We start from the raw sequence: 50081 nt of genomic DNA on the forward strand, positions 1-50081 counted from the left end.
GCGCGTAGCACTGCCGACTGAATAACACATCCCCGTCAATACGGTTCTTGCTGCACGCTTACTTTCAAACCAGAACGACGAATCGCTTCTTCCAGGTTGGCGCACAGTTTGCGATCGCGCGTTTTTTCAGCCTGATAAGTTTGCTTCGGTGAGTTCTGGAAAGCGGCAAGATCGCATTCAGCGCGACGATTCCAGGCCGCTACCCGTTCTTGTCGTTGAGATTGTTCAATTTTCTGCGTCATTTTGATTGCCTTATTCTTCGCGGATGCCGGAAAGTTCTGCGCGGGAGAGCACCAGACGGGCGCGATCGATAACCGGGCCGTCCACCATCTTGCCGTTCAGGGAAACCACGCCGAGGCCTTCGCGAGCGGCGGCTTCAGCGGCTTCTACGACGCGGCGGGCGTGATCCACTTCTTTTTGGGTCGGTGCGTAGAGGTTGTGCAGCAGATCAATCTGACGTGGGTTGATCAGCGATTTGCCGTCAAAGCCCAACTGTTTGATATGGGCGGCTTCTTGCAGGAATCCGGCTTCGTTGTTGGCGTCTGAATAGACGGTATCGAACGCTTGAATACCCGCAGAGCGCGCGGCCTGCAAAATGGAGCAGCGAGCGAACAGCAGTTCGGTTCCTTCCGGGGAGCGCTCTGTACGCAGGTTGCGCACATAGTCTTCAGCACCAAGGGCGATACCGATCAAACGCTCGGAAGCGTGAGCGATTTCCACCGCGCGAGTAATGCCCAGCGGAGATTCAATCGCCGCCAGCAGACCGGTGCTGCCGGGTTCACGACCACAGGCTTTTTCAATACGCAGGATCTCTTTTTCGATATCCAGAACATCCTGAGCGGTATCGGTTTTCGGCAGACGTACAACGTCTGCGCCACCGCGAACGACGGCTTCCAGGTCGTTAACACCCCATTCGGAATCCAGCGCGTTTACACGCACAATGGTTTCAATATCGCGATACAGCGGATGTTGCAGCGCGTGGTAGACCATGCGGCGGGCGGTGTCTTTTTCACGCAATGCCACGGAGTCTTCGAGGTCAAACATCAGGGCATCAGCCGGGTAGATGAAGGAGTTGCTGACCATTGCGGCATTGGCACCAGGCACAAACAACATGCTGCGGCGGGTGCGAGTTTTACGTTGTTGCAGCGAAGCGGAAATCATTGGCAATCCTCCCATGGCAGAGCCGGGATACCGCTGGCGCGTGCCAGTAGGGCTTCCAGTCGTGCACGTAAAATGCAGTCCAGTGCGCCTTTGTCATCGACATTCAGCTGTACGCCGCGCACGTTATAGCGGGCGAGAACGTCCAGAATGGTGGTGCGAATTGCATCGCCAAACTGTTTCTCAACGCTGCTGTTGATTTGCAGGTCGATATCCTGCGTATCGAGTGGGGCGATGCGTATCATCACATCCCCAGACTCAAGGGTGCCTGCAACGGCGGGCTGGTTTATTTTCATTTTTCACCTGTTTCTCATGCGGGGGTCTTTTGACGAGCTGCCGCGTCCTGGCGGGAATGCTCAAGCAGGTTCTGCAAATAATGCAGCGTGACTGCAGGGACCAGCGGCGCGATAGCCGTGAGATCGTTTTTCGCCAGCAGTTGACGTACCCGGGAAGCGGATATCGGCATCTCCTGATAACGCAGCCGCTCAATTTCAACCAATTCGATGGGCGGTGCGGAGAGCGTCGGGGTTTCCAGCCAGTAGCGCATATCCTGGTTGTACTGAGCGGTAACGCGACAATAAGGTTCAGTACCGACAAAGCGGTGAGTTACACCCAGCGCGGGAGCGAGGTACTGACGGAAAATCTTCAGATCAATTTCGGTGTAACAATGGTTAATGACGCTCTGTTCTTTAATGAAGTAGCAAGGGAAAGTGGCGCGGGAGATGATGTATTCGGAGCCGCGATGCACAGTCAGGCGTGGAATATCGGCGGTGCCTTTTAACACCAGATCCAGCCGGTCTTCATAGGGGAAGCGTGAAGAATCTTCTTTGACTAAAAACAGATGCAGCCAGTCGCACTGTGCCGCAGCCTGTTGAATCAGATAATGGTGACCATTCGTAAAGGGGTTGGCGTTTATCACAATGCAGCCAATCTTGTTCCCTTGATGACGAAATTTTTTCAGCGACTCGGCATAGCGTTTCAGCCGTGTGGCGCTGTTTTCCATCAGCACCATCACGCCGGGTACGCTGGTCAGCGTGGAAAAACCGCACTGGTGGAACAGCGCCTCGTATTCGGTTTTGGTATAAATAAAAAGATGTGTGCTGTGCCGTTCATAGGCGAGGTTAATGAGTTCGGTGGCTAATGTCAGCGCCAGTCCTTCACCGCGAACGGATTCACTGATAGCAACGCATTTAATAATATTTCCGGCAATTCCACCGCACGCGATAAGCTTTTCTTCGCGGGTTACGGTAATAAATACTTCAACTGTGGTGTCAACGCTCAAATCATTCTCATGCAGAAACTGGGCGATTTCTGCCATTTTTTTATTTTCTGAACGTTTTACACGGGTGAAAATATCATTGCCGAACATAATAAATAGTATCCTGAAGGTGGATGTTGTTATCGATTTGAAACAAATGTTGTTTAATGTTGCAAACTGATAACTTTTTATTTTCAGTTGGAAGAAAGGATTTCGACAGCGATATATCTTTTTCTCCTTTCGCCATACATCCTAAGGAGTATTGCGGCGTGAAATTTTGATTTATTTCACATAGAGTTAGTGGTTTTTTATTTATTTAATGGTTTTAAGTTTTTTAATTAATGTAATTACGAAATGACCTGTAGGTTTAAGTGATTTAATTGATTTAATGAATAAAATTTGTCACTATCATATTTAATATCTATGTATTTTTATTCAACATTTTAATTACATCCGTCAAAAATGCTCGGGACAACCCGCAAGGAAAACAATGTTGCAGCCTAACAAGAATAAACAGTTTGCATTCTTCCAAAGACTGGCATTTCCGCTGCGTATCTTTTTGCTGATTCTGGTGTTCTCAATATTTGTCATCGCGGCACTGGCGCAATATTTTACGGCCAGTTTTGAGGACTATTTAACGCTTCATGTACGCGACATGGCAATGAATCAGGCGAAAATTATTGCCTCAAATGACAGTGTCATCTCTGCGGTGAAAACGCGTGACTACAAGCGACTGGCGACTATCGCTGACAAATTGCAAAGAGATACTGATTTTGATTATGTCGTGATTGGCGATCGGCACTCGATACGTCTTTACCATCCTAATCCGGAGAAAATTGGTTATCCTATGCAGTTCACCAAGCCGGGTGCGCTGGAAAAAGGGGAGAGCTACTTCATCACCGGGAAAGGGTCAATTGGTATGGCGATGCGTGCTAAAACGCCAATCTTTGATGATGATGGTAAAGTCATCGGCGTGGTGTCTATTGGCTATTTGGTCAGTAAAATCGATAGCTGGCGGGCTGAGTTTTTGTTACCGATGGCAGGCGTGTTCGTCGTGCTGTTAGGGATTCTGATGTTGCTGTCGTGGTTCCTGGCTGCGCATATCCGTCGGCAGATGATGGGTATGGAGCCAAAACAAATCGCACGCGTGGTCCGTCAGCAAGAGGCGCTGTTTAGTTCGGTCTATGAAGGACTGATTGCGGTGGATCCACACGGTTACATTACCGCCATTAATCGTAACGCAAGAAAGATGCTGGGGCTGAGTTCCCCCGGACGGCAATGGTTGGGAAAACCCATTGCCGAGGTGGTCAGGCCCGCCGATTTCTTTACCGAGCAGATTGATGAAAAACGCCAGGATGTGGTGGCGAACTTTAACGGTCTGAGCGTTATTGCCAATCGGGAAGCTATTCGTTCTGGTGATGATTTGCTGGGAGCCATTATCAGCTTTCGTAGTAAAGACGAAATTTCCACCCTCAATGCGCAACTGACACAAATTAAACAATACGTCGAGAGCCTGCGCACATTGCGACATGAGCATCTCAATTGGATGTCGACGCTCAATGGTCTGTTGCAGATGAAAGAGTATGATCGCGTGCTGGCGATGGTGCAGGGGGAGTCTCAGGCCCAGCAACAGCTTATTGACAGCCTGCGCGAGGCGTTTGCCGATCGCCAGGTGGCGGGGCTGCTTTTTGGTAAAGTGCAGCGCGCCCGCGAACTGGGGCTAAAAATGATCATCGTTCCCGGTAGTCAGCTTTCACAACTGCCGTCAGGACTGGACTGCACCGAGTTTGCAGCCATTGTTGGCAATTTACTTGATAATGCCTTCGAAGCCAGCCTGCGCAGCGATGAAGGAAACAAGGTCGTTGAATTATTCCTTAGCGATGAAGGTGATGATGTAGTGATTGAAGTCGCCGATCAGGGTTGTGGTGTTCCAGAGTCTCTACGAGACAAAATATTTGAGCAGGGTGTCAGTACGCGTGCTGACGAGCCCGGAGAACATGGCATTGGGTTGTACTTGATTGCCAGCTACGTAACGCGCTGCGGTGGTGTTATTACTCTCGAAGATAATGATCCCTGCGGTACTTTATTTTCAATCTATATTCCGAAAGTGAAACCTAATGACAGCTCCATTAACCCTATTGATCGTTGAGGACGAAACGCCGCTGGCAGAGATGCATGCGGAATATATTCGTCACATTCCCGGATTCAGCCAGATATTACTGGCGGGAAACCTGGCGCAGGCCCGAATGATGATCGAGCGTTTTAAGCCAGAGCTAATCTTGCTCGATAACTATCTTCCTGACGGTAGAGGGATTAATTTACTGCATGAACTGGTGCAGGCGCATTATCCCGGCGACGTGGTGTTTACCACTGCCGCCAGCGATATGGAAACGGTGTCTGAAGCCGTACGTTGTGGTGTATTTGATTATCTCATTAAGCCCATTGCCTATGAACGCTTGGGGCAAACGCTAACCCGTTTCCGTCAGCGTAAACATATGCTGGAAAGCATTGATAGCGCCAGCCAGAAGCAAATTGATGAGATGTTTAATGCTTATGCTCGCGGTGAACCTAAGGATGAGCTGCCGACCGGCATTGACCCCTTGACGCTAAACGCAGTGCGAAAATTGTTCAAAGAGCCTGGTGTGCAACATACGGCAGAAACGGTGGCGCAGGCTCTGACCATCAGCCGCACCACTGCCAGGCGTTATCTTGAATATTGCGCCAGCCGCCATCTGATTATTGCTGAAATTGTTCACGGCAAAGTTGGCAGACCGCAACGCATATACCGCTGTGGGTGACATGATAAAGCCGGAGGAAACTTGACTCCGGCATTACTATTTACTTGCCTGTGACCGCTGCTGACGTTCCTGGCACCATCAGCTCTGTAGCAACGATAACAATCACCAGCCCAACAAGCACCGGCACCGAGGTGCGTTTTACGACTTCAAATGGCGAGATTTTTGCCATCCCGGCAACCGCAACGACTACGCCAGAAACGGGGGAAAGGGTACGACCCAGGTTTGACGCCTGTAGCATTGGGATAGTCAAATACGCCGGGTTAATGCCGGAAGAATGCGCCAGTTTCGGGATCATCTCAACAAACGCATAAAACGGCGCATTGCCTGAACCGGTCGTGACTGCCGCCAGCATTGTCAGGATCACCAATACCAGCATCAGGATGATACTCGCCGAACCAAACGAGGTAGCGATAGAAATCAGACTTTGAATAAAGCCGATGGTGCTAAGCCCCTGTGCGAATACCCCAGCAGCAACCAGCAGCATAACCACGTTGGCAAACGCATCTGCCATACCGCGATAAGCCACTTCCAGACCAGAGAAAACGTTCTGTGTATTAAAGCTGCGGATGAACTCCAGAATGGAGGCAATCAGCATACAAATCACCAGAATAGTGATGATGTGTAATTGTGGACCCCATTTGCCGTCAAAAATCAGCACTCCGATGATCGGCGTGAACGGCAAAATGGCATAAAACGCAGGGGCAGTGGTGGTGATTTCGCTGACATCTAACATTTCATGAGAGATGTGCTCTTTTTTATCCAGATAACGTTGCCAGAAGAAGTGGGCGATAGCCATGCCGACAATCGCAGCAATTGAGATAGGCAGCGTCGTTTTGAAGGCGAAGTCAATCAGCGACATTTCGGAAGCTTGTGCCGCAAGCACCACATCCCCTGAAGTCGGTGCGAGAATAATCGCCGCCGGGGAGGCACAAATAGCAGCAGCTGCGCCACGACTGATGCCAACGTTTACCATCACTGGAAACAGGGTTGCCATCAGTAAAACACCCAGACCGGTTGCGGAAGACACAGCCAGAGACATCAGACAGGCGACAAAATAGGCGGCAATCATCAGCAGGTAAGGGGAGTTAATATACTGCAATGGCTTTGATGCCAGCTTGACCACCATATCATTTGCGCCGATATGGGTCATGTAAGCGGCAAAACCACACAGCATCATAATCATCATGCCGAGGTCGCCGCCGCGGCTCATTAGTAATATTTTAACGTATTCAACGATATCCGTGGCGCTGTAGCCTGTTGAAGCCTGGCTGGACGGTAAAACTTTGTGCCCCATAACGGCACTGATAATCAACAATAACAGGCCACCGACAAATAACACGCCGGTGGCCGAATACCCTTTAATGATGTAGCGAGCTACACCCACAATAACCACAACCCCAATAAGGAGTTCAATGAATGTCAGCATAATTTTTCCTGTCTCCAGACCCCAAAGTAAATAATAAAAATTCCTAAAACTTAAGGGGGAAATATGCCGAATAAATTGGCGATGAATGCTGATTAAAATCAAGAAAAACCGCCATTAAAGCATTGGTATTGCTGTTTTTATACATAGATAACAAAACACATATTTAGCCGTTGGCCATTATCCAATAATAATGTGTGTAAATTGATGGCGGAATGATGCAAATTTGTTAATCGCGATAAGGTTGGTTGCGGTTGTTTGCTCAAAAAACAATCTGCCATGCACGTAAGTTGACGACATAGAATATATTCTTCGTTAAGGTGTCTTTTTATTCTATTGAAAATAAATGGATTTTTATTGATTGCGTGTTATTGTCATAATCGGCTTGGTTTTTCTTTTATGACTATTTCCATTACAGACAACGCCGCGTTATCTTTAATAAGTGCGCGGAGATATTTATCTGAAATAGGCAGAAATAAATAGAGCAGCCATTCAGATTGTTCTTTATGTTGGGACTATTGAGGTTATGTTAATTGTAGCGCGGCTATGCCGGTAGTAGATTTTTGATAAAATTTTTATGGTCATAAATGAAAGTTAGTAAATATGTCACCATATTTTTCTTTGTTTTTATTCAGTTAATCAGCGGTGATAAAGTTTTTGCTAACGCAGATGAATGGATGACAACGTTTGGATAAAATATTGCACAAACCTGGTATGCACGTTTCGCTTACGACAAAGAAAAAAACGCTCGTTATAACGAGCGACTCTGGGGCGGTGGTTTTGGCCAGTCTCGTTGGGATGAAAATTTTCATTTAGGTCTGGGATTCACCGCTGGCGTAACGGCACGAGATAACTGGAATTACATCCCTCTCCCGGTTCTACTGCCATTGGCCTCTGTAGGGGATGGTCCAGAGACTTTTCACATGACCTACATTCTGGGGACCAGCAACAATGGCAATGTGTACTTTGCCTGGATGCACTTTCAGTTTTGAGACAAATGTAGTTTTAGTAAATTCTTTAAAATCAACTACTAAAATAATCAACATCAAAAATAACGCGACTTTTATCACTTTTTAGTAAAGTTGCACTGGACAAAGCGTACCACAATTGGTGTACTGGTAACCGACACAGCATTTGTGTCTATTTTTCATGTAAAGGTAATTTTGATGTCTAAGATTAAAGGTAACGTTAAGTGGTTTAATGAGTCCAAAGGATTCGGTTTCATTACTCCGGAAGACGGCAGCAAAGACGTGTTCGTACACTTCTCTGCAATCCAGACTAATGGTTTTAAAACTCTTGCTGAAGGTCAGCGCGTAGAGTTCGAAATCACTAACGGTGCCAAAGGCCCTTCTGCTGCAAACGTAATCGCTCTGTAAGATACGTCAGCAAGAATTCAAAACCCGCTTAATCAGCGGGTTTTTTTTGGTCTTTAGTGTGCAGTTGAGGCCGAAAACAGCCAGAAAGCCAGTGCGGTCATGGCAAAAGAACCCAAAAGGTTGACGAAGACGTTCAGTAACGCCCAGCCAAAGCGGCCCTCTTGTAACAAAAATACTACTTCTGCGGAAAATGTTGAGAAGGTTGTTAGACCGCCACAAAATCCGGTGGTGATTAACACTTTCCACACGGGATCAATGTTCGTCATCCTGCTGAACCAGGCGAATCCCATTCCTATGATGAATGCTCCAGTCAGGTTTGCTGCCAGCGTTCCCAAAGGAATAGCCTGATGCAGCGGGTTAAACCGCATACTTAACAGCCATCTCGCTACGCTTCCCGTACCACCGCCAATAAAAACTGCTAAAAGGAGTTGTAACACTGCAAAATCCTGCTATTTGATTTGTATGAGTGATAAGTGTAACGCCGAATAATCGACGTTGGCGAATTTTACGACTCTGACAGGAGATGCAATGCTGGTTGCCGCAGGACAGTTTGCTGTTACATCTGTGTGGGAAAAGAACGCTGAGATTTGTGCCTCGTTGATGGCGCAGGCGGTGGAAAATGACGTTTCGCTGTTTGTCCTGCCGGAGGCTTTGCTGGCGCGCGATGATCATGATGCGGATCTTTCGGTTAAATCAGCACAACTGCTGGAGGGCGCCTTCCTCGGACGTTTACGGCGAGAAAGTAAACGTAACATGATGACGACAATTCTGACGATTCATGTTCCTTCAACGCTGGGGCGCGCATGGAATATGCTGGTGGCGCTACAGGCAGGAAACATCGTCGCCCATTATGCCAAATTGCATCTCTATGATGCATTTGCCATTCAGGAATCACGTCATGTTGATGCTGGTAATGAAATAGCTCCGTTACTGGAGGTCGAAGGGATGAAGGTCGGTCTGATGACCTGTTATGACTTACGCTTTCCAGAGCTGGCGCTGGCATTGGCATTACAGGGCGCTGAAATCCTGGTACTTCCCGCGGCCTGGGTTCGCGGGCCGCTCAAAGAATTCCACTGGTCAACGCTGCTTGCCGCTCGTGCGCTGGATACCACCTGTTATATGGTGGCCGCGGGGGAGTGCGGGAACAAAAATATCGGGCAAAGCCGGATTATAGATCCCTTTGGCGTCACTATTGCGGCGGCGGCAGAAATGCCTGCGCTCATTATGGCAGAAGCGACGCCCGAACGAGTGCGTCAGGTACGCGCGCAACTTCCCGTCTTAAACAACCGTCGCTTTGCGCCGCCGCAATTATTATGATGTTTTTTTACTCGGCGCTTGATTCACCTTGTTACAGATTGCTATTGTGTGCGCGCGTCGAATGACCGTTAATATTGTCTGGTTTTAAGGCGCGTTCTGTTGCCGGTTATATGTCAAGAAGGTATCTATGGGTGAGATTAGTATTACCAAACTGTTGGTAGTTGCGGCGCTGGTCGTTCTACTGTTTGGGACTAAGAAGTTACGTACGCTGGGCGGAGACCTTGGAGCGGCCATTAAAGGGTTCAAGAAGGCGATGAATGATGACGATGCTGCGGCGAAAAAAGGCGCAGACGTTGATCTTCAGGCTGAAAAGCTCTCTCATAAAGAGTGACGTGGCGAGCAGGACGCTCTCTCAATATCTTGTTCGATACAAAAAACCCGCTTCAAAAAGCGGGTTTTTTATCAAACAGATGTAAGTAATTATTACAGGTTTACTTAACTTCCATCCCTTTCGCCTGCAAATCGGCGTGGTAAGAAGAGCGGACAAACGGACCGCATGCAGCATGGGTAAAGCCCATTGCCAGCGCTTCGGCTTTCATTTCGTCGAACTCATCCGGGCTAACGTAACGTTGAACTGGCAGGTGATGGCGGCTTGGCTGCAAATATTGCCCCAGCGTTAGCATCGTCACACCATGGCGACGCAGGTCGCGCATTACTTCGATAATTTCTTCATTGGTTTCACCCAGTCCCACCATCAGACCTGACTTGGTCGGGATTTCCGGATGCGCTTCTTTAAAGCGTTCCAGCAGTTTCAGCGACCAGTTGTAATCTGCGCCAGGCCGTACCTGACGGTAAATACGCGGTACGTTTTCCAGGTTATGGTTGAACACATCTGGTGGTGTAGCGGTCAGAATATCCAGAGCACGATCCATACGACCGCGGAAATCCGGCACCAGAGTTTCAATTTTGATTTCCGGACTTTTTTCCCGAATGGCAGTAATGCAATCCGCAAAGTGCTGAGCACCGCCATCGCGCAGGTCATCACGGTCAACGGAGGTGATAACCACATAACGCAGCGCCATATCGGCAATAGTCTGCGCCAGTTTCACTGGCTCATTGGCATCCGGAGCTACCGGGCGACCGTGGGCAACGTCACAGAACGGACAACGGCGGGTACAAATAGCGCCGAGGATCATAAACGTTGCTGTGCCGTGGTTGAAGCATTCTGCCAGGTTAGGGCAGGAGGCTTCCTCGCAGACAGAATGCAGGCCATTTTTGCGCATTGCGGCTTTGATGCCCTGGATACGTGTAGAGTCCGCTGGAAGCTTGATTTTCATCCATTCCGGCTTGCGCAGCAGGGCTTCGCGCTCTGTTGCCACGTTTTTAACCGGGATAAGGGCCATCTTATCGGCATCGCGGTATTTAACACCGCGTTCCATCACAATGGGTTTACTCATAGCGTGCGTGTTCCAGTTGCGAATTACGAAGGAAAGCGTTTCAATTCAATAGATTGTTGTAATTATCAACTATTTTTGAATTAACGACTGGCAGTATATCATTGAAACGGACCTGAAAGCAGCCAAAGTGGTCGTGAAAATGTAAAATTGTTGTTGGAATGTGCCATTTTATCGTTCTGCGCTGTGATCTGACTGTAACAATACTTTTTCAAAATGCATTGCGGATAATATCTATAGCCTCGTGGAGTGTAGGGTCTTGCAGGCTGGATTTATTGTAATGGACAGAAACATTGATTTGCTCATTATTGCATGTAGGGAAGGGCAGACTGTCCAGAGGCCAGCAATATTTTGCCTTTCTGGTAACTCAAAGCTTCCTTTGATGCCCTGTGCGCGAGAATGAATTTCAGTCCCTGGCTGATTGCCGGGGGAGTCAGATTAAGGATTTTCGCCGTATTAACAATAACTTTATGCGCATATATGCCTAAAAAAATAGTCTGAAGGTTGAGGACAATATTTCTTAATGTAGAAAAATTTGCATTTTTCCTTGTAACATCTGCCTACGTAAATAGAATTCAATTTGGTTATTACTATCTACGAACTTACTTCAATCATTATTAATGAAAAAATTAATCTAATAAATACAATAATTTTATGCTTAATTTAACTGGAGCGCGTTTACGCGCCATGGTTAGCTAATTCAATAAATTAATCAATAGGTTAGTTGCAGGGTAAGACGTGGTATCATTTTTCATCCAGTAAGGGCGAAAATATACAAATACTAAGGAAGTGTAATTTATTAGCAAATTTTATGATAAATGACCCAGTGTAATGTGGGCCATTTATCGATATAATTAATCAGGGATATATTCTACAGCAGGGTTGTTTAGTAACGTTAAAATATTTTTTAGTAACCGCGGTGCAATATTATCAGTCGTCGCTTCGGGGTTCCATTGTGATATTTTAGCCATTTCCATTCCGGCATACCCACAAGGATTAATACGTAAAAATGGCGAAAGATCCATATTGACGTTTAATGCCAGACCGTGGAATGAACAACCGCGCCGAATACGTAAACCAAGTGAGCAAATTTTCTTTTCCCCGACATAGACCCCTGGTGCGTCAGCCCGAGGATGCGCCTCTATACCCAATTCAGCCAGGGTATTCACCACTGTTTGCTCAAGCAAGGTCACCAGTTCACGCACACCGAGTTTACGGCGTTTCAGGTTAAGCAACACATACATCACCTGTTGCCCCGGCCCGTGATAAGTCACCTGCCCACCGCGATCGCTCTGGATCACCGGAATATCACCCGGCATTAAAATGTGCTCAGCTTTTCCAGCCTGCCCTTGGGTGAATACCGGATAGTGCTCGACCAGCCAGATTTCATCAAGGGTACTTTCATCGCGGGTATCGGTGAATTCATGCATAGCCTGGGAGATTGGCTCGTAAGGCTGAAGACCGAGCTGGCGGACAAGAATTTTATCCTGATACAAAACGGCATCTCCGTGGAGAATGAGTAAAAGTGGGGAAAAGTATATCACAGCGAGGAGAGGGGAGTTACCCGACCAGGGGCCGGGTAACGGAGAAGCGAGTTACAGAACCATGCGGACAATATCGATTTTGCCCAGTTCTTCATACAGTGTTTCAACCTGCTCGATATGAGTGGCGTTGATAGTGATAGATACCGAGTGGTAGTTGCCTTTGCTGCTTGGTTTTACCGTTGGGGTGTAGTCACCTGGCGCATGGCGCTGTACCACTTCAACCACCTGATCAACCAGCTCAGGTAACGCCTGCCCCATAACTTTGTAAGTAAAAGGAGTAGGGAATTCAAGCAGTTCGTTAAGTTTGGTTTTCATGTCAGCTCCGGCGTAACGTAATTAAATAGCAACTCCCGCCAGAAGGCGGGAGTTTTTTACTGATGCTTAGTATATGGGGACGGAAATCACACTTTCAAGTGTTCAGTTTTTAACCAAACCAGTGATGGAACATTAATTTAATGTAATCAATGATCTTGCCGAAGAAGTTACCTTCCGGGATTTCCTGCAACACGACCAGCGGGCGTTGCTCGATTGTTTTCCCATCAAGCTGGAAGTTGATAGTACCGACGACCTGATTCTTTTGCAGCGGGGCATGCAGTTCACTGCTATTCAGCACGTAGCTGGCTTTCAGATCTTTCATGCGGCCACGTGGAATGGTCAGGTACACGTCTTTATCAACCCCTAACGAAGCGCGATCAGAATCACCAAACCAAACCGGCTCAGAGGCGAACTCTTTGCCTACTTTCAGTGGGTTAACCGTTTCGAAGAAACGGAAGCCCCAGGTCAGCAGTTTTTTACTTTCGGCTTCACGGCCTTTAAAAGTACGTCCACCCATCACCGCAGAGATCAGGCGCATCTGGCCTTCAGTCGCAGATGCAACAAGGTTATAACCTGCTTTATCAGTGTGTCCGGTTTTGATGCCGTCGACATTCAGGCTGTTATCCCACAGCAGGCCGTTACGGTTCAGCTGGCGAATACCGTTAAACGTAAATTCTTTTTCTTTATAAATCGAGTATTCATTCGGTACGTCGCGGATCAATGCCTGGCCGATCAGCGCCATATCTCGTGCGGAGCTGTACTGACCATCAGCATCCAGACCGTGTACCGTCTGGAAGTGGGTGTTTTTCAGGCCCAGTGCGTTAACGTAGCTGTTCATCAAGCCAACAAAAGCGTCCTGGCTACCTGCGGCAAAATCGGCCATGGCGACGCAAGCATCGTTACCCGATTGCAGGTTGATACCGCGGATCAGCTGAGAAACCGGAACCTGCATGCCCGGTTTGAGGAACATCAGCGAAGAACCTTTAAACACCGGGTTACCGGTGGCCCACGCGTCGTTGCCGATAGTGACTAAATCAGTTTCTTTAAATTTACCGGCTTTCATTGCCTGGCCGATAACGTAACTGGTCATCATTTTGGTCAGGCTGGCAGGATCGCGACGGACATCTGCGTTCTGTTCGGCGAGCACTTTGCCGGAGTTATAGTCAATCAGGATGTAGGACTCCGCGTCGATCTGCGGTACACCCGGGATCATAGTTTTGATATTCAGGTCATCGGCATGTGCAGCAGAGATAAAGGCTGTGCAAAGAGCCGTGGTGAGCGCCAGGCGCTTCATGATACGAGCGGAAAAAATGGTATTCATGGTCTGAACTACGACATCCGTGATGGAATTAAAAAAAGTGCCCTACTATAGCAAATGCACTACCGGCAGGCATCTGACTTTCCGCGTGACTTTGTTAACGTCATTTACAGAGATTGACACATCAGATGCCTGCTTTACGCTACTGCGCGGTGGTAATAAATGACTGTAATTGGGCTTCGGTTTGTAAACGTTGCTGCAAGGTACTGGCTTCGGCTTTGCTGGCGAATGGGCCAAGCTGGATCCGCCAGACCGCGCCATTTTGAGTCACGCGGCCAGGGACACCGAACTTCTGTCCCAGTTGCTGTTGGTACTGTTGCGCGCGCGCCTGATCGCTTACGGCCCCGACTTGCACCATAAAGTTGCCGCTGGCGCTTTGTGAGGCAGCTTGTGGTGTCACCATTGCAGGTGTTGTTGCCGGAGCTGTAACCACCGGCTGTGGAGCAGGCGTTGGTTCGCTGCCTTCCAGAACACCAGGCGCTAAGGTCGTTGGTGCGCCGAGGAAACCGCTGCTGGTTACTGGCGCGCCGGTCGGATCTTCGCTTTTTAGCGTCGAATTACTGATCGGAAGAATGTCACCCTGCGGGCCAGACACCGAACTAGTTCCCGTGCCACCGCTTAAATCGGGAGGTGCAGGCAGGGCGTAAGTCTGTTTGGCGACGGTGGTACAAGCCATGCCTGGACCATAAAGCGAACCATCCTGGGAGACAATGATCGGATCGATGCGAACTTTGGTGTTGTTTGAGGTATTAAGACGGTCAGCTGCCGCGCGAGAAAGCGAAATAACGCGGTCGTTGCCGTAAGGGCCGCGATCATTAATGCGCACCACGATCATTCGCCCATTAGCCAGGTTGGTGATTCTGGCGTAGCTGGGGATAGGAAGTGTTGGATGGGCCGCCGTCAACTGTGTCGGATCGAATGCTTCGCCTGAGGCCGTCAGGTTACTGCCTGGTTCGGCATCATAGATAGCCGCTAGTCCCGTCTGGCTAAATCGAGACGGATCCTGCACGATTTTGTAGCTTTTACCGTCGCGCTGGTAATCCTGATTTGCCGTTGCGTTCAGTGGTTCGAAACGCGGGTCTGCCCCGCTAATTTCAATTATGGGGCCGTTACATACCGCAGGCTGCGGTACACTTACCGTCTGTTGCTGACCATCATCGCTTGTACATGCCGCGAGCATTCCTGCCGCGATGCAGATCCCGAGCCACTGCTTACGCATTGCGCACCTCTTACACGCTTTTCGACAACATTTTCCTGTGAGTGTGGATTGACATTACAATCCCAAACCCAGCCATCAGCACAATGAGCGCCGATCCTCCATAACTGACCAGTGGGAGCGGAACCCCTACAACCGGCAGAATACCGCTTACCATACCAATATTTACGAAGACATAAACGAATAATATCAGCATTAAACCGCCAGCCATGACGCGACCAAAGGTGGTTTGCGCTCTGGCGGCTATCCACAGCCCACGCATGATCAGCAGAATGTAGAGAGCGAGCAGAATCAAAATGCCCACTAATCCCAGCTCTTCTGCCAGTACAGCGAAGATAAAGTCGGTATGGCGTTCAGGCAGAAATTCAAGCTGTGACTGAGTGCCGTGCAGCCAGCCTTTGCCGCGTAGCCCGCCGGAGCCAATAGCAATTTTAGACTGAATAATGTGATAGCCCGCGCCGAGTGGGTCTGATTCCGGGTCCAGGAGCATCATTACGCGCTGGCGCTGGTAGTCATGCATCAGGAAGAACCACAGAATGGGAATGAACGCTGCTACCAGTACTACTGCGACGCCAATCAGGCGCCAGCTAAGGCCAGAGAGGAACAGTACGAACAGACCAGAAAGTGCAACGAGGATTGATGTCCCCAGGTCAGGCTGCGCCGCCACCAGTAGCGTGGGCATAAATATCAGCACCAGCGCGATGGCGGTATTTTTTAACGACGGTGGACAAACGTCGCGATTAATAAAGCGCGCCACCATCAGTGGTACGGCTATTTTGGCAATTTCCGACGGCTGAAAACGAACGATACCGAGGTCCAACCAGCGTTGAGCGCCTTTGGAGATTGCGCCAAAAGCATCTACCGCCACCAGCAAAATAATACAGATGATATAGAGATAGGGCGCCCAGCCTTCATAAACGCGTGGAGGGATTTGCGCCATCACCACCATGATGACCAGACCCATCGCGATTTGGCCGATTTTACGCTCCATCATGCCGATATCCTGACCGCTGGCGCTCCAGATAACCAGGGCGCTGTAAACCAGCAATGCCAGTAAGATCAGCAGCATTGTGGGATCAAGATGGACTTTATCCCAGAATGTTTTTTTATTCGGATTATCCGTCATGATTAATGGTCCTCCGCTGCGGCAACCGCTGGATTTTCCGCAGGCAGAACGGTGTTGTTATCACCCAGCATAATGTGGTCGAGGATCTGGCGCATCAGCGTACCAACCGCCGGACCCGCGCCGCCGTTCTCCAGAATCATGGCGACAGCCACTTGCGGATTGTTGTATGGCGCAAAGGCGGTCATCAGTTTGTGGTCACGTAAACGCTCGGCAATTTTGTGCGCATTATAGGTTTCGTTCGCTTTCAGACCGAACACCTGAGCGGTACCTGATTTCGCCGCAATTTTGTACGGTGCGCTGGCAAAGTATTTATGCGCCGTACCGTTAGGGCGGTTAGCAACACCGTACATACCGTCTTTCGCCAGCTCCCAGTAACCGGAATGAATATCGCCGACTGGCGGTTCATGCGGTTGTACCCATGGCACCTGCTTGCCGTCTTCGGCGGTGCTCATTAGCAAATGCGGAACTTTCACGATACCGTCATTAATCAGGATCATCAGTGCCTTACTCATCTGGATTGGGGTCGCTGTCCAGTACCCCTGACCGATACCAACCGGAATGGTGTCACCCTGATACCACGGTTTTTTAAAGCGTTTCTGTTTCCATTCGCGGGTAGGCATGTTGCCGGAACGTTCTTCAGCCAGGTCGATACCGGTGTAATGACCATAACCGAATTTACCCATCCATTCGGAGAGGCGATCGATCCCCATATCGTAGGCTACCTGATAGAAGAAGGTATCCGCAGATTCTTCCAGCGATCTTGTGACATTCAGACGCCCGTGGCCCCATTTTTTCCAGTCACGATAACGTTTTTCTGACCCTGGCAGTTGCCACCAGCCTGGGTCAAACAACGTCGTATTATGCGTGATCACCCCGGCGCTCAATGCTGAAACCGCCACATAGGGTTTAACTGTAGACGCGGGAGGATAAACTCCTTGTGTGGCGCGGTTCACCAGCGGCGTATTCGGGTCGTTCAGCAATGCGGAATAATCTTTGCTGGAGATACCGTCAACAAACAGGTTTGGGTCATAACTTGGTGTGGATACCAGCGCCAGCACCCCACCTGTGCGAGGATCGGTGACAACAACAGCTGCGCGGCTACCTGCCAGCAGTGTTTCAATATATTGCTGGAGTTTGAGATCCAGTGTCAGGTAAATATCGTGTCCGGCCTGTGGCGGTACTTCTTTTAACTGGCGGATAACACGCCCACGGTTGTTAACTTCAACCTCTTCATAACCGGTCTGACCGTGCAGTACGTCTTCGTAGTAACGCTCAATTCCCAGCTTACCGATATCATGCGTTGCCGCATAGTTGGCCAGTTTGCCGTCATTATTCAGACGTTCGACGTCTTTATCGTTGATTTTCGACACATAGCCGATGACATGGGTCAACGCCGAACCGTAAGGATAGTAACGACGTTTATAGCCCTTAACTTCGACCCCCGGAAAACGGTACTGATTGACGGCAAAGCGTGCCACTTGTACTTCGGTCAGGTTAGTTTTCACCGGAATAGAGGTGAAACGGTGTGAACGTGCGCGCTCTTTTCGGAATGCAGCAATATCATCATCGGTCAGATCAACCACGCTGCGCAAAGCGTCCAGCGTTTGCTGCACGTTATCGACTTTCTCCGGCATCATTTCTATCTGGTAGATAGTGCGGTTAAGTGCCAGAGGGATACCGTTACGGTCGTAGATAATGCCGCGGCTGGGCGCGATAGGCACCAGCTTAATGCGGTTTTCATTAGAGCGGGTCTGGTAATCGGTAAAGCGAACAATTTGCAGATTATACAGGTTGGCGATAAGCACGCCGGTCAGCAGCAAAATCCCCAAAAAGGCGACCAGCGCCCGGCGCACAAACAGCGCGGACTCTGCCGTATAGTCGCGAAAAGAGTTCTGTAGTTTCATCCGCTGCGTTTTCTACTCAAAGCTCCCTTATCACTCACGGTGATAAGGATGGTTGGTGGTGATGCTCCACGCTCGGTACAGACTCTCTGCGACCAGCACGCGAACCAGCGGATGTGGAAGGGTAAGCGCCGACAGCGACCAGCTTTGTTCTGCCGCTGCTTTACAGGCAGGCGACAACCCTTCAGGTCCGCCAATCAGCAGACTGACGTCGCGACCATCCAGCTTCCAGCGTTCCAGCTCAGCGGCTAACTGCGGCGTATCCCAGGGCTTGCCTGGAATATCGAGGGTGACAATGCGATTTTTGCCTGCGGCAGCCAGCATCTGCTCACCCTCTTTGTCGAGTATGCGCTTGATATCCGCATTCTTGCCGCGTTTTCCGGCCGGAATTTCAATCAGCTCGAGGGGCATATCTTTCGGAAAACGACGCAGGTACTCGGTAAAACCGGTTTGTACCCAGTCCGGCATTTTCGTTCCCACGGCGACAAGTTGCAGCTTCACGCATTAACTCCAGAGTTTTTCCAGCTCATACAGGCGACGGCTCTCTTCCTGCATGACATGGACAATCACATCGCCCAAATCTACGACAACCCAGTCGGCGCTGTTTTCACCTTCTACGCCGAGCGGTAACAGGCCTGCTGCGCGAGACTCCTGCACAACGTGGTCAGCAATGGACATAACATGACGGCTGGACGTACCCGTACAGATGATCATGCAGTCGGTGATGCTGGATTTACCCTGAACGTCTAAGGCGATGATGTCCTGACCTTTGAGGTCATCAATTTTGTCGATAACAAAATCCTGGAGTGCTTTACCCTGCAAGTTTTCCCCCTGGGTGAATCAAAAAGATAAAAATGGTCTGCCAGTATACCTGAACCAGAGGCGATTTCGGGACAATTGTCGCCGAATCGGCTTTCGAAAGTGGGCTATCATCCCACCCCGCGCCGCAGATTGCATCGCCATTTTTGTAAAACAATTTCTACAAAGTCGTGTCTGGTGGAAAAAGTCTGGCTGCGGAGAATATCAGCCTGCCTGGGGCTGTCAATGGTCGTTGCGACTTACCCGTAAAAAAACAGAAAAGTCATGCATTCTCGCCCCCGATGGCACGGCTATTGAGGACGCGTAGCGTAGCGAATTTTTGGTTGATATCAATAGCACTCCAGCACCCCTGGTCGACGCGAAAATGCCACATAGCCTCGGCAGGCATACCAATTAAGCGGGCGATTAACAGACTCAGTACGCCCTGATGGCTGACGACTAAAATATTCTGAGAGTGCTGATACTCATTAAGCCTTGCGATAAATCGTTCCACTCGCTGAGAAAATGCCTGAAATCCTTCACCGTTTGGGGGGATAGCATGCTGCCAGTCATTGCACCACGCGCTATAGTTTTCGGCATCTTCTTGTATGAGGTCGCGATGATGTCGCATCTCCCAGTCGCCAAAAAACATTTCGTTGAGTTCAGGGATGATTTGCACGGGGAGCTGGCGGTCACTGAGAACCAGTCGCGCGGTATGCTGTGCCCGTTCCAGTTGACTGCATAACACCAGGTCAAAGGAAACATCATGTAGCAGCGTATGCAGATTTTGCGCTTGCTCAATACCGCGTGCGGTCAGAGGGGTAGGGGCATGACCGCTGTACAGGCCATCGACATTTGCTTGCGTTTCACCATGACGAATTAACCACAGTCGCATCATGCTCTCCGTAACGACAGGTATCAGCGATACAAGCCTTGTTGGTTTATGTAAGCCAGTACCGATTCCGGTAATAAATCCTCACACGATTCACCGTTTTGCAAACGTTCGCGGATGATCGTCGCTGAGATATTAAACCACGGCGTTTCAGCCAGATAAATTTTACCGGCAGGCTGAAGGTGAAGATCTTCCGGGCTATGTGTCAAATGATCTTCCAGCCATTGCTGGTATTGCGGTTGCGCCATTTCAAGTAGGTAACCTGGACGCCGACAGACGATCAAATGTGCATTGTCGAGTATCGTTTCGTATTCGTACCAGGTCGGAAAGGTTAGCAGTGAATCTTGACCAATAATAAACGCCAGCGGCACATCGGGGCCTTGTTCCTGCCGCCACACCTTCAGTGTTTGCGCAGTGTAAGAGGGAGCATTGCGCTTTAGCTCGCGTTCATCAAGGGTAAACAGTGGCTTGTCGGCAATCGCCAGTTCAAGCATGTGTTTACGCTGCATGCTGTTCGCTTCCGGCTGGGGACGATGCGGAGGAACATTATTAGGGATGATTGTGACCCGCGTCAGACCAATCAAATTCGCCAGCGTTTCCACGGGTTTAAGATGACCATAGTGCACCGGATCAAAGGTGCCGCCAAACAGAGCCTGTAAAGATTTCATATCAACCGTCGATAAATACGTCTGCCAGGGGTTTATGGCACAACAGAAGAGATAACCCTTCCAGCTCTGCCCACACTGATTGACCGTAATCTTGCTTGAGGGTGAGTTCCGTTCGTGTCAGGAGCTGCACGGCCTGACGTAACTGCGGCTGGCTTAAGCGATTTAACGCCTCGCCCATCATGCTCCGGCGGTTCTGCCAAACGCGATGCTTATCAAACAACGCACGCAGTGGCGTATGGGCAGACTGGCGTTTCAGGTTAACCAGTAACAATAGTTCACGTTGTAATGTGCGCAACAAAATAACCGGCTCGCTGCCTTCCAGACGCAGTTGCTGAAGAATATGCAACGCGCGCTTACTTTTTCCCATCAACAAAGCATCAACCCAATGAAAAGGGGTGAAATGCGCGGCATCATTCACCGCCTGTTCAACGCGCGGTAATGTCAGTTTGCCGTCCGGCCAGAGCAGTGATAAACGCTCCAGTGCCTGGGCCAGCGCCAGCAGGTTACCTTCATAACAGTAGCAGAGCACCTGATTTGCGGCGTCATCCAGTTCTAAGTTGAGCTGTTTGGCACGCGCAGCAACCCAGCGAGGAAGCTGAGCCTGCTCCGGCGTCTGACAGGTCACCTGTACGCTTCGATTCGCAAGAGCAGTAAACCAGGCCGCATTTTCTTGCGCTTTGCTTAATTTATTGCCGCGGACGATCAACAGCAGATCGTCATGCAGAAGTCCGGTGAGTGTGAGAAATTGTTCATTGATCGCCGCATTCGGTCCGTTTTCTGGTAACAGCAGCAATAGCGTTTGTCGACTGGCGAACAGGCTCATGGCCTGGCATAACGAAAAAATCGCATTCCAGTCTGTATTGGGATCAATGGTAAAAGTGTGGTGTTCTTCGAAACCTTGTTCCGCAGCGACCTGACGAATCGCGTCCTGGCTTTCCTGCAATAACAAAGGATCGTTACCAAGTAAAAGATACGCCGCGCGCAGCCCTTCATTGAGCTGCGCGCGGAGTTGTTCTGGGTACAACCGAATCATCAGTTACCCAGCGTGGTGGAGACGCGTGCAGGTGTTGCAGGGGTGTCCGTTGTGGTCGACGACTGTTCTTCGTCGGAACGAATATCCGCAGCACGGATGCTTGGCAACTTACGAATCAGCTGTTCGGCAGCACGGTCGTACATCTCTTTTACGATCATGTCTTGTTCGTTATCTTTCGCTAACGCCATTTGCGGGTTATCGAAGAACGAACGGAAGACTTTGGCGCTAATCGGATAGATGTCACGGCCAGGGATCAACACGGTCGCATTAACCGTCATGATCATCTGATACTCTGCTGTTTGACCGTTACGGAATACCGATACGGTATCTTTAGCGATGCTCACTTTACCCAAACGCAGAGATGGAACGTCCTTACGCGTGGTTTCTTTATCAAGCAACTCGATACCGCTCAGACGTAACTGATTACGCACCGCACGACTTAACGGCCCGTTCGGATCACCAGAGTCCAGGATCATGACCTTCATAGTGGAAGGAACCTGCGTGGTGTCACGCAGATGCCAGCCACACCCGGCGGTGATTAACACCGCCAGAGATAACAACAATGTTGCCAGATATCGCACGCTTCCTCCCGCGCTTAGCCAACGACCAGATTGAGGAGTTTACCCGGTACGTAAATCACTTTACGCACGGTAACGCCATCAAGATATTTTGCTACCAGATGTTCCTGGCCTGCACGTTCGCGAACCTGTTCTTCCGTTGCGTCCACCGGAACGGTGATCTTGCCACGGACTTTACCGTTAACCTGTACCACTACCAGCGTGGAGTCTTCCACCATCGCTTTTTCGTCAGCAACCGGCCACGGTGCGTTGTCGATATCGCCTTCGCCTTTCAGCTCCTGCCACAGCGTGAAGCAGATGTGCGGGGTGAACGGGTTAAGCATACGGACAACGGCCAGCAGCGCTTCCTGCATCAGGGCGCGATCCTGCTCGCCATTGGTCGGTGCTTTTGCCAGTTTGTTCATCAGCTCCATAATCGCCGCAATTGCGGTGTTGAAGGTCTGACGACGGCCGATATCATCGGTCACTTTAGCGATCGTTTTATGAACATCACGACGCAGCGCTTTCTGATCTTCAGTCAACGCATCGACGTTCAGTGCAGCAACATCACCTTTTGCAGTATGCTCGTAAACCAGTTTCCAGACACGTTTCAGGAAGCGGTTAGCCCCTTCCACGCCGGACTCCTGCCATTCGAGAGTCATATCTGCCGGAGAAGCAAACATCATGAACAGACGAACGGTATCCGCGCCGTAACGTTCAACCATCACCTGCGGGTCGATACCGTTGTTCTTCGACTTGGACATTTTGCTCATGCCGGTATAAACCAGTTCATGGCCTGCCGCGTCTTTCGCTTTCACGATACGGCCTTTCTCGTCGCGCTCAACGATAGCATCAACCGGGGAAACCCAGTTACGTTCGCCGTTTTCACCAACATAGTAGAAGGCATCTGCCAACACCATTCCCTGACATAGCAGCTGTTTCGCGGGTTCGTTAGAGTTCACCATGCCTGCATCACGCATCAGTTTGTGGAAGAAGCGGAAGTAGAGCAGGTGCATGATGGCGTGTTCGATACCACCAATGTAGATATCCACCGGCAGCCAGTAGTTAGCCGCTTCGGAATCCAGCATACCTTCTTTGTACTCTGGGCAAGTGTAGCGCGCATAGTACCAGGAGGACTCCATAAAGGTGTCGAAAGTGTCGGTTTCACGCAGCGCTGGCATACCGTTAACGGTGGTTTTCGCCCACTCAGGATCTGCTTTAATCGGGCTGGTTATGCCATCCATCACCACATCTTCCGGCAGGATCACCGGCAGCTGGTCGTCTGGGGTCGGCATTACGGTACCGTCTTCCAGCGTCACCATCGGAATCGGCGCGCCCCAGTAACGTTGACGGGAAACACCCCAGTCGCGCAGGCGGTAGTTCACTTTACGCTCGCCAACGCCCATCGCAGTCAGTTTATCGGCGATAGCGTTGAAGGCCGCTTCATGGTCAAGGCCGTTGAACTCGCCGGAGTTGAACAGCACACCTTTTTCGGTCAGGGCTTGCTGAGAAAGGTCGGGTTCAGAGCCGTCAGACGCCAGGATAACTGGCTTAATGTTCAGGCCGTATTTAGAGGCAAACTCGTAGTCGCGCTGGTCGTGACCCGGAACTGCCATAACTGCGCCAGTGCCGTACTCCATCAATACGAAGTTTGCTGCCCAAACTGGAATTTCTTCGCCCGTTAATGGGTGAACGGCTTTAAAGCCAGTATCGATGCCTTTTTTCTCCATCGTCGCCATTTCAGCTTCGGCAACTTTGGTATTACGGCATTCGTCAATAAACGCGGCCAGTTCAGGATTATTTTCTGCCGCTTTCTGCGCCAGCGGATGACCTGCTGCTACCGCCAGGTAGGTACAACCCATAAAGGTGTCCGGGCGGGTCGTGTAAACGGTCAGTGTGTTGTCATAGTTGTTAACGTTGAAGGTGATTTCTACGCCTTCGGAACGACCGATCCAGTTACGCTGCATGGTTTTAACGGTGTCTGGCCAGTTGTCCAGTTTATCCAGATCGGTAAGCAGCTCGTCAGCGTAAGCGGTGATTTTGATAAACCACTGCGGGATCTCTTTACGTTCAACTTTGGTATCGCAGCGCCAGCAGCAGCCGTCGATAACCTGCTCGTTCGCCAGTACGGTCTGGTCGTTAGGGCACCAGTTGACCGCAGAAGTCTTCTTATATACCAGGCCTTTTTTATACAGCTCGGTGAAGAATTTCTGTTCCCAACGGTAGTATTCCGGCGTACAGGTTGCCAGCTCGCGGCTCCAGTCATAACCAAAGCCCAGCATTTTGAGCTGGTTTTTCATGTACGCGATGTTGTCATACGTCCACGGTGCTGGTGCAGTGTTGTTTTTCACTGCTGCGCCTTCCGCAGGCAGACCAAACGCGTCCCAGCCGATCGGCTGCAGGACGTTTTTGCCCAGCATACGCTGGTAGCGGGCGATCACGTCACCGATGGTGTAGTTGCGCACGTGGCCCATGTGTAGTCGACCAGAAGGATAGGGAAGCATCGACAGGCAGTAATACTTCTCTTTGCTCTCGTCTTCGGTTACTTCAAATGTGCGCTTCTCATCCCAGTGAAGCTGTACTTTGGATTCTATCTCTTCCGGGCGGTATTGCTCTTGCATGGCAGCCAGTGGTCCTGTTTTCAATACGGCTACAAATGTAGCGTTGAGGTGGTTTTTCAGATCCGCATAGCATAGCCCAAACGTCCGCGTCAAAACAGCCTTTCGCGCATTCGACGTTGAAATGATACCCGGATTAATTCATACATTAATTTACAGAGTTTGTGGGCGTATTAGCAAAGCAAGGAACAACGAACGTCTATTATTATAGTCAGTTAACGACCCGGGAGATGAAATGATGAACAAGGTTGCTCAATATTACCGTGAACTGGTGGCGTCATTAAGCGAGCGGTTGCGCAATGGCGAGCGTGATATCGACGCACTGGTAGAGCAGGCGCGCGAGCACGTAATAAAAACAGGGGAGTTAACGCGAACAGAGGTCGATGAACTGACGCGTGCCGTCAGACGCGATCTGGAAGAGTTCGCTATGAGCTATGAAGAGAGTCTAAAGGAAGAATCTGACAGCGTTTTTATGCGGGTGATTAAAGAAAGCCTCTGGCAGGAACTGGCAGATATCACCGATAAAACGCAGCTCGAATGGCGCGAGGTGTTCCAGGATCTCAATCATCACGGGGTTTATCACAGCGGAGAAGTGGTGGGGCTGGGGAATCTGGTCTGCGAGAAATGTCACTTCCATCTCCCAATCTACACACCGGAAGTGCTGACGCTATGCCCGAAATGTGGTCATGACCAGTTCCAGAGACGCCCGTTCGAGCCGTAGTCGTTAATTCACTCGTACCAGTGCGGTGAAAGGGGTAAAATGCGGCCGCACTGGCAAATAGCGATAATAGCGCTCAGGGACGAAAGAGATATTCATGGCAACGTGTTGGCAGATTTTAGGCGTTGAAGAGAACTGCGACTCCGATAATATTCGTAAAGCTTATTTATCATTACTTCCGCAATTTCATCCAGAAAACGATCCGGACGGTTTTAAACGTTTGCGTAATGCTTATGAGGCAGCCTTGTTGTTGAGTCAAAAACAGGGGGGCCGACACCACAGACAAAGATTTTCTCAACCGCGACATGTGGAGGAAATTGAGTCGCTGTTCGACACGTTGTTGCATTCACCACAACACCGTTATCAACCAGAGGCCTAGCAGCAGTTTATTGCGGAACTTAATAAATATCCCCCTGATGTGATTAACGATATTCGTTGGTCGCTGTTTTGGAAGGCGCAGGAAGAACTGGATATGCTGTCGCTTTCCTGTCTTAATCTGTTGTATCAGCGTTTGGACTGGGGTTGGGAGGGGATTGCTAAGCAATCCCCAGAACTATGGGAAACGGTGGAGGCATTGTTTGAACGGATAGATGAGGGGGACCTCTTCGACTATAGTCAGTTGTCTGCTATGCCATTATCGGTACAGAATTATGTAATTTGTGAATATACTGCATTATCCGAAGCGGTAGTTGTTTCTCCTGCCAGTGCCGAAGAAGTTCTTTTAATGCCTCGGGTGTTGCCTGTTCTTGCGGATGATAAATTAATACAGAGAATATTTTTTTATTATAGCCATTATAACGAGGGCGTTTTTCTGGCAGTCGATGAGATGATGCAACAATGGCCTGGAAATGCGGGTTACCATTTTTTGCTCACGCTCTGGCAGTGGTATCGCACAGACGGCTGTAAAAAACTACTGCTGTGGTGGTTTTATCGTCATTCTCCTTTGTATGTACCTTTGATGATTCTGGCGCTTGATGTTTATTGCTACCCTCGTGAAAATATCGCTCCTGGACGATATAAGAAAACGAAAATACTCTGCCAGTGGGCATTAAAGTGGATGAGCGGACTTGCCTTGCCAGCACAATATCTGGTGAAGCAAATATTGTCGGGAGCATCCTTGCAGGCAATCAAGAAAACATTCGGCAACCAAATGAAAACACAACCTTTATGGCCGCTTTATTTGGACGCAGAGAGGCTAATTCGTGGTCATTATCCTGATAATAAATGGTTGACGAGAGATATAACCGAAATTGAGCAGGACCCCTTGTCGACAATGATTGTGGAAGCGATGGCGCTTCAGATCAGGGAATTAACTCGCTATGAAGCGTTACCACAGCGTTATGAATCGCTGAATCCGGAATATAAGGAATCAATGGCAACCGCCAAAGCTGTCTTTTTACTTTCACTTATTGCAGTGATTATTGCGCTGTTAACGGTAGTGATACCAAAATAATCTCACCGGGGAATGATATGAAGCGTTTTTACCCTTGCTTTTTTTTCGTTTTGTGTCTCAGTTGCTGTTTCAGTGCTGGAGTGCTTGCTGAGGAAGATGTTGAAACCATCAGGCCCGCTGCCGCTGATGAGCAGGCTATCACTGCGCTGGTGGATAGCTGGAACAACCTCCTGAATAAACATGAGGATGTATCTCCACAGTCATTATATGCTCCTGAAGTTGAATGGTATGGACAAAAGTTTTCTGCCCAGCAGGTTATAAATAATGAACATGCCTTTCTGGCAAAAAACACCGATTTTCGCCAATCTATTGTCAGTACATTAAATATCCAGCGTTCTGACGACGATAAAGACATTGTGCTGGTGAGTTTTGTTAAACGTGCTGGTCTGACCTTCCAACATGAGCAAAATTACCCGCAGGAAATACAGGTCACGAAAGGCGTGCAGGGTTGGCGTATTGTGAGCGAAACAGACGGCATTACACTTGCGAATCAGAGTAAAGAAAAAAATACCAGCGTCGTACGGGGTAAATTTGATGGTAAAAATAAAAGCTATGTCTGGATGAGTGAGGCCGATCCTCGCACTGGGGGAGCATGCTTGCCATATAGCGATTGTGATTGTTCTTTGTGGAGTAGTAATCCCGATATTACTCCAATAAAAATTACGCAATGCCTTATTGGTAATGTTGAGACGATTTCCGGGCTGGATGATAGTGGCCGTGATCGTGTTATTGTCTCTCCTGAGTGGTGGAGCAGTGCTTATCGCATCGTTTATGTTTTTGACATTCAACAAAATCAGTGGATTCAGGTAATGCCGGGGTTTACAAAAAATCTCAATATTCAGGAAACCGCAACCGCCTCAGATTTATTACAACGTGATCCGCAGCATCCCGGTCAGGTTAAAGTCACAACGGCGTATTGGGATACAGAAAAAGACGATCTTCTTACCAAAGTCATTAATAAAAAATTGTGGGTTTTGAATTAGTTTATGTGTTTACAGGAACGAGTTGTTACAAGAAGTCGTGTTGACAACTCGCTGCCAAATTGATGGGCTTATTCGTTATCCAGTAAATCTTCAATCTCACGGATTTCTTGACTGACATCTCTTATACCGGATGACTGAACTTTACGATACAGGTCGAGAGCCTGTCGGAGATCGACAGGTCTTCCTTCTCCATAGTGATACATAATGGCCAGGTTATACCAGGCAGTGGCGTCATTGCATTCTGCGGCTTTCATAAACCATTCAAAGGCGGCCTGATAATTTTTCTCAACGCCTTGTCCGTGTTTATACATATAACCGATGTTTACGTAAGCACTGACGCTTTCCTGGGCGGCAGCCTTCAGATACCAGTACATCGCTTGCTTATAGTCCTGGTCCACCCCTTCGCCAGCGTTATAATCCCACGCAATTTGAAATTGAGCGTGCCGATTACCCTGCTGTGCGCTTTTCAAATACCAGAATGCGGCGAGAGTCTTGTTTTGAGTAACGCCTTTCCCGTCTTCATAAAGATCGGCCAGATTGTCTTGCGCGTAACTATGGCCTTGCAATGCAGCTTGTTTGTACCAGAAAAATGCCAGCGCATAATCTTGTGCGACTCCGTTGCCATTTCTGTACATCCACCCAAGATTATTTTGCGCATAAGACATTCCGCTCTCCGCAGCTATCTGATACCAGGCAACTGCTTCTTTATAGTTGGGGTCTTCTCCACGATCCAGTATCCAGCCCAACGAGTTCGATGCAGCAGTATGACCTTGTACGGCAGCTTTTTTCAGCCAAAAGATGGCTTGCTCATTATCCTTATGACGGCTTTTATCCTCGGAGTATTTTCGCCCTAAGGAATATTGTGCTTCGCAATGACCTTGCCCGGCGGCAAGCTTCAGCCAGTAAAAGGCCTTTTCGTCGTCCGGAGAGTCAATTGCGCTATCGCGATTGTAATAAAATCCAACAATATATTGTGCTTCACTATCACCTTTTTCAGCACGTTCAATAGCCTCTTCTATTGAAAAATTATCGCAGCAACTTGACGTAAAAATCATTATCATTCCTTATGGTTGCAGATAAAATATATTATATTTTTATGTATTCCATTTTTGCGTAAGCTTTATTTTATGCATATTATGTCTCGTCAGAAAAGTATAAATAAATGAAACTCGTAATGCGGTTAGTATTCACTTAGTGAATATTTAAGGATGAATTATATGGACATGGAGTCACAAAAAATATTGTTTGCGCTTTCCACTCCGATGGAAATACGCAATGAATGCTGTTTACCTTCACATTCATCACCTAAAATGTATTTAGGTACACGCTTTTTTGACCTTTCCTCCTCATGGGGAATTGATGACCGTGATGACCTGTTGCAGACAATTCATCGAATGATCGATAACGGTCATGCCGCGCGGTTGGCTGGGTTTTATCACCGCTGGTTTCGTTATTCGCCATGTGAATGGCGTGACTATCTTGCTGAATTAAATGAGCAAGGTCAGGCTTATGCGCAATTTGTCGCCAGCACCGCCGAATGCTGTGGTGAAGGGGGGATCAAAGCCTGGGATTATGTCCGGATGGGTTTTTTAAGCCGGATGGGCGTACTTAATAACTGGTTGAGTGAAGAAGAAAGTCTATGGATCCAGTCGCGTATTCATCTACGGGCTCTACGTTATTATAGTCACTGGCGGCAATACTTTGCCGGTTATACCTTTGGTCGGCAATATTGGCAGTCTCCCGAGGACGATAATCTGTCGTTATTACGCGAATTCTTAGCGCGTAAAGAATACGACGATTCGGGCAATGATATGTTTTATCAATTATTTGCCAGTGATGCTGCGTATTACCCTACCTTGTCCTGGCAACCATTAGCTTGCTACCCAACATGCCCGGAAACGCTTAAGGATATGAGCGACTTATGAAAACCTGTTGGCAACTCCTTGATATACCTGAAACAACTGATGTTGATATTATCCGCCACGCTTATCTGGCGTTGTTACCGTCTTTTCATCCAGAAACCGATCCGCAGGGTTTTAAACAGCTTCGTCAGGCGTATGAGGAGGCGCTACGACGCGCGCAGTCGCCTGCTAAATATGTTAATCAACCAGAAGAACATGAGGTAGCAGAGCATGGCGTTCAGCTGGCCTTTCGTGCGTTACTTGCCTCTGATAGCGAACGTTTTCTGCCCTCTGCCTGGCAGCGATTCATTCAGCAATTAAACTATTGCTCGATGGAAGAGATTGATGAATTACGCTGGTCGTTGTGCGCGATAGCTATGAACACTGCCCATTTATCCTTCGAGTGCGTGATGTTATTAGCAGAAAGATTGCGGTGGCTGCAGGAAGAAAACACCGGGAAAATAGACGAAGAAGAACTGGAATCCTTTTTATATGCCATTGCGAAGGGGAATGTTTTTAACTTCCAGACCATCCTGTCTCTGCCCGTTGCCGTGCAAAATGAAACCATTGATTTTTACCAAATGTTCGCTCGGGTTTGGTCGTCGCATCCAGAATGGCTGACACGGTATTTAGCGCAACATCGCGCAATGATTATCCCTGATGATGAAAAACTGCACAGAAATTTACTGCGCTGGTATAGTTCAGGCCGTCAGGGAATACCCGAACTCCTGGATTACGCCCGGTTATGGCGGCAAGCAGAACCTGATAATGAAGATGCACGTTATTATGAATATGCACAACGCGTCTATTGTGGGGAGGGTGAAAGCCTGCTGGCTGAACTTTGCGATTTTTGGCGCGAGTATCCTTCTACCCAAGCGGATGCATTAATGTTGCAATGGTGTCGTCAGCATCGGGTGGATTATTACCCATTAGTCGTGATGATGATTGAATCGCGCGAACTGGTTAACGATCAGGGGAGACCTCTGTTATATGTCCCTGGCGATAGTGCACGTACACGTTTTCAATTATACGAGATTCTCAATCATGAAAAACTCTCTGCGCTGGGGCGCTCTCTGGTTGAGATGGTTTTGCACAAAGGGCGTAAGCCGCGAATCGCACTCACGCGTGATACACAGCATCCCTTATGGCCATTATATTTAGTTGCAAAACAATTAGTGCAGGCCAGCCAACCTACGGAACAATCATTAATGCCGATCGTGACCCGTCTTGATGCAGAAGATTGTTGTCCACTGGAAGCATTAATTATTCGTCGATTATTAATACAGTCGGCGAATTTTACCGAGAAGCAAACCGTCGAACCGGAGCTGCAACCGCAGCCAATGCCCGTTGACGATGGGGGAGTGGGCTGTCTGGGCGTCATCAAAATTATTTTCTACATTTTTATTTTTGCCGGTTTGATAGGGAAAATACTCCATCTGTTCGGGTGACAGTCGGCGTTAATGTGTGGGGAGCTCGGCAAGTAATCTTTCCGCATTTTTGTAATGTTGTTCTGCGGCCAATTTTAACCATTTGCGAGCTTCATAATAATTAGCGTTAATTCCCGTGCCGTTTCTGTAGATCAAACCCAATGTGTATTGTGCATGAACATACCCTTGTTCTGCAGCCTGCTTATACCACTGGATTGCTCGCCTGGTATCCGTTTTAACACCCAGGCCTTTGAGGTAGATCCACCCCAGTTTACTCTGCGCACGTGGATTTTCCTGTTCCGCTGATTGCTCATACCAGTATCTCGCCTGAGTATAATCCAGTGGTTTACCGGCGCTACCATGAAGATAAAACTCGCCAAGGCGATATTGTGATGTTGAGTGGCCATGAATCGCGGAAAACTCCGTTGCTGCCGTGCTAAACGGAAGGCTGCTCGGTGAGCTTAAATAATCAAAGACATAATTCGCCATAGCTTTATCGCGCAAGGTCGTTTTCTTAGGTTGGCTTATACATGTGATAGCTGCAACTATAAATATCGTGAATATAAAATATATTTTTTTGTTCATTTATCAATGCTTCGATTTTCTTTTTATTTTGAAAGCGTCAAGTTTATACTCATCATTAATAAAAAAGTAGTCAGCTAATGTACTTAAAGGATTGTTAATAAATGGATAAGGAAGAGCAATACCTTCTATTCGCGCTTTCTGCGCCAATGGAAATCCTTAATAAAGGATGCAAGCCTTCCCACGACTCACCAAAAATGTATACCGGGATAGAAGATTTTGATCTGTCATCATCCTGGGGAATAAATAATCGTGATGATTTAATTCAGACTATTTACCAAATGACTGATGATGGTCACGCAAATGATTTAGGTGGCTTATATCTGGCATGGCATCGCTCTTCACCTGAAGAGTGGAAAGCATTAATTGCTGGTGGCTCTGATAGAGGGCTGATTTATACCCAATTTGTTGCGCAAACCGCTATGTGCTGTGGGGAAGGGGGAATCAAAGCCTGGGATTATGTTCGAATGGGGTTTCTGTCACGGGTCGGAGTGCTCAACAATTGGCTGACGGAAGAAGAGAGTTTATGGCTGCAATCACGCGTCTATGTACGAGCACACCATTACTATCACAATTGGATGCACTATTTTTCTGCCTATTCGTTAGGTCGTCTCTACTGGCAATCCTCTCAGTGTGAAGACAGCGCTTCACTACGCGAGGCGCTGACCCTGTACAAATACGATAGCGCCGGGAATCGGATGTTCGAAGAGTTGGCTGCGGGAACCGATCGTTTCTATGCCACGCTTCCCTGGCGGGCATTAACTGCCCAGCCTGAATGTCCGGCAACGCTTAAGGATGTGAGCGACCTATGAAAACATGTTGGCAAATCCTCGAAATCGAAAGCACAACACAAGTTGATATTATCCGTCAGGCTTATCTTGCTCGTTTACCGTTGTACCATCCAGAAACCGATCCGCAAGGGTTTAAAGCGTTACGCCAGGCCTATGAAGAGGCGCTGCGGCTGGCGGTCAATCCAGACGGAAAAGATGCTGATGACGAGAAAGATTTGGCAGAAGAGCACGAGGCACTGAAAGCGTTCAGAACCTTACTGGCTTCGGAAAGTGAGCGTTTTCAACCTTCTGCCTGGCATAAATTTATTCAGCAGTTGAACACCTACAATATGGAGGATGTTGAGCACTTACGCTGGCCGCTGTGCGCGATCGCCATAAAAGCGCGATATCTTTCATTAAATTGCGTTTCTTTGCTGGCAGAGCGTTTGAACTGGCATTCGTTTAATGACAGCGAAGGAATGGATGAGGAAGAACGGGAGGCATTTCTGGAGGCCATTCAGGCTGGGGATTGTTTCGATTTTCTCAGCCTTCTGGAATATCCCGTCGCGTTGCAGAACCAGACTGTTGAGTATTACTTCGCGCTGGAACGCTGCTGCCGTTACCATCCCGACTATGTCACTGCGTTTTTGGCGATGGAGGGGCCGTGGTTAATTCCTGATGATGCGAAGTTGCATCGCAAACTGTTGCGCTGGTATAGCTCGGTGCAAACAGGTATAGCGGAACTCGTTCCTGTAGCCCAACAGTGGCAAACGGAAGAACCAGAAAGCGGAGATGCCCGATATTACTTGTGTGCACAACGGTTGTACTGCGGCGAGGGGGAAAGTCTGCTTGCCGAGCTCTGTGCGTACTGGGAAAGTTACCCATCTACACAAGCTGATAATTTATTACTGCAGTGGAGCGCGCAACATTGCCCGGATTATTTCGCGCTGTTAGTGATGGTTATCGAAGCGCGAAGCATGATTGATGCGCAAGGTCAACCGCTGAAATATGTTCCTGGTGAGAGCGCCCGGACGCGGCTATTGTGGGCAGAAATATTGCATAGCGGTAAATTATCGCCGTTAGGTCAATCGTTTATCGAGTCTTTATTCTTCAAACGCAAAGCATGGGCGTGGTGGAAATCGAGAGTTGGTAACGAGACAGAGGAAGATTCACCGTTACTGGATCTGTATCGGGTAGCGGAACAGGTCGTACTGGAAGCGTTTCCGAAACAAGAGATGCTTGCCCGCCTGAATGCGCGACTGGAACGTGGAGAAGCACATCCGTTAGAAGCAATTATTACTCACATGCTGCTGACGAAAGTGAAGCTCGAGCCGGTGGATGAACATGTCGGTGAACCAACATCTGAAGAACACGAAGAAAAGAGTGATGAGAGTGAAAAAACACAGAACATTGCCGGTATTATCAAAACCAGCTTAACAGTGCTGGTGATAGGTTATGTGCTTGGTAAAATTGCTATGTTATTCAGTTAGGTGCGGATGCCGGATGCCGGATGCCGGATGCCGGATGCCGGATGCGATGCTGGCGCATCTTATCCTTCAATGTCGGATGCGATGCTAACGCATCTTATTCTTCAATGTTGGATGCGATGCTAACGCATCTTATCCGACCTACGTGTAGGCCGGATAAGGCGTTTACGCCGCATCCGGCAGCCGTGTTTATGGGATCTCAATGGCCAAATAATCGCTCGCCCGCCGCCGAACTTCATCGACGCGGGCCATGTCGTTTGACTGTAACGCCGCATCAAAATCGGTAATCACCTGGCCTATTTTTTCACGCTCGTCGCCCAGTGCTCGCGCCCATAACTCTTCCAGTTTGGCTTTAAAGGTTCGGTTAATGAGCATATCCCGCGGGTAAATCTTCAATGCAGATAAACGCGTCCGACTCTCTTCAATTTGCTGGGTACTTAACGTTACCGGACTGTGGTTAATGACTCTGGACTTAACGCTGCCGTCTTCCAGAAGCACGTCAACTTCAAGCAACCCGTTGATATCATAACTAAAGCGGATATCAATCGACTGACATGCTCCGTTTTTTTTCAGCGGCACATCAAAGGATTCAACCAGAATGTTATTTTTAACTTTGTGGTTTTCTCCCTGATAGACGTTAACCGTAATTGAATCCTGTTCCGGGTGCATGGTCGAGTAAGTTTCTACACGCGACACCGGTACAGTGGTGTTTCGTTCAATAATCGGCGAGAAAATGCCGGAAATGCCCTGGCGGTTAACTTCAACGCCCAACGAGTAAGGGCAAATATCAGTGAGGATCACTTCTTCAATATCTTCACTGCGTAAGCGGCAGGCTGCCTGGATTGCTGCGCCCAGCGCGACAATAGTACTCGGGTCGTAACTTTGATACGGTAATTTGCCAAACAGACGGACCGCGATTCGCTGCACCAGCGGCATTTGCGACGCGCCGCCGACCAGTACCAGACTGTCGATTTGACTCGGCTTCAGACGCGCATCGCGCAACGCCTGTTCAATCGGCACACGCAGGCGATTGAGTAACGGTAACCACAAATCTTCCAGTTCGTTCTCGTAAAATTCGCACTCCCGCGTTTCATCCTGATACTGCCAGCGAATGTGCATTGGTGATTGATTGCTGCATTTTGCCGCTTCCACACAGGCGTACAGGGCAGCCAGTTCACTCTCGTTAAGGGTAGTTTTGGCGACATCCGCGCGCTTTAAAACGTCATCGACCAGCATATGGGTAAAATCTTCGCCACCGAGGAAGTTATCACCTGCTGAGGCGTGAACTTCAATCACCGGCGTGGCGTACTCAAGCACCGTAACGTCAAATGTACCGCCACCGAGATCAAACACCAGCGAGCGGGTGTTTTGCTGAGTATGTAGGCCATACGCCATCGCAGCCGCTGTGGGCTCATTAATCAGGCGCACTGCATTTAACCCTGCCAGCTCTGCTGCTAAACGGGTATGCTTGCGTTGTTCATCACTGAAATAAGCCGGGACGGAGATCACCACATCTTTAATCGGATGTTGCAGAAATTCTTCGGCATCTTCTTTTAATGAACGTAAGACCAAAGAGGACAATTCCGGTGCATTAAATGTGTCGCTGCCTAAACGCCAGTTGGTATTACTCCCCATTGCACGTTTAAATAACGCTGCCGTTTTATCCGGATGTGAAGTGCGCCGTGATACAGTCGGTTTCCCGACCAGAATATGATTATTTTCATCCATGCTAATTATGGATGGTGTTAAATATTCACCGAACTTATTTGGAATTAATTGCGCGGCACCGTCTTTCCAGACGGCAATTAAACTATTGGTAGTACCGAGATCGATACCAATGGCGAGTTCTGCATTATCCATTGCATTTATATCTTGAAAGAAAAGGAGGTAGCCAGATTAAGACCACACTGGCAAAACGTGGTGATCTTAATCAATAAGGAGTATTAAGCGTAAAATTTCAGACGTTCAGCCAGTAAATCAACAAAACCCTGACGATCAACATCGACCATTACGGTGGCATTCGGCTTATTGCCCGTCAGATAATAATAATCAACCACTGTCATACCCTGAGTATATTTCCCCTGTGTTTCCACGCCAACCCAGCGTTCAACAGTGGTAAACAACTCCGGTTTCAACAGCCAGGCGATGGTGCATGGGTCATGCAGCGGTGCGCCAACAAAGCCCCATTTTTCGTCTTTGTGATATTCGAGGAAGAAATCCAGCAGTTCAGCAACAATGGTGGAAACCGGGTTACCAATAGCGCGGAAACGCTCGGTATCTTCAACGTGGATTTGTGCTTTGTGAGTGACATCCAGACCGGCCATCACCACCGGGATCCCTGACTGGAAAACAATTTCGGCGGCTTCCGGGTCAACGTAAATATTAAATTCTGCCGCTGGCGTCCAGTTACCAAGCCCCATTGCACCGCCCATAATCACAATTCGGGCAATTTTGCTGTGCAGTTCCGGATGGCTATTGAGCAGCAAGGCGACGTTAGTTTGCGGTCCGGTAGAAACAATCGTGACAGGTTCCGCACTTTCGCGCAGCGTTTTTGCCATCAGCTCCACCGCCGTGCAATTTTGCGGCGCAAATGCTGGTTCCGGTAATGCCGGGCCGTCGAGACCGCTTTCGCCGTGCACATTGTCCGCGATAATCAACTCACGCATTAACGGTTTTGCCGCACCGCCAGCTACCGGAATATCGGTACGATTAAGCAAGGTCAGCATACGCAGAACATTGCGTAAGGTTTTTTCTGGTGTTTGGTTTCCGGCAGAAGAAGTAATCGCTTTGACATCAAGCTCTGGTGAGGCGAGGGCGAGAACTATTGCGATAGCGTCATCATGACCTGGGTCGCAATCTAACAGAATTGGCAGTGCCATTGTTGCTCCTTGTTGTGTACTTCTTTGCAACAAGGGTAACGCCGGGATGTAACAGATACGAGGGGGGAAACGATAAATCGTGAGATGGCGCGCAATTAGGTATACGCGCCAGAAGGATTAATGCAGGATTTTCGCGAGGAAGTCTTTTGCGCGGTCCGATTTCGGATCATCGAAGAAAGCCTCTTTCGGCGAGTCTTCGACAATTTTACCCTCGTCCATAAAGATCACCCGATTCGCCACCTTACGGGCAAAGCCCATTTCGTGGGTCACCACCATCATGGTCATCCCTTCGTTCGCCAGTTCCACCATCACGTCCAGCACTTCGTTGATCATCTCCGGGTCCAGCGCCGATGTTGGCTCGTCGAACAGCATGGCAATAGGGTCCATGCACAACGCGCGAGCGATCGCCACACGCTGCTGCTGACCACCAGAAAGCTGCGCCGGAAACTTATTGGCGTGAGCGGAAAGTCCCACGCGCTCCAGTAATTTCAGAGCTTTTTCTCGGGCGGGCGCTTTATTGCGTTTAAGCACTTTCACCTGCGCCAGGGTCAGGTTTTCGATAATCGACAAATGCGGGAACAACTCGAAATGCTGGAACACCATTCCCACACGGGAACGCAGCTTCGCCAGATCGGTTTTCTTATCGTTCACCACGATGCCATCAACGGTGATTTCACCTTGCTGCACCGGTTCGAGGCCGTTGACGGTTTTAATCAGTGTTGATTTACCAGAACCTGACGGGCCGCAAACCACGACCACTTCGCCTTTTTTCACTTCCGTTGAGCAGTTGGTCAGCACCTGAAAGTGACCATACCATTTTGAAACATTTTTCAGGGTAATCATTGTGCTGTCCTTCTTTTCAAGTAGCTGACCAACAACGACGCGCTAAGGCTAATTACGAAATAAACAAATCCGGCAAATAAGATCATTTCCACCTGTGTACCATCACGCTCACCAATGGTTGAAGCGGTACGGAAGAAATCGGCCAGAGATAATACATACACCAGTGAGGTATCCTGAAACAGTACAATGCCCTGGGTGAGCAGTAGCGGTACCATTGCGCGGAACGCCTGCGGCAGAATGATGAGTTGCATCGACTGCCAGTGAGTCATCCCCAACGCCAGCGCGGCGCTCGACTGACCACGAGAAATACTTTGAATACCGGCACGGATAATCTCTGAATAGTAGGCCGCTTCAAACATCGAAAATGCCACCATCGCCGAAATTAAACGGATATCTGTTTTCGGCGATAATCCCAACACGTTTTGCAGAAAACCCGGCACAATCAGGTAAAACCATAGCAAAACCATGACTAAAGGAATCGAGCGGAATACGTTAACGTAGGCTTTGGCAAACCATGCTACAGGCGCAAAGCTGGACAAGCGCATCACCGCCAGCAGGGTGCCCCACAAAATACCAATCACGACTGCCGTGATGGTGATTTTCAGGGTAATCACCAGTCCATCCAGCAGATAGGGCAGGGAAGGGACGATGGAACTCCAGTCAAACTCGTACATTACTTGCCTCCCATGTTGCCAGGCAGGCGAACTTTACGTTCAACCAGCGTCATCACCAGCATGATAAAAGCGTTAATCAACACATACGCCAGCGTGATGGCGGTAAATGACTCCCATGCGTGGGCCGAGTAATCGAGCAATTTACCCGCCTGCGCTGCCATATCTACCAGACCGATGGTCGAGGCGATGGCCGAGTTTTTCACCAGATTCATCATCTCGGAAGTCATTGGCGGGACGATAACGCGATACGCGTTAGGCAGCAGCACGTAGCGGTAGGCCTGCGGCAGCGTCAACCCCATCGCCAGCGCGGCATTTTTTTGCCCACGTGGCAATGACTGGATCGCGGCGCGTACTTGTTCGCAAACACGAGCGGCAGTAAACAGTCCCAGGCATAGCATGGATGAAAGGAAAAACTGAATATTGGGGTCCAGCTCTGCCTTAAACCACATGCCGATTTTTTCTGGCAGCAGTTCCGGGATAACCAAATACCAGGTAAAGAATTGCACAATCAACGGCACGTTGCGGAAAAATTCGACATATAACGTACCCAGACCGGAGAGAAAACGGTTTGGAACGGTACGTAAAATGCCAAAAAATGAACCGACGAGGAAAGCGATAATCCAGGCGCAGATCGACAAAGCGATCGTCACCTGAAAGCCGCTCCAGATCCAGCCGAGATAGGTGGTGTTGCCGAATGGGGCTTGTTGTAAAAAAATACCCCAATTCCAGTCTATAGACATAAATCTACTCCAGAAAAAAGAGGGTAGCAGCGTTAACTGCTACCCTCGAAGATTGTTACTCAGCGTATTGCGGTTTTCAGGCCCGATGGGGAACGACCATCAGGCGTATAGTCTGTCCGTGCTACGTAACAATCGAGAGGGCTGGAATTTTCGCCCCTGATTCTTGTAATTAGTTCAGTGCCTTGTCATTCGGTTCTTTGAACAGAGCTTTCATTTCGTCTGACAGTTCGAAATTCATGTTCAGGTTTTTCGGTGGAATTGGATTTTTGAACCACTTATCAAACCATTTTTCCGCTTCACCGGAGGTTTGCACCTGAGCGATGGTGTCATCCATCAGCTTTTTGAACTGCGGATCGTCTTTACGCAACATGCAACCGTAGGCTTCCTGAGATTGCGGCTTGCCGACGATTTCCCAGTTGTCTGGTTTCTTCGCTTTCGCACGCTCACCGGCCAGCAGAGCGTCATCCATCATAAAGGCAACGGCACGACCGCTTTCCAGGGTGCGGAAAGAGTCACCGTGATCTTTGGCGCTGATGATGCGCATATTCATTTTTTGCTCTTCATTAAGCTTGTTGAGCAAAACTTCAGAGGTGGTGCCGGAAGTGACGACGACGGCTTTGTCTTTCAGGTCGGCAAAATCTTTAATATCGCCGCCTTTTTTGGTCAGCAGGCGCGTACCGACCACAAAAATAGTGTCGGAGAAAGCTGCCTGTTTCTGGCGTTCGACGTTGTTGGTGGTCGAACCACATTCAAAATCGAAAGTGCCGTTTTGCAGCAGCGGAATACGGTTTTGTGAGGTGATCGGAATCAGTTTCACCTGTAAGTCTGGTTTGTTGAGTTTCTTTTTCACTGCTTCAACAATGGCGTTGGAGTAATCCTGCGAGTAACCCACCACTTTTTGCTGATTGTCGTAATAAGAGAAAGGTACTGAAGACTCACGGTGACCGACGACAATCACGCCGTTTTTAGCGATTTTGTCCAGCGTACTGTCCGCTGCCGGGGCGGCGTCATCTGCCTGTGCCAGTCCTGCGGAAAGCGCTAGGGCCAGGATTGCTGTGGCAGGTTTACGTAATTGCATATCCAACTCCTTTATCTTCTGCGTTAAGAACGCATGGATACCCGTTGTGAGTGTTTGTGTTGTTATCATCTGCAACTTTATTGTGCAGTGTTGTGTTTGCTAGGTAACATTTAGTTTGACTAAATGTAAAGATATTGCTGCTTTATTGTTTATTTTTGCGAGGTGCACCGCACCATTCCGAAGCAAAATTCTTAAACTGCACCTTTTTGGTGCTACCGATAGATTGTTGTGGTGCAACCGGGTTGCGTCGCGGCTGATTTCATTGCTTACACAGTAAATAAAGCAACTTACATGCCAAAAAATAATCAGGAGTAAATTAATTACAATTGTAATTTTAAGCTGAAAAAGTCATATTTCGGACAGAGTTAACTTTTCGGGATGGGACGTTTGCCGGGATGATAACTACACACGGAAAAAATGCTTTTTACCTGTCTTTTCAAGGAAGAAACACCTTATGTCTGCATCTTCGGCTAAGTCGTTAAATGTTCAATTACCCGCAATAACCCTTATCCTTTTTGTTTTTTGCATAGGGATGTTTTGTTATCTCGCACAATGGATGAGTTATGAAGAAGTTGATCAATCTGCACTTATCCATCTCGGCGCTAACGTTGCGCCTCTTACTTTGTCGGGTGAACCCTGGCGCTTATTGAGCAGTATCTTTCTGCACAGCAGTGTTTCTCATTTGCTGATGAATATGTTTGCGCTCCTGGTCGTGGGAGGATTCGCTGAACGAATTCTGGGAAAATGGCGACTCCTGATTGTCTGGTTATTCTCCGGCGTCTTTGGTGGGCTAATCAGCGCCTGTTATGCGTTACGCGAAAGTGAGCAGATTGTCATCAGTGTTGGGGCATCGGGTGCCATTATGGGAATTGCGGGTGCTACGATAGTCGTCCAGCTTGCTTCAGCTGCGGGAACACATCATGAAAACCAGCGGCGAGTGTTATTTTCTTTGTTGGGTATGGTGGCGCTGACGCTACTGTATGGCACCCGGCAAACAGGAATCGATAACGCTTGCCACCTTGGCGGCCTGATTGCGGGGGGCGCGTTGGGTTGGCTGAGTGCGCGTTTATCTGGGCAAAATCGGCTTGTTATGGAAGGCGGGATTATTGTTGCGGGTAGTCTTCTACTGACCGGGGCTATCTGGCTTGCGCAGCAGCAAATTGATGATTCAGTTTTACAGGTCAGGCAAAGCCTGCGTGAAGAGTTTTATCCGCAGGAGATTGAACAAGAGCGACGGCAAAAAAAGCAGCAGTTAGCGAAGGAACGCAATGCACTCAAAGAAACATTACCCGCTCCGGTAAGTCGTGAACAGGCCAGTGGTGATTTGCTCGCTGAGATTGCCGATATCCATGATATGGCGATCAGTCGGGATGGTAATACGTTGTATGCCGCTATTGAAAACACAAACAGCATTGTCGTTTACGATCTCGCACAAAAGAAAATTCTGCATACTTTTACAGCGCCTATAGCGAAAGAAAAATCAGCCAAACATTGTGGAGGCTGTAAAGATCAGGGCGTCAGATCGCTGGCGTTAAGCCCGGATGAAAAGTTGCTTTATGCGACTTCATTTGAAGCGAATGCGTTAACTGTCATTAACGTGGCGACGGGGGAGATTATTCAGTCGATTACCACCGGTGCACATCCTGACAGCCTTATCCTCTCGCGTGATGGCACAAAAGCCTGGGTGATGAATAGCACCAGTAATAGTGTGTCAGCCATTGATCTGGTGGCTTATCAGCATGTGGTGGATATCCCGCTGGAGAAATACGACGGGACGGGGACGAGCAATAAGCCTGGCGCCTGGGTTATGGCACTTTCACCGGATGAAAAAACATTGTTGATACCCGGTATGGTCAGAGGTGACATTGTACGCATCAATACCATCACGCAACAGAAAGAAGACTTTCCCACCGGTAATGCGCGTGGCGTAGTTTCTGCGATGGGATTCCGACCAGAAAATGGCGAGGTTATTTTTGCCGACAGCCAGGGGATTTCACGTATAAGAGTTGGGGATCAACAAGCCAGCATTATGACGCAATGGTGTAGCAGGAACATCTATTCCGTTGAGGGTATTAGCCCGGACGGTCAGTATTTAGCGTTGGTGTCATATGGCCTGCAAGGTTATGTCATCCTGCTCAATATTAATGCCGGGCAGATTATTGGCGTTTATCCTGCCAGCTACGTTAATCACCTTCGTTTTTCAGCGGATGGTAGAAAGATATTTGTTATGGCGAAGAACGGATTAATCCAAATGGACAGGACGCTCTCGCTTGATCCGCAGGCAATTATTCGTCATCCCCAATATGGCAATGTAGCTTGTATCCCTGAAGCGTAAGAAAAAGGGGCATGATAATCACGCCCCACAGCTCAATGAGAAAGTACGTTTTGTTCATGCCGGATACATCAGGCACATCAACGTTTACGTGCTCGCAGGCTCATCAGTACAGCAGCAAAACCAAATAGTGCCGTCAGTACCCACAGCGGCCAGTTGCCGGTACGTGCGTACGGTGTGAGTCCGGTGGTCGGTGTCACATTAGTGGTCAACACCTCGCGGGTGAATTGTGGGATCATCGCCTGAATTTCACCCTGCGGGCCAATCACCGCCGTAATGCCGTTGTTGGTGCTACGCAGTAACGGGCGCGCCAGCTCCAGTGCACGCATTCGCGCCATCTGGAAATGCTGCCACGGGCCGATAGATTTACCAAACCACGCATCGTTAGAGATGGTCAGTAGATAATTGGTATCCGGACGGAAGTTATCGCGCACCTGCTCGCCGAGAATGATCTCGTAACAAATGGCCGCAGTAAGCTGAATGTCGTTTACTGACAGTGGTGGCTGGATATATGGTCCACGGCTGAATGACGACATCGGCAGATCAAAGAACGGCGCTAACGGACGCAGAATCGACTCCAGCGGGACAAACTCGCCAAACGGCACCAGATGGTTTTTGTTATAGCGATCGGCTGATTCGTAGCTGTACGGCGCACCTTTACCCAGCGTGATAATGGTGTTGTAGGTATCGTAGCGGTTCTGCTTATTGAGACGCGCATCGACAATCCCGGTTACCAGCGAGCTACCTTTCTCACGCAGCACGCCGTCCAGCTCTTTGAGGAACGGTTGCTGATTAATTTCCAGATCGGTTATCGCCGACTCCGGCCAGATGATCAGCGACGATTTACCCATCAGCGGTGCCGTCGCGTTGTAGTAAATCTTCAGCGTATTAAGAAGCTGTCCTTCATCCCACTTCAGCGATTGCGGAATATCACCCTGCACCATCGAAACCTGAATGGTTTTCTCTGGTTGTGGGGTAAACCACTGGATGTAACGTAGCGGGAAGGGGAGGGCAAACAGCACAATTGCCACCCCCAATGGACGCCAGTTGCGTTTCACCAGCGCCAGTGCCAGCAGGCCGCTTACCATCATCAGCAGGAAGTTAATGGCTTCCACGCCCATTATCGGTGCCAGCCCTTTTAACGGGCCGTCAATCTGGCTATAGCCGAACTGTAACCACGGGAAGCCTGTCAGTACCCAACCGCGCAGAAACTCGGTCACTTGCCAGAGGGCAGGGGCGGCAATCGCCACGCGTAGCCAGGTAGTTTTCGGCCACAGTCGCGACAGCACGCCAGCAAACAGTCCGGTATACAGCGACAGATACGCCGCCAGCAGTATCACCAGGAAGATGTTAACCGGGCCTGGCATTCCACCAAAAGTCGCGATGCTGACATAGACCCAGTTAATACCGCTACCAAAGAGACCAAATCCCCAGCAGAAGCCAATAGCGGCAGACTGGAGTGGACGGCGGTTAAAGGTCAACGCCTGAAGCCCCATCAGCGAAATAATCGCCGCAGGCCAGACGTCATAAGGAGAGAAGGCCAGCGTTCCGCAGGCACCGAATAATAACGCCAGCAGCAGGCGAATGCGCTGGCGTTCAATTAATGAGGCAAAAGCCATGTAGTTATCTATCCAGTTTCGGTTTTATTCATCCAGTTTTGGCTGGGGTGAGTCATCCGGGATTTTGACATGAACCTGAATAATACGCCGACTGTCGGCCATCGCCACTTTGAACTGGTAGCCGTCGATGTCGATGGCTTCGCCACGCGCCGGAAGATGCCCAAACGCCTGCATCACCAGACCACCGATGGTGTCGACCTCTTCATCGCTAAAGTGGGTGCCGAATGCTTCGTTGAAATCTTCAATGGAAGCCAGTGCACGCACGGTCCAGGTATGGCGACTCAGCTGACGGAAGTCGATATCATCTTCTTCGTCATACTCGTCTTCAATCTCACCAACAATCAGTTCCAGGATATCTTCAATGGTTACCAGACCGGAAACCCCACCGAATTCGTCAATGACGATCGCCATGTGGTAACGCTGAGAGCGAAACTCTTTCAGCATCCGGTCTACGCGCTTACTTTCAGGAACGACAACTGCCTGACGTAACACTTTTTCCATGCTGAAGGCTTCGGCATCGCTACGCATAAACGGCAGCAAATCTTTCGCCATCAGAATCCCTTCAATGTGATCTTTGTCTTCGCTAATCACCGGGAAACGTGAGTGGGCAGACTCGATGATAACATCAAGGCATTCGTCCAACGTCTGGTTGCGTTTCAGGGTAATCATCTGGGAGCGGGGGATCATGATGTCGCGAACGCGTTGGTCTGCGATGTCCATCACCCCTTCGAGCATATCGCGCGTATCTTCGTCGATAAGGTCGTTCTGCCCGGAATCACGGATCAGCGCCAGCAGTTCGTCACGGTTTTTCGGTTCACCGTGGAAAAGTTGGCTGAGTAACAGGGAGAAAAATCCCTTCTTGTTGCTTATCGTGTCACTACTGTGTGAATTGTCGTCGCTCATGGCGTCGTATGGGTTCTCATGTTAGTTAATCAAAACGCCGTCGTTAATCACCAACGGCGGGGGTGTCTGCCAGTTAAACACCTGGCAAATTATTCTTTCTCGGCAATGTACGGATCCTCATAGCCCAGAGCAAGCATAATCTCTGTTTCGAGGGCTTCCATCTCTTCTGCTTCATCATCTTCGATGTGATCGTAACCTAACAAATGCAGACTGCCGTGCACCACCATATGCGCCCAGTGCGCCTCCAGCGGTTTGCCTTGCTCCTGCGCTTCCTGCTCCACGACCTGACGACAGATAACCAGATCGCCCAGCAGCGGCATTTCCATGCCCGGTGGTGCTTCAAACGGGAAGGAGAGCACGTTGGTCGGCTTATCCTTACCGCGATAGGTCAGATTAAGATTGTGGCTTTCGGCGGTATCGACCACGCGAATGGTCACTTCCGATTCCTCCTGAAACTGCGGGATCACCGCATTCAACCATGTCTGAAACTGGCTCTCTTCCGGCAATCCGGCGTTATCTTCACATGCCAGTTGTAAATCGAGGATCACCTGACTCATTTTTGTTCCTGTTCTTCGCGCTTGCGTTCTGCCGCCAGCGCCGCTTTACGTTTTTGTTCGGCTTCTTCCCAGGCTTCATAGGCGTTAACGATACGCGCCACCACCGGGTGACGAACCACATCTTCGCTGTGGAAGAAGTTAAAGCTGATCTCTTCGACATCTGCCAGCACTTCGACGGCATGACGCAAACCAGACTTGGTATTACGCGGCAGGTCGATTTGTGTCACGTCGCCGGTGATAACCGCTTTTGAGTTAAAACCGATACGGGTCAGGAACATCTTCATCTGTTCGATGGTGGTGTTCTGGCTCTCGTCAAGAATAATAAAAGCATCGTTCAGCGTACGACCGCGCATATAGGCCAGCGGCGCGACTTCAATAACGTTACGCTCGATCAGCTTCTCGACTTTCTCAAAGCCGAGCATTTCAAACAGCGCGTCGTACAGCGGGCGTAGATATGGGTCCACTTTCTGACTTAAATCGCCGGGCAGGAAGCCCAGCTTCTCACCGGCTTCTACCGCCGGACGGGTCAGCAGAATACGACGAATTTCCTGACGCTCCAGCGCATCAACTGCCGCCGCTACCGCCAGGTAGGTTTTACCCGTACCCGCCGGGCCAACGCCGAAGGTAATGTCATGGTCGAGAATATTAGCGATATATTGCGCCTGGTTTGGCGTGCGCGGCTTGATTACGCCGCGTTTGGTCTTGATATTGACTGCTTTGCCGTACTCCGGCACGCTCTCCGCGCTTTGTTCCAGCACGCGCGCTTCTTTAATCGCAAGGTGGATCTGTTCCGGTTCGATATCCTGAATCTGACCACGCATCGGGGCAGTATCGACATACAGGCTGCGCAGAATGTCTGCCGCAGCGGTGACGCAAATCGGACGGCCAGTCAATTTAAAGTGGTTATCGCGGCGATTGATTTCGATGCCGAGACGGCGTTCGAGCTGTTTGATGTTGTCATCAAACGGGCCGCACAGGCTCAACAGACGCGCGTTGTCTGCTGGCTCCAGGGTGATTTCGCGAGTGTCTATGTTCAAACCGTTCCTCTTATCTGTATGCCGCCGGAAGCTGAACATTCACCGGCCTGTAAGGAAATTATTCACGCCACAGGAAAAAGGCGCAAGCATTGCGATAAAGATGGGGATAAAGAGAGAAAAAACAAGGCCCACCGGAACGGTGGGCCAGTGATTATTGACGAAGCACGCATTGTCCAGCCTACAAATTCAATATATTGCAGGAATCATGTAGGCCTGATAAGCGTAGCGCATCAGGCAATTTGGCGTTTGTCGTCAGTCTCAAAACTTACCGAAACGGTGGGCCTGAGAATTACGGCTGATAATAACCTACGCCAAGGTCGTTTTCTTTGCGAGTACGGGCAATAACTGATTCCGGGGTTTCTGCCACGCGCAGACCCATTTCATCTTCAGTACGCACCACTTTACCGCGCAAAGAGTTCGGGTAAACGTCGGTAATTTCCACATCGACGAATTTACCGATCATATCCGGCGTGCCTTCGAAGTTAACCACGCGGTTATTTTCAGTACGACCGGAAAGTTCCATGATGCTCTTACGCGAAGTCCCTTCTACCAGAATACGCTGGGTGGTGCCGAGCATCCGGCGGCTCCATGCCATCGCTTGCTGATTAATGCGTTCTTGCAGAATATACAGACGCTGCTTTTTCTCTTCTTCCGGAACATCATCAACCATATCGGCGGCTGGCGTACCCGGACGCGCGGAGAAGATAAAGCTGTAGCTCATGTCGAAATTGACGTCGGCAATCAGCTTCATCGTTTTCTCGAAGTCTTCGGTGGTTTCGCCAGGGAAGCCAACGATGAAGTCAGAACTGATCTGAATATCCGGACGCGCGGCACGCAGTTTACGGATGATCGCTTTGTACTCCAGCGCCGTGTGGGTACGGCCCATCAGGTTCAGAATGCGATCGGAACCGCTCTGTACCGGCAGATGCAGGAAACTCACCAGTTCCGGCGTATCGCGGTACACTTCGATGATATCGTCGGTGAATTCGATCGGATGGCTGGTGGTAAAGCGAATACGATCGATCCCGTCGATCGCAGCAACCAGACGCAGCAGATCGGCAAACGATCCGGTGGTGCCGTCGTAGTTCTCACCACGCCAGGCGTTCACGTTCTGACCGAGCAGGTTGACTTCACGCACGCCCTGCGCGGCGAGCTGGGCAATCTCAAACAGAATATCGTCGGACGGACGGCTGACCTCTTCACCACGAGTGTAAGGCACCACGCAGTAGGTGCAATATTTATTGCAGCCTTCCATGATGGAGACAAACGCGGTCGGCCCTTCGGCACGCGGTTCCGGCAGGCGGTCGAACTTCTCGATTTCCGGGAAGCTGATATCCACCACCGGGCTTCGGTTACCGCGCACGGAGTTAATCATCTCCGGCAGGCGGTGCAGCGTTTGCGGCCCAAAAATAATATCGACATAATGGGCGCGTTGACGTATGTGCTCGCCTTCCTGCGATGCCACGCAGCCGCCGACGCCGATAATCAGGTCTGGATTCTTCTCTTTTAACAGTTTCCAGCGACCTAACTGATGGAAGACTTTTTCCTGAGCCTTCTCGCGGATTGAGCAGGTGTTCAGCAGCAGCACATCCGCTTCTTCTGCCACGTCGGTCAGTTGATAGCCGTGGGTGGCATCCAGCAGATCGGCCATCTTCGATGAATCGTACTCGTTCATCTGACAGCCCCAGGTTTTAATATGGAGTTTTTTGGTCATCGACTTGCTCTTGCGAAATAGTAGCCAGGAATGCAGGGCGCATAGTGTAATGCTTTGCTGCCGTTGTGACCAGTATGAGCGTTATCAGCCCTTGGGGGTAAAAATCCTGTAAACTTAAAGCATATTGCTAACAGGATGATTGACCATGACAAATCAACCAACGGAAATTGCCATTGTCGGCGGAGGAATGGTCGGCAGCGCACTGGCGCTGGGACTGGCACAGCACGGATTTACGGTAACGGTTATCGAACATGCCCAACCTGCGCCGTTTGTCGCTGACAGCCAGCCGGACGTGCGGATCTCGGCGATCAGCGCGGCTTCGGTATCATTGCTTAAAGGTTTAGGCGTCTGGGATGTAGTACAGGCTATGCGTTGCCATCCTTACCGCAGACTGGAAACCTGGGAGTGGGAAACGGCGCATGTGGTATTTGACGCCGCTGAACTTAAGTTACCGTTGCTTGGCTATATGGTGGAAAATACTGTCCTGCAACAGGCGCTGTGGCAGGCGCTGGAAGCGCACCCGAAAGTAACGTTACGTGTGCCAGGTTCGCTGATTGCGCTGCGTTGCCAGAATGGTCTTCAGGAGCTGGAACTGAAGGGGGGCGAAGTGATCCGCGCGAAGCTGGTAATTGGTGCTGACGGGGCAAATTCGCAGGTGCGGCAAATGGCGGGAATTGGCGTTCATGCCTGGCAGTATGCGCAGTCGTGTATGTTGATTAGCGTACAGTGTGAAAACGATCCCGGCGACAGCACATGGCAGCAGTTTACCCCGGACGGTCCACGTGCGTTTTTGCCGCTGTTTGATAACCGGGCATCGCTGGTGTGGTATGACTCTCCGGCGCGTATTCGCCAGTTGCAGAATATGAATATGGCGCAGCTACAGGACGAAATTGCGAAGCATTTCCCGTCGCGTCTTGGGTACGTGACGCCGCTTGCCGCAGGTGCGTTTCCGCTGACGCGCCGCCATGCTTTGCAGTATGTGCAACCAGGGCTGGCGCTGGTAGGTGATGCGGCGCACACTATACATCCGCTGGCGGGGCAGGGGGTGAATCTTGGCTATCGCGATGTCGATGCCCTGATTGATGTTCTGGTGAATGCCCGTAGCTATGGTGAGGACTGGGCCAGTTACCCTGTCCTCAAGCGTTACCAGATGCGGCGCATGGCAGATAACTTCATTATGCAAAGCGGTATGGATTTGTTTTATGCCGGATTCAGCAATAATCTGCCACCACTGCGTTTTATGCGTAATCTCGGGTTAATGGCGGCAGAGCGTGCTGGCGTGTTGAAACGTCAGGCGCTGAAATATGCGTTAGGGTTGTAGCCTCACAACATGCCGGATGCATGCCAACCGTAGGTCGGATAAGACGCGCCAGCGTCGCATCCGACTTCGTAGGGTAAGGCGTGCCAACATCGCATTCGACATTGAATATACGCAGAAAAACAAAAAGCTCGCCGAAGCGAGCTTTTTTAATGTGGCTGGGGTACGAGGATTCGAACCTCGGAATGCCGGAATCAGAATCCGGTGCCTTACCGCTTGGCGATACCCCAACAAATTGGTTTTTGAATTTGCCGAACTTATTCGGCACATTCATAATTTGGTGGCTACGACGGGATTCGAACCTGTGACCCCATCATTATGAGTGATGTGCTCTAACCAACTGAGCTACGTAGCCA

Annotated in this window: 47 protein-coding genes, 2 tRNA genes and 4 pseudogenes; 16 read left to right on the forward strand and 37 right to left on the reverse strand. The window is 49.5% G+C overall.

Annotated features, from left to right (window positions below):
- Window positions 1-62: 62 nt before the first annotated feature.
- The 4 genes and pseudogenes from A7090_RS10405 to citC all read right to left on the reverse strand — a co-directional run.
- Window positions 63-242, reverse strand: a pseudogene (locus tag A7090_RS10405) (citrate lyase subunit alpha); the annotation flags it as partial.
- A 10-nt stretch (window positions 243-252) separates the two neighbouring features.
- A complete protein-coding gene (citE, locus tag A7090_RS10410; protein WP_000622357.1) occupies window positions 253-1161 on the reverse strand; it encodes a citrate (pro-3S)-lyase subunit beta in 909 nt (302 codons plus the stop codon).
- Complete coding sequence (gene citD, locus A7090_RS10415; RefSeq protein WP_000700703.1) at window positions 1158-1454, reverse strand: citrate lyase acyl carrier protein; 297 nt, start codon at window positions 1452-1454, stop codon at window positions 1158-1160. The genes citE and citD overlap by 4 nt, the downstream gene beginning before the upstream one ends.
- Before the next feature lie 14 nt (window positions 1455-1468).
- Complete coding sequence (citC, locus tag A7090_RS10420) at window positions 1469-2527, reverse strand: [citrate (pro-3S)-lyase] ligase (RefSeq protein ID WP_105273973.1); 1059 nt, start codon at window positions 2525-2527, stop codon at window positions 1469-1471.
- A gap of 379 nt (window positions 2528-2906) precedes the next feature.
- Here citC and dpiB point away from each other — a divergent pair, with 379 nt between their 5' ends.
- Window positions 2907-4565, forward strand: a complete 1659-nt coding sequence (gene dpiB / locus A7090_RS10425; RefSeq protein ID WP_105273974.1) for a sensor histidine kinase DpiB — start codon at window positions 2907-2909, stop codon at window positions 4563-4565.
- Window positions 4534-5214 (forward strand): two-component response regulator DpiA, encoded by a 681-nt coding sequence (gene dpiA / locus A7090_RS10430; protein WP_105273975.1) that lies wholly within the window; start codon window positions 4534-4536, stop codon window positions 5212-5214. Before dpiB ends, dpiA begins: the two co-directional genes overlap by 32 nt.
- A 40-nt stretch (window positions 5215-5254) precedes the next feature.
- Here the strand turns inward: dpiA and dcuC are convergent, their stop codons facing one another.
- On the reverse strand, window positions 5255-6640 hold the full coding sequence (gene dcuC, locus A7090_RS10435; protein WP_105273976.1) for an anaerobic C4-dicarboxylate transporter DcuC: 1386 nt from the start codon (window positions 6638-6640) through the stop codon (window positions 5255-5257).
- 584 nt (window positions 6641-7224) lie between these two features.
- Here dcuC and pagP point away from each other — a divergent pair.
- Window positions 7225-7629 (forward strand): annotated as a pseudogene (gene pagP, locus A7090_RS10445) (lipid IV(A) palmitoyltransferase PagP).
- Window positions 7630-7803: 174 nt separating this feature from the next.
- The gene (gene cspE, locus A7090_RS10450) at window positions 7804-8013 is read left to right on the forward strand and encodes a transcription antiterminator/RNA stability regulator CspE (RefSeq protein WP_000034825.1); all 210 of its coding nucleotides are present in this window, start codon (window positions 7804-7806) and stop codon (window positions 8011-8013) included.
- Window positions 8014-8066: 53 nt separating this feature from the next.
- Here cspE and crcB read toward each other — a convergent pair whose 3' ends face one another.
- A complete protein-coding gene (crcB, locus tag A7090_RS10455) occupies window positions 8067-8450 on the reverse strand; it encodes a fluoride efflux transporter CrcB (RefSeq protein WP_105273978.1) in 384 nt (127 codons plus the stop codon).
- 91 nt (window positions 8451-8541) lie between these two features.
- Here crcB and A7090_RS10460 point away from each other — a divergent pair, with 91 nt between their 5' ends.
- Both A7090_RS10460 and tatE read left to right on the forward strand, forming a co-directional pair.
- Entirely contained in the window at window positions 8542-9330 is a 789-nt protein-coding gene (locus tag A7090_RS10460; protein WP_105273979.1) for a deaminated glutathione amidase, read from the forward strand.
- A gap of 127 nt (window positions 9331-9457) precedes the next feature.
- A complete protein-coding gene (gene tatE, locus A7090_RS10465) occupies window positions 9458-9661 on the forward strand; it encodes a twin-arginine translocase subunit TatE (protein WP_000503931.1) in 204 nt (67 codons plus the stop codon).
- Window positions 9662-9761: 100 nt separating this feature from the next.
- Here the strand turns inward: tatE and lipA are convergent, their stop codons facing one another.
- From lipA to leuS, 16 genes and pseudogenes are all read right to left on the reverse strand, one after another.
- Window positions 9762-10727: a lipoyl synthase gene (gene lipA, locus A7090_RS10470; RefSeq protein WP_000042625.1), complete on the reverse strand. Its 966-nt coding sequence runs from the start codon at window positions 10725-10727 to the stop codon at window positions 9762-9764.
- 208 nt (window positions 10728-10935) lie between these two features.
- Window positions 10936-11070, reverse strand: a pseudogene (locus tag A7090_RS27265) (YbeF family transcriptional regulator); the annotation flags it as partial.
- 46 nt (window positions 11071-11116) lie between these two features.
- Window positions 11117-11257 (reverse strand): annotated as a pseudogene (locus tag A7090_RS26540) (YbeF family transcriptional regulator); the annotation flags it as partial.
- Between the two features lie 321 nt (window positions 11258-11578).
- Entirely contained in the window at window positions 11579-12220 is a 642-nt protein-coding gene (gene lipB / locus A7090_RS10480) for a lipoyl(octanoyl) transferase LipB (RefSeq protein WP_105273981.1), read from the reverse strand.
- A gap of 99 nt (window positions 12221-12319) precedes the next feature.
- On the reverse strand, window positions 12320-12583 hold the full coding sequence (gene ybeD / locus A7090_RS10485) for a DUF493 family protein YbeD (protein WP_000850550.1): 264 nt from the start codon (window positions 12581-12583) through the stop codon (window positions 12320-12322).
- 109 nt (window positions 12584-12692) lie between these two features.
- Entirely contained in the window at window positions 12693-13904 is a 1212-nt protein-coding gene (dacA, locus tag A7090_RS10490) for a D-alanyl-D-alanine carboxypeptidase DacA (RefSeq protein ID WP_001092082.1), read from the reverse strand.
- A 139-nt stretch (window positions 13905-14043) separates the two neighbouring features.
- Complete coding sequence (gene rlpA, locus A7090_RS10495; protein WP_105273982.1) at window positions 14044-15120, reverse strand: endolytic peptidoglycan transglycosylase RlpA; 1077 nt, start codon at window positions 15118-15120, stop codon at window positions 14044-14046.
- A 10-nt stretch (window positions 15121-15130) separates the two neighbouring features.
- Window positions 15131-16243, reverse strand: coding sequence for a peptidoglycan glycosyltransferase MrdB (gene mrdB / locus A7090_RS10500; protein ID WP_000131717.1), 1113 nt, complete (start codon window positions 16241-16243; stop codon window positions 15131-15133).
- A gap of 2 nt (window positions 16244-16245) precedes the next feature.
- A complete protein-coding gene (gene mrdA, locus A7090_RS10505) occupies window positions 16246-18147 on the reverse strand; it encodes a peptidoglycan DD-transpeptidase MrdA (protein ID WP_105273983.1) in 1902 nt (633 codons plus the stop codon).
- 30 nt (window positions 18148-18177) lie between these two features.
- On the reverse strand, window positions 18178-18645 hold the full coding sequence (gene rlmH / locus A7090_RS10510) for a 23S rRNA (pseudouridine(1915)-N(3))-methyltransferase RlmH (protein WP_001544339.1): 468 nt from the start codon (window positions 18643-18645) through the stop codon (window positions 18178-18180).
- Between the two features lie 3 nt (window positions 18646-18648).
- Window positions 18649-18966 (reverse strand): ribosome silencing factor, encoded by a 318-nt coding sequence (rsfS, locus tag A7090_RS10515; RefSeq protein WP_105273984.1) that lies wholly within the window; start codon window positions 18964-18966, stop codon window positions 18649-18651.
- A 259-nt stretch (window positions 18967-19225) separates the two neighbouring features.
- Window positions 19226-19837, reverse strand: a complete 612-nt coding sequence (locus A7090_RS10520; protein WP_105273985.1) for an adenosylcobalamin/alpha-ribazole phosphatase — start codon at window positions 19835-19837, stop codon at window positions 19226-19228.
- 23 nt (window positions 19838-19860) lie between these two features.
- On the reverse strand, window positions 19861-20502 hold the full coding sequence (nadD, locus tag A7090_RS10525) for a nicotinate-nucleotide adenylyltransferase (RefSeq protein ID WP_105273986.1): 642 nt from the start codon (window positions 20500-20502) through the stop codon (window positions 19861-19863).
- A 1-nt stretch (window position 20503) separates the two neighbouring features.
- Window positions 20504-21535 (reverse strand): DNA polymerase III subunit delta, encoded by a 1032-nt coding sequence (gene holA / locus A7090_RS10530; protein WP_105273987.1) that lies wholly within the window; start codon window positions 21533-21535, stop codon window positions 20504-20506.
- On the reverse strand, window positions 21535-22116 hold the full coding sequence (gene lptE / locus A7090_RS10535) for an LPS assembly lipoprotein LptE (RefSeq protein WP_105273988.1): 582 nt from the start codon (window positions 22114-22116) through the stop codon (window positions 21535-21537). Before lptE ends, holA begins: the two co-directional genes overlap by 1 nt.
- Window positions 22117-22130: 14 nt before the next feature.
- A complete protein-coding gene (gene leuS, locus A7090_RS10540) occupies window positions 22131-24713 on the reverse strand; it encodes a leucine--tRNA ligase (RefSeq protein ID WP_105273989.1) in 2583 nt (860 codons plus the stop codon).
- 235 nt (window positions 24714-24948) lie between these two features.
- Between leuS and A7090_RS10545 the strand changes: the two genes are divergently transcribed.
- From A7090_RS10545 to A7090_RS10560, 4 genes are all read left to right on the forward strand, one after another.
- Window positions 24949-25431, forward strand: a complete 483-nt coding sequence (locus A7090_RS10545) for a zinc ribbon-containing protein (protein ID WP_105274011.1) — start codon at window positions 24949-24951, stop codon at window positions 25429-25431.
- Window positions 25432-25525: 94 nt separating this feature from the next.
- Window positions 25526-25807, forward strand: coding sequence for a J domain-containing protein (locus A7090_RS10550; protein ID WP_105273990.1), 282 nt, complete (start codon window positions 25526-25528; stop codon window positions 25805-25807).
- Window positions 25808-25900: 93 nt separating this feature from the next.
- Window positions 25901-26881: a hypothetical protein gene (locus tag A7090_RS10555; RefSeq protein WP_105273991.1), complete on the forward strand. Its 981-nt coding sequence runs from the start codon at window positions 25901-25903 to the stop codon at window positions 26879-26881.
- A gap of 17 nt (window positions 26882-26898) precedes the next feature.
- Entirely contained in the window at window positions 26899-27864 is a 966-nt protein-coding gene (locus A7090_RS10560) for a hypothetical protein (protein ID WP_240246314.1), read from the forward strand.
- A 68-nt stretch (window positions 27865-27932) separates the two neighbouring features.
- On the opposite strand, the gene ybeQ is transcribed toward A7090_RS10560, so the two are convergent.
- Window positions 27933-28919 carry a Sel1 family TPR-like repeat protein YbeQ gene (gene ybeQ, locus A7090_RS10565; RefSeq protein ID WP_105273992.1) on the reverse strand — a complete coding sequence of 329 codons (987 nt, stop codon included), beginning with the start codon at window positions 28917-28919 and terminating at the stop codon, window positions 27933-27935.
- A 162-nt stretch (window positions 28920-29081) separates the two neighbouring features.
- Here ybeQ and A7090_RS10570 point away from each other — a divergent pair, with 162 nt between their 5' ends.
- Window positions 29082-29789: a DUF1266 domain-containing protein gene (locus tag A7090_RS10570; RefSeq protein WP_105273993.1), complete on the forward strand. Its 708-nt coding sequence runs from the start codon at window positions 29082-29084 to the stop codon at window positions 29787-29789.
- The gene (locus A7090_RS10575; RefSeq protein WP_105273994.1) at window positions 29786-31213 is read left to right on the forward strand and encodes a J domain-containing protein; all 1428 of its coding nucleotides are present in this window, start codon (window positions 29786-29788) and stop codon (window positions 31211-31213) included. Before A7090_RS10570 ends, A7090_RS10575 begins: the two co-directional genes overlap by 4 nt.
- 9 nt (window positions 31214-31222) lie before the next feature.
- Here A7090_RS10575 and A7090_RS10580 read toward each other — a convergent pair whose 3' ends face one another.
- Window positions 31223-31777, reverse strand: a complete 555-nt coding sequence (locus tag A7090_RS10580) for a tetratricopeptide repeat protein (protein WP_105273995.1) — start codon at window positions 31775-31777, stop codon at window positions 31223-31225.
- A 101-nt stretch (window positions 31778-31878) separates the two neighbouring features.
- Between A7090_RS10580 and A7090_RS10585 the strand changes: the two genes are divergently transcribed.
- The gene (locus tag A7090_RS10585) at window positions 31879-32586 is read left to right on the forward strand and encodes a DUF1266 domain-containing protein (protein WP_105273996.1); all 708 of its coding nucleotides are present in this window, start codon (window positions 31879-31881) and stop codon (window positions 32584-32586) included.
- Window positions 32583-34034 carry a J domain-containing protein gene (locus tag A7090_RS10590; RefSeq protein WP_105273997.1) on the forward strand — a complete coding sequence of 484 codons (1452 nt, stop codon included), beginning with the start codon at window positions 32583-32585 and terminating at the stop codon, window positions 34032-34034. The genes A7090_RS10585 and A7090_RS10590 overlap by 4 nt, the downstream gene beginning before the upstream one ends.
- Before the next feature lie 186 nt (window positions 34035-34220).
- Here A7090_RS10590 and hscC read toward each other — a convergent pair whose 3' ends face one another.
- The 6 genes from hscC to gltI all read right to left on the reverse strand — a co-directional run bounded on the left by hscC (window position 34221) and on the right by gltI (window position 40245).
- Window positions 34221-35891, reverse strand: a complete 1671-nt coding sequence (gene hscC, locus A7090_RS10595; RefSeq protein ID WP_105273998.1) for a molecular chaperone HscC — start codon at window positions 35889-35891, stop codon at window positions 34221-34223.
- Window positions 35892-35974: 83 nt separating this feature from the next.
- Window positions 35975-36910, reverse strand: a complete 936-nt coding sequence (gene rihA, locus A7090_RS10600) for a pyrimidine-specific ribonucleoside hydrolase RihA (RefSeq protein ID WP_105273999.1) — start codon at window positions 36908-36910, stop codon at window positions 35975-35977.
- A gap of 117 nt (window positions 36911-37027) precedes the next feature.
- Complete coding sequence (gltL, locus tag A7090_RS10605; protein WP_105274000.1) at window positions 37028-37753, reverse strand: glutamate/aspartate ABC transporter ATP-binding protein GltL; 726 nt, start codon at window positions 37751-37753, stop codon at window positions 37028-37030.
- Complete coding sequence (gene gltK, locus A7090_RS10610; protein ID WP_105274001.1) at window positions 37750-38427, reverse strand: glutamate/aspartate ABC transporter permease GltK; 678 nt, start codon at window positions 38425-38427, stop codon at window positions 37750-37752. Before gltK ends, gltL begins: the two co-directional genes overlap by 4 nt.
- Entirely contained in the window at window positions 38427-39167 is a 741-nt protein-coding gene (gene gltJ / locus A7090_RS10615) for a glutamate/aspartate ABC transporter permease GltJ (protein WP_105274002.1), read from the reverse strand. Before gltJ ends, gltK begins: the two co-directional genes overlap by 1 nt.
- A 169-nt stretch (window positions 39168-39336) precedes the next feature.
- Window positions 39337-40245, reverse strand: coding sequence for a glutamate/aspartate ABC transporter substrate-binding protein GltI (gene gltI / locus A7090_RS10620; RefSeq protein ID WP_105274003.1), 909 nt, complete (start codon window positions 40243-40245; stop codon window positions 39337-39339).
- A 454-nt stretch (window positions 40246-40699) separates the two neighbouring features.
- Here gltI and A7090_RS10625 point away from each other — a divergent pair, with 454 nt between their 5' ends.
- Window positions 40700-42580 (forward strand): rhomboid family intramembrane serine protease, encoded by a 1881-nt coding sequence (locus tag A7090_RS10625; protein ID WP_105274004.1) that lies wholly within the window; start codon window positions 40700-40702, stop codon window positions 42578-42580.
- Between the two features lie 77 nt (window positions 42581-42657).
- Here the strand turns inward: A7090_RS10625 and lnt are convergent, their stop codons facing one another.
- From lnt to miaB, 5 genes are all read right to left on the reverse strand, one after another.
- A complete protein-coding gene (gene lnt, locus A7090_RS10630; RefSeq protein WP_105274005.1) occupies window positions 42658-44196 on the reverse strand; it encodes an apolipoprotein N-acyltransferase in 1539 nt (512 codons plus the stop codon).
- 24 nt (window positions 44197-44220) lie between these two features.
- Window positions 44221-45099 carry a CNNM family magnesium/cobalt transport protein CorC gene (corC, locus tag A7090_RS10635; RefSeq protein ID WP_105274006.1) on the reverse strand — a complete coding sequence of 293 codons (879 nt, stop codon included), beginning with the start codon at window positions 45097-45099 and terminating at the stop codon, window positions 44221-44223.
- Window positions 45100-45188: 89 nt separating this feature from the next.
- The gene (gene ybeY / locus A7090_RS10640; protein ID WP_105274007.1) at window positions 45189-45656 is read right to left on the reverse strand and encodes an rRNA maturation RNase YbeY; all 468 of its coding nucleotides are present in this window, start codon (window positions 45654-45656) and stop codon (window positions 45189-45191) included.
- Window positions 45653-46693: a PhoH family protein gene (locus tag A7090_RS10645; RefSeq protein WP_198599580.1), complete on the reverse strand. Its 1041-nt coding sequence runs from the start codon at window positions 46691-46693 to the stop codon at window positions 45653-45655. Before A7090_RS10645 ends, ybeY begins: the two co-directional genes overlap by 4 nt.
- 289 nt (window positions 46694-46982) lie before the next feature.
- Window positions 46983-48407 carry a tRNA (N6-isopentenyl adenosine(37)-C2)-methylthiotransferase MiaB gene (miaB, locus tag A7090_RS10650; RefSeq protein WP_105274009.1) on the reverse strand — a complete coding sequence of 475 codons (1425 nt, stop codon included), beginning with the start codon at window positions 48405-48407 and terminating at the stop codon, window positions 46983-46985.
- 145 nt (window positions 48408-48552) lie between these two features.
- On the opposite strand from miaB, the gene ubiF reads away from it, so the two are divergent.
- Window positions 48553-49728: a 3-demethoxyubiquinol 3-hydroxylase gene (ubiF, locus tag A7090_RS10655; protein ID WP_105274010.1), complete on the forward strand. Its 1176-nt coding sequence runs from the start codon at window positions 48553-48555 to the stop codon at window positions 49726-49728.
- Between the two features lie 152 nt (window positions 49729-49880).
- On the opposite strand, the gene A7090_RS10660 is transcribed toward ubiF, so the two are convergent.
- Window positions 49881-49955 (reverse strand) — tRNA-Gln (locus tag A7090_RS10660).
- 48 nt (window positions 49956-50003) lie between these two features.
- A tRNA-Met gene (locus A7090_RS10665) sits at window positions 50004-50080 on the reverse strand.
- Between the last annotated feature and the right edge of the window lies 1 nt (window position 50081).

The organism is Escherichia sp. MOD1-EC7003 (assembly GCF_002965065.1).
Lineage (GTDB): Bacteria > Pseudomonadota > Gammaproteobacteria > Enterobacterales > Enterobacteriaceae > Escherichia.

Bases quoted from the DNA above. Each gene is read 5' to 3' on its own strand.
- ybeD (WP_000850550.1), bottom strand. From the start codon at position 12,583: ATGAAAACCAAACTTAACGAACTGCTTGAATTCCCTACTCCTTTTACT.
- ybeY (WP_105274007.1), bottom strand. From the start codon at position 45,656: ATGAGTCAGGTGATCCTCGATTTACAACTGGCATGTGAAGATAACGCC.
- A7090_RS10590 (WP_105273997.1), top strand. From the start codon at position 32,583: ATGAAAACATGTTGGCAAATCCTCGAAATCGAAAGCACAACACAAGTT.
- A7090_RS10585 (WP_105273996.1), top strand. From the start codon at position 31,879: ATGGATAAGGAAGAGCAATACCTTCTATTCGCGCTTTCTGCGCCAATG.
- dcuC (WP_105273976.1), bottom strand. From the start codon at position 6,640: ATGCTGACATTCATTGAACTCCTTATTGGGGTTGTGGTTATTGTGGGT.
- tatE (WP_000503931.1), top strand. From the start codon at position 9,458: ATGGGTGAGATTAGTATTACCAAACTGTTGGTAGTTGCGGCGCTGGTC.
- dacA (WP_001092082.1), bottom strand. From the start codon at position 13,904: ATGAATACCATTTTTTCCGCTCGTATCATGAAGCGCCTGGCGCTCACC.
- A7090_RS10460 (WP_105273979.1), top strand. From the start codon at position 8,542: ATGCTGGTTGCCGCAGGACAGTTTGCTGTTACATCTGTGTGGGAAAAG.
- gltK (WP_105274001.1), bottom strand. From the start codon at position 38,427: ATGTACGAGTTTGACTGGAGTTCCATCGTCCCTTCCCTGCCCTATCTG.
- A7090_RS10555 (WP_105273991.1), top strand. From the start codon at position 25,901: ATGCTGTCGCTTTCCTGTCTTAATCTGTTGTATCAGCGTTTGGACTGG.
- A7090_RS10545 (WP_105274011.1), top strand. From the start codon at position 24,949: ATGAACAAGGTTGCTCAATATTACCGTGAACTGGTGGCGTCATTAAGC.
- rlpA (WP_105273982.1), bottom strand. From the start codon at position 15,120: ATGCGTAAGCAGTGGCTCGGGATCTGCATCGCGGCAGGAATGCTCGCG.
- ubiF (WP_105274010.1), top strand. From the start codon at position 48,553: ATGACAAATCAACCAACGGAAATTGCCATTGTCGGCGGAGGAATGGTC.
- nadD (WP_105273986.1), bottom strand. From the start codon at position 20,502: ATGAAATCTTTACAGGCTCTGTTTGGCGGCACCTTTGATCCGGTGCAC.
- gltL (WP_105274000.1), bottom strand. From the start codon at position 37,753: ATGATTACCCTGAAAAATGTTTCAAAATGGTATGGTCACTTTCAGGTG.
- miaB (WP_105274009.1), bottom strand. From the start codon at position 48,407: ATGACCAAAAAACTCCATATTAAAACCTGGGGCTGTCAGATGAACGAG.
- mrdB (WP_000131717.1), bottom strand. From the start codon at position 16,243: ATGACGGATAATCCGAATAAAAAAACATTCTGGGATAAAGTCCATCTT.
- dpiA (WP_105273975.1), top strand. From the start codon at position 4,534: ATGACAGCTCCATTAACCCTATTGATCGTTGAGGACGAAACGCCGCTG.
- dpiB (WP_105273974.1), top strand. From the start codon at position 2,907: ATGTTGCAGCCTAACAAGAATAAACAGTTTGCATTCTTCCAAAGACTG.
- mrdA (WP_105273983.1), bottom strand. From the start codon at position 18,147: ATGAAACTACAGAACTCTTTTCGCGACTATACGGCAGAGTCCGCGCTG.
- gltJ (WP_105274002.1), bottom strand. From the start codon at position 39,167: ATGTCTATAGACTGGAATTGGGGTATTTTTTTACAACAAGCCCCATTC.
- A7090_RS10580 (WP_105273995.1), bottom strand. From the start codon at position 31,777: ATGAACAAAAAAATATATTTTATATTCACGATATTTATAGTTGCAGCT.
- corC (WP_105274006.1), bottom strand. From the start codon at position 45,099: ATGAGCGACGACAATTCACACAGTAGTGACACGATAAGCAACAAGAAG.
- A7090_RS10575 (WP_105273994.1), top strand. From the start codon at position 29,786: ATGAAAACCTGTTGGCAACTCCTTGATATACCTGAAACAACTGATGTT.
- holA (WP_105273987.1), bottom strand. From the start codon at position 21,535: ATGATTCGGTTGTACCCAGAACAACTCCGCGCGCAGCTCAATGAAGGG.
- A7090_RS10570 (WP_105273993.1), top strand. From the start codon at position 29,082: ATGGACATGGAGTCACAAAAAATATTGTTTGCGCTTTCCACTCCGATG.
- A7090_RS10550 (WP_105273990.1), top strand. From the start codon at position 25,526: ATGGCAACGTGTTGGCAGATTTTAGGCGTTGAAGAGAACTGCGACTCC.
- A7090_RS10520 (WP_105273985.1), bottom strand. From the start codon at position 19,837: ATGCGACTGTGGTTAATTCGTCATGGTGAAACGCAAGCAAATGTCGAT.
- A7090_RS10560 (WP_240246314.1), top strand. From the start codon at position 26,899: ATGAAGCGTTTTTACCCTTGCTTTTTTTTCGTTTTGTGTCTCAGTTGC.
- citC (WP_105273973.1), bottom strand. From the start codon at position 2,527: ATGTTCGGCAATGATATTTTCACCCGTGTAAAACGTTCAGAAAATAAA.
- citE (WP_000622357.1), bottom strand. From the start codon at position 1,161: ATGATTTCCGCTTCGCTGCAACAACGTAAAACTCGCACCCGCCGCAGC.
- citD (WP_000700703.1), bottom strand. From the start codon at position 1,454: ATGAAAATAAACCAGCCCGCCGTTGCAGGCACCCTTGAGTCTGGGGAT.
- leuS (WP_105273989.1), bottom strand. From the start codon at position 24,713: ATGCAAGAGCAATACCGCCCGGAAGAGATAGAATCCAAAGTACAGCTT.
- lnt (WP_105274005.1), bottom strand. From the start codon at position 44,196: ATGGCTTTTGCCTCATTAATTGAACGCCAGCGCATTCGCCTGCTGCTG.
- cspE (WP_000034825.1), top strand. From the start codon at position 7,804: ATGTCTAAGATTAAAGGTAACGTTAAGTGGTTTAATGAGTCCAAAGGA.
- gltI (WP_105274003.1), bottom strand. From the start codon at position 40,245: ATGCAATTACGTAAACCTGCCACAGCAATCCTGGCCCTAGCGCTTTCC.
- A7090_RS10625 (WP_105274004.1), top strand. From the start codon at position 40,700: ATGTCTGCATCTTCGGCTAAGTCGTTAAATGTTCAATTACCCGCAATA.
- rihA (WP_105273999.1), bottom strand. From the start codon at position 36,910: ATGGCACTGCCAATTCTGTTAGATTGCGACCCAGGTCATGATGACGCT.
- lipA (WP_000042625.1), bottom strand. From the start codon at position 10,727: ATGAGTAAACCCATTGTGATGGAACGCGGTGTTAAATACCGCGATGCC.
- hscC (WP_105273998.1), bottom strand. From the start codon at position 35,891: ATGGATAATGCAGAACTCGCCATTGGTATCGATCTCGGTACTACCAAT.
- ybeQ (WP_105273992.1), bottom strand. From the start codon at position 28,919: ATGATTTTTACGTCAAGTTGCTGCGATAATTTTTCAATAGAAGAGGCT.